General features: G+C 69.2%; 34 protein-coding genes (1 of these 34 running past the window's edge). 22 read left to right on the plus strand and 12 right to left on the minus strand.

Features of this window, described 5'->3' with window-relative positions:
* The 9 genes from HUA75_RS43585 to cysI all read left to right on the plus strand — a co-directional run.
* On the plus strand, nucleotides 1–15401 hold a 15401-nt coding region (locus HUA75_RS43585; protein ID WP_174489810.1), incomplete at its 5' end, for a non-ribosomal peptide synthase/polyketide synthase.
* 103 nt (nucleotides 15402–15504) lie between these two features.
* Nucleotides 15505–16728 (plus strand): alpha-hydroxy acid oxidase, encoded by a 1224-nt coding sequence (locus HUA75_RS43590; protein ID WP_174489811.1) that lies wholly within the window; start codon nucleotides 15505–15507, stop codon nucleotides 16726–16728.
* Between the two features lie 482 nt (nucleotides 16729–17210).
* Complete coding sequence (locus tag HUA75_RS43595; protein WP_174489812.1) at nucleotides 17211–17960, plus strand: phosphoadenylyl-sulfate reductase; 750 nt, start codon at nucleotides 17211–17213, stop codon at nucleotides 17958–17960.
* Nucleotides 17961–17974: 14 nt separating this feature from the next.
* Nucleotides 17975–18631, plus strand: coding sequence for a bifunctional precorrin-2 dehydrogenase/sirohydrochlorin ferrochelatase (locus tag HUA75_RS43600; RefSeq protein WP_141644628.1), 657 nt, complete (start codon nucleotides 17975–17977; stop codon nucleotides 18629–18631).
* Nucleotides 18628–19428, plus strand: a complete 801-nt coding sequence (gene cobA, locus HUA75_RS43605) for a uroporphyrinogen-III C-methyltransferase (RefSeq protein ID WP_141644627.1) — start codon at nucleotides 18628–18630, stop codon at nucleotides 19426–19428. The genes HUA75_RS43600 and cobA overlap by 4 nt, the downstream gene beginning before the upstream one ends.
* A complete protein-coding gene (gene cysD / locus HUA75_RS43610) occupies nucleotides 19421–20338 on the plus strand; it encodes a sulfate adenylyltransferase subunit CysD (RefSeq protein ID WP_174458398.1) in 918 nt (305 codons plus the stop codon). Before cobA ends, cysD begins: the two co-directional genes overlap by 8 nt.
* Nucleotides 20338–22071, plus strand: a complete 1734-nt coding sequence (locus tag HUA75_RS43615; RefSeq protein ID WP_174489813.1) for a GTP-binding protein — start codon at nucleotides 20338–20340, stop codon at nucleotides 22069–22071. Before cysD ends, HUA75_RS43615 begins: the two co-directional genes overlap by 1 nt.
* Complete coding sequence (locus tag HUA75_RS43620; protein ID WP_174489814.1) at nucleotides 22068–23909, plus strand: assimilatory sulfite reductase (NADPH) flavoprotein subunit; 1842 nt, start codon at nucleotides 22068–22070, stop codon at nucleotides 23907–23909. The genes HUA75_RS43615 and HUA75_RS43620 overlap by 4 nt, the downstream gene beginning before the upstream one ends.
* 24 nt (nucleotides 23910–23933) lie before the next feature.
* Nucleotides 23934–25625, plus strand: coding sequence for an assimilatory sulfite reductase (NADPH) hemoprotein subunit (gene cysI / locus HUA75_RS43625; protein ID WP_174489815.1), 1692 nt, complete (start codon nucleotides 23934–23936; stop codon nucleotides 25623–25625).
* A 13-nt stretch (nucleotides 25626–25638) separates the two neighbouring features.
* Here cysI and HUA75_RS43630 read toward each other — a convergent pair whose 3' ends face one another.
* Genes HUA75_RS43630 through HUA75_RS43640 form a run of 3 tightly spaced genes read right to left on the minus strand, consistent with a single transcriptional unit; the run spans nucleotide 25639 to nucleotide 28549 of the window.
* Complete coding sequence (locus HUA75_RS43630; RefSeq protein WP_217446549.1) at nucleotides 25639–26235, minus strand: HD family hydrolase; 597 nt, start codon at nucleotides 26233–26235, stop codon at nucleotides 25639–25641.
* 59 nt (nucleotides 26236–26294) lie between these two features.
* On the minus strand, nucleotides 26295–27353 hold the full coding sequence (locus HUA75_RS43635; RefSeq protein WP_141644621.1) for an SDR family oxidoreductase: 1059 nt from the start codon (nucleotides 27351–27353) through the stop codon (nucleotides 26295–26297).
* Nucleotides 27350–28549 (minus strand): MFS transporter, encoded by a 1200-nt coding sequence (locus HUA75_RS43640; protein ID WP_174458402.1) that lies wholly within the window; start codon nucleotides 28547–28549, stop codon nucleotides 27350–27352. The genes HUA75_RS43635 and HUA75_RS43640 overlap by 4 nt, the downstream gene beginning before the upstream one ends.
* A 106-nt stretch (nucleotides 28550–28655) precedes the next feature.
* On the opposite strand from HUA75_RS43640, the gene HUA75_RS43645 reads away from it, so the two are divergent.
* On the plus strand, nucleotides 28656–29561 hold the full coding sequence (locus HUA75_RS43645) for a LysR family transcriptional regulator (RefSeq protein ID WP_141644619.1): 906 nt from the start codon (nucleotides 28656–28658) through the stop codon (nucleotides 29559–29561).
* Nucleotides 29562–29576: 15 nt separating this feature from the next.
* Here the strand turns inward: HUA75_RS43645 and HUA75_RS43650 are convergent, their stop codons facing one another.
* Complete coding sequence (locus HUA75_RS43650) at nucleotides 29577–30440, minus strand: NAD-dependent protein deacetylase (protein WP_174489816.1); 864 nt, start codon at nucleotides 30438–30440, stop codon at nucleotides 29577–29579.
* Nucleotides 30441–30593: 153 nt separating this feature from the next.
* Between HUA75_RS43650 and HUA75_RS43655 the strand changes: the two genes are divergently transcribed.
* Both HUA75_RS43655 and HUA75_RS43660 read left to right on the plus strand, forming a co-directional pair.
* Nucleotides 30594–32855, plus strand: a complete 2262-nt coding sequence (locus tag HUA75_RS43655; RefSeq protein WP_174489817.1) for a tetratricopeptide repeat protein — start codon at nucleotides 30594–30596, stop codon at nucleotides 32853–32855.
* Nucleotides 32856–32896: 41 nt separating this feature from the next.
* Nucleotides 32897–33364, plus strand: coding sequence for a GNAT family N-acetyltransferase (locus tag HUA75_RS43660; RefSeq protein ID WP_141644632.1), 468 nt, complete (start codon nucleotides 32897–32899; stop codon nucleotides 33362–33364).
* A gap of 376 nt (nucleotides 33365–33740) precedes the next feature.
* Here HUA75_RS43660 and coaA read toward each other — a convergent pair whose 3' ends face one another.
* Both coaA and HUA75_RS43670 read right to left on the minus strand, forming a co-directional pair.
* Nucleotides 33741–34691, minus strand: coding sequence for a type I pantothenate kinase (coaA, locus tag HUA75_RS43665; protein ID WP_141644616.1), 951 nt, complete (start codon nucleotides 34689–34691; stop codon nucleotides 33741–33743).
* A gap of 64 nt (nucleotides 34692–34755) precedes the next feature.
* Nucleotides 34756–35487: a M90 family metallopeptidase gene (locus HUA75_RS43670; RefSeq protein ID WP_174489818.1), complete on the minus strand. Its 732-nt coding sequence runs from the start codon at nucleotides 35485–35487 to the stop codon at nucleotides 34756–34758.
* 170 nt (nucleotides 35488–35657) lie between these two features.
* Between HUA75_RS43670 and HUA75_RS43675 the strand changes: the two genes are divergently transcribed.
* From HUA75_RS43675 to HUA75_RS43690, 4 genes are all read left to right on the plus strand, one after another.
* Complete coding sequence (locus tag HUA75_RS43675) at nucleotides 35658–37022, plus strand: BamA/TamA family outer membrane protein (RefSeq protein WP_174489819.1); 1365 nt, start codon at nucleotides 35658–35660, stop codon at nucleotides 37020–37022.
* Nucleotides 37023–37138: 116 nt separating this feature from the next.
* Complete coding sequence (locus HUA75_RS43680) at nucleotides 37139–40258, plus strand: poly(A) polymerase (protein WP_174489820.1); 3120 nt, start codon at nucleotides 37139–37141, stop codon at nucleotides 40256–40258.
* A gap of 100 nt (nucleotides 40259–40358) precedes the next feature.
* A complete protein-coding gene (locus HUA75_RS43685) occupies nucleotides 40359–40814 on the plus strand; it encodes a hypothetical protein (RefSeq protein ID WP_174489821.1) in 456 nt (151 codons plus the stop codon).
* A 109-nt stretch (nucleotides 40815–40923) separates the two neighbouring features.
* Nucleotides 40924–41844, plus strand: coding sequence for a hypothetical protein (locus HUA75_RS43690; protein WP_141644611.1), 921 nt, complete (start codon nucleotides 40924–40926; stop codon nucleotides 41842–41844).
* A 29-nt stretch (nucleotides 41845–41873) separates the two neighbouring features.
* Here HUA75_RS43690 and HUA75_RS43695 read toward each other — a convergent pair whose 3' ends face one another.
* From HUA75_RS43695 to HUA75_RS43710, 4 genes are all read right to left on the minus strand, one after another.
* On the minus strand, nucleotides 41874–42668 hold the full coding sequence (locus HUA75_RS43695) for a DNA polymerase beta superfamily protein (RefSeq protein ID WP_174489822.1): 795 nt from the start codon (nucleotides 42666–42668) through the stop codon (nucleotides 41874–41876).
* Nucleotides 42665–43960 (minus strand): DNA polymerase beta superfamily protein, encoded by a 1296-nt coding sequence (locus tag HUA75_RS43700; RefSeq protein WP_141644609.1) that lies wholly within the window; start codon nucleotides 43958–43960, stop codon nucleotides 42665–42667. Before HUA75_RS43700 ends, HUA75_RS43695 begins: the two co-directional genes overlap by 4 nt.
* A gap of 73 nt (nucleotides 43961–44033) precedes the next feature.
* A complete protein-coding gene (locus HUA75_RS43705) occupies nucleotides 44034–46811 on the minus strand; it encodes a response regulator (protein WP_174489823.1) in 2778 nt (925 codons plus the stop codon).
* Nucleotides 46812–47036: 225 nt separating this feature from the next.
* Nucleotides 47037–47756, minus strand: coding sequence for an EF-hand domain-containing protein (locus tag HUA75_RS43710; RefSeq protein ID WP_174489824.1), 720 nt, complete (start codon nucleotides 47754–47756; stop codon nucleotides 47037–47039).
* A 485-nt stretch (nucleotides 47757–48241) separates the two neighbouring features.
* Between HUA75_RS43710 and HUA75_RS43715 the strand changes: the two genes are divergently transcribed.
* Complete coding sequence (locus HUA75_RS43715) at nucleotides 48242–50965, plus strand: RIO1 family regulatory kinase/ATPase (protein ID WP_174489825.1); 2724 nt, start codon at nucleotides 48242–48244, stop codon at nucleotides 50963–50965.
* An 81-nt stretch (nucleotides 50966–51046) separates the two neighbouring features.
* Here the strand turns inward: HUA75_RS43715 and HUA75_RS43720 are convergent, their stop codons facing one another.
* Complete coding sequence (locus tag HUA75_RS43720; protein ID WP_174489826.1) at nucleotides 51047–52060, minus strand: NAD(P)-dependent alcohol dehydrogenase; 1014 nt, start codon at nucleotides 52058–52060, stop codon at nucleotides 51047–51049.
* Between the two features lie 80 nt (nucleotides 52061–52140).
* Between HUA75_RS43720 and HUA75_RS43725 the strand changes: the two genes are divergently transcribed.
* Both HUA75_RS43725 and HUA75_RS43730 read left to right on the plus strand, forming a co-directional pair.
* On the plus strand, nucleotides 52141–53133 hold the full coding sequence (locus tag HUA75_RS43725; protein WP_371746330.1) for a multiheme c-type cytochrome: 993 nt from the start codon (nucleotides 52141–52143) through the stop codon (nucleotides 53131–53133).
* The gene (locus HUA75_RS43730) at nucleotides 53130–54674 is read left to right on the plus strand and encodes a hypothetical protein (RefSeq protein ID WP_141644175.1); all 1545 of its coding nucleotides are present in this window, start codon (nucleotides 53130–53132) and stop codon (nucleotides 54672–54674) included. The genes HUA75_RS43725 and HUA75_RS43730 overlap by 4 nt, the downstream gene beginning before the upstream one ends.
* Here the strand turns inward: HUA75_RS43730 and HUA75_RS43735 are convergent.
* Complete coding sequence (locus HUA75_RS43735) at nucleotides 54650–55123, minus strand: putative toxin-antitoxin system toxin component, PIN family (RefSeq protein ID WP_174489827.1); 474 nt, start codon at nucleotides 55121–55123, stop codon at nucleotides 54650–54652. The genes HUA75_RS43730 and HUA75_RS43735 overlap by 25 nt on opposite strands.
* A 51-nt stretch (nucleotides 55124–55174) precedes the next feature.
* Here HUA75_RS43735 and HUA75_RS43740 point away from each other — a divergent pair, with 51 nt between their 5' ends.
* The 3 genes from HUA75_RS43740 to HUA75_RS43750 form a co-directional block, all read left to right on the plus strand.
* The gene (locus HUA75_RS43740; RefSeq protein ID WP_174489828.1) at nucleotides 55175–56194 is read left to right on the plus strand and encodes a hypothetical protein; all 1020 of its coding nucleotides are present in this window, start codon (nucleotides 55175–55177) and stop codon (nucleotides 56192–56194) included.
* Between the two features lie 102 nt (nucleotides 56195–56296).
* A complete protein-coding gene (locus HUA75_RS47370; protein ID WP_371746331.1) occupies nucleotides 56297–57220 on the plus strand; it encodes a VWA domain-containing protein in 924 nt (307 codons plus the stop codon).
* A protein-coding gene (locus tag HUA75_RS43750; RefSeq protein WP_174489829.1) for an adenylosuccinate synthetase crosses the window boundary here: on the plus strand, nucleotides 57217–57671 show its start. It continues 925 nt past the right edge of the window; the window shows 455 of its 1380 coding nt (coding positions 1–455); the start codon lies at nucleotides 57217–57219; its stop codon lies beyond the right edge, outside the window. Before HUA75_RS47370 ends, HUA75_RS43750 begins: the two co-directional genes overlap by 4 nt.

A 57671-nucleotide genomic window follows, 5' to 3' on the forward strand; every position in this document is an offset into this window, starting at 1 on the left:
TCTCCTGGAATGACACGTCACGCGAGTCTCACGCCGTCACGACGCTGCACGGCCCCTTCGAGGCCCAGGCGCTCCGCACGCCCGACGCCATCGCCATCTCCGATGGCTCGCGCTCGCTCACCTACGCCGCTCTCGATGCACGCGCCAATCAGCTCGCCCACCACCTCGCCTCTCGCGGCGTGACTCCTGGCGGCGCCGTCGGCATCTGCCTCGACAAGTCCCTCGACATGGCCGTCGCCGTCCTCGCCACCCTCAAGGCCGGCGCCTTCTACGTCGCTCTCGACCCCAACTACCCCCCCGAGCGCCTCGCCTTCATGCTCGCGGACACTCGCGCCCCCGTCGTCCTCACCCACTCCCTGCTCGCCTCCGTCCTTCCCGCGAGCACCAGTGCGCGCTTCGTCCTCGTCGACTCCGAAGCCGACGCCATCTCCCGCCAGTCCTCACAGGCGCCCTCCGTCCTCGTCTCCACCGAGGACATCGCCTACGTCATCTACACCTCCGGCTCCACGGGCATCCCCAAGGGCATTGTCATGCCCCACCGTGCCCTCAGCTTCCTCCTCGCCTGGCAGATTCGTCAGTCCCCCAACCCTCGCGCTGTCACCCTCCAGTTCGCCTCCCTCAACTTCGACGTCTCCGTCCAGGAGTTCTTCGCCTCCTGGTGGGTCGGCGCCCACGTCGTCCTGCCCACCGGGGGACTCCGCCAGGACATCCCCGCCCTGCTCGACTTCATGCACCGCCAGCAGGTGGAGCGACTCTTCCTCCCCTTCGTCGCCCTCCAGGCCATGGCGGACTCCGTCTCTCACGGCGCCACGCTTCCTTCCGCCCTTCGCGAAGTCGTCACCGCTGGCGAGCAACTCCAGGTCAACTCCACCCTCGCTTCCTTCTTCGAGAAGCTCCCGGGCAGCGTCCTCGAAAACCAGTACGGCCCCTCCGAGTCCCACGTCGTCTCCGCCTTCCGGCTCCAGGGCGCACCTTCCTCCTGGCCTCGCCTGCCCTCCATCGGCTCGCCCGTCGCCCACACGCAGCTCTACGTCCTCGACACCCTCGGCCAGCCCGTCCCCATTGGCGTCTCGGGTGAGGTGTACGTCGGCGGCACCCACCTCGCTCACGGCTACCTCGCCCGCCCCGACATCACCGCTCAGGCCTTCGTCCCGAATCCTTTCTCGGGCGAAGAGGGCTCTCGCCTCTACCGCACAGGCGACGCGGCTCGCTGGAAGGCTGACGGCACCTTGGAGTTCCTCGGCCGCCTCGACTTCCAGGTGAAGGTCCGTGGCTTCCGCGTCGAGTTGGGCGAAGTCGAGTCCGTCCTCCGCACCGCGCCAGGAATGAGTGACGCCGCCGCAGTCGTCCGCGAGGATGTCCCCGGCGACAAGCGCCTCATCGGCTACGTCGTCCTCGCTCCCGACAGCACCCTCGACTCCGAGGCCCTGCGCACCTTCCTCCTCAAGCGACTGCCTGAGTACATGGTGCCCTCCGCCTTCCTCTCCCTGACGGCTCTGCCCCTGACTCCCAGCGGAAAGCTTGCTCGCAAGCTGCTTCCCGCTCCCGACGCCGACACCCTGCGTGGCGACTCTTCCTTCGTCGCTCCTCGCAACCCCGACGAAGAGAAGCTCGCTTCCCTCTTCGCCACCGTCCTCCGCCTGGAGCGCGTCGGCGTCACCGACAACTTCTTCGCACTCGGTGGCCACTCCCTCCTCGCCACCCAGGTCATCTCTCGCGTCCGCTCCTCCTTCGGCGTCGAGTTGCCCCTTCGCGCCCTCTTCGAGGCACCCACTGTCGCCTCCCTCGCCGCGCGCATTCTCGCGGCCTCACACGAGAGCCTCAGCGCGCAACCTCCCCCCATCCTCCCGGTGCCGCGCTCCGGCCCGCTGCCTCTCTCCTTCGCTCAGCAGCGCCTCTGGTTCATCGACCAGCTCCAGCCCGGCAGCTCCATCTACAACATGCCCTCCTTCGTCCGCTTGGACGGGCATCTCGACATCCACGCGCTCCAGCTCAGCCTCAATGAACTCGTTCGCCGCCACGAAGCGCTCCGCACGACCTTCATCCAGCGCGACGACCAGCCCTTGCAGGTCATCGCGCCGCATGCCGAGCTGCCCGTCACTCGCGTGGACCTCCGAGGCCGTGACGAGGAGAGCACCCGTGCGGAGGTAGAGCGCAGGCTCAAGGAGGAGTACCAGCAGCCCTTCAACCTCTCCACGGGCCCGCTCATCCGCGCTCAGGTCCTCGAGTTGAGCGACACGGAGCATGTGCTCGCGCTCAACATGCACCACATCGTCTCCGACGGTTGGTCCATGGGCGTGCTCACCCAGGAAGTCGCCGCGCTCTACGACGCCTTCGCCCACGGCAAGCCGTCGCCCCTCGCGCCGCTCGCCATCCAGTACGCGGACTTCTCCGTCTGGCAGCGTGGCTGGCTCCAGGGTGCCGTGCTGGACGCGCAGATTGCGTACTGGCGCCGTCAGCTCGCGGACCTCACGGCCCTCGAACTGCCACTCGACAAGCCTCGCCCCACGGTGCAGACCACCGCAGGCGGGCAGGTGTACGTCAGCGTCCCGCTCGCAACCGCGGAGAAGCTCAAGGCCCTCTGCCAGCGTGAAGGCGCAACGCCCTTCATGGCGCTGCTCGCGGCGTGGCAACTCCTGCTGTCCCGCTACTCCGGCCAGGACGACATCACCGTCGGCTCGCCCATCGCGGGGCGTCACCGCTCGGAGCTCGAAGGGCTCATCGGCTTCTTCGTCAACACGCTCGTCATGCGCGCCCGCATCGACTCACAGGCGTCCTTCCCGCGATTGCTGCGGCAGGTGAAGGAGGCCGCGCTGGGCGCCTACGCGCATCAGGACATCCCCTTCGAGCGGCTCGTCGAGGAGCTCCAGCCCAGCCGCGACATGAGTCGCAGCCCGCTGTTCCAGGTGCTCTTCGTCCTCCAGAACACTCCGGCCTCCGCCATCCAGAAGACGGAGCTGACGCTCAGCCCGGTGGAGATCAGCGGAAGCACGTCGAAATTCGAGCTTCAGCTCAGCCTCGTCGAAACACCGGACGGCATCTTCGGAGGAATTGGCTACAACTCCGACCTCTTCGAGCGCTCCACCGTCGAGCGCATGGCGCGTCACTTTGAGTTGCTCGTCGAAGCCGTCGTCACCCGTCCCGACGTCCCCGTCGCCGCGCACTCCATCCTCACGGAGGCCGAGCGCCGCAACGTCCTCGTCGACTGGGCTTCATCACCGCTCGTCACCGATACCGACTCCACCCTCCCAGAGGTCTTCGCGCGCGTTGTCGCGCGTTCTCCCGACAAGACAGCGCTCCTCTTCGGAGAGGACGTCCTCACCTACCGCCAGCTCGACGCCCGGTCCAACCAGCTCGCCTGGCACCTGCGTGCCCTGGGCGTCTCCACCGACTCTCGCGTCGCACTCTCGATGGAGCGCTCCTTCGACCTCGTCGTCGCCCTGCTCGCCATCCTCAAGGCCGGCGGCGCCTACGTCCCTCTCGACGCCAGCTATCCCCGTGAGCGCCTCGCTTCCATGATGGAGGACGCGCAGCCGCTGCTCCTCCTCACCTCGCGAGCCCTCGCGTCGAAGCTCCCCTCGGACGGCCTCACCACCCTCGTCCTCGACGACGTCGACTTCTCGTCTCAGCCCACGGGGGCGCTGCCGCTCGCGGCGCTGCCCCTGTCGCTCGCCTACGTCGACTTCACGTCCGGCTCCACCGGCAGGCCCAAGGGCGTCGGCACTCCGCACTCCGCGGTCCTTCGCACCCTGGTGGGTCCCGACTACACGAGGTTCGGCCCCCAGCAGACGCACCTGCTGCTCGCGCCCATCTCCTTCGACGCCTCCACCTTCGAAATCTGGGGCGCTCTGCTTCACGGCGCGCGGCTCGTCGTCCCGCCGCCGCATGCGCTGTCCCTCGAGGAGATCGAACTCGCCGTCTCCCGTCACGGCGTCACCACCCTCTGGGCCACCAGTGGTCTGTTCTCCCAGCTCGCGGACTCCGAGCTTCCGGGATTGAGCTCGTTGCAGCACGTCCTCACCGGCGGTGACATCGTCTCGCCAGTCCACGTCCGCAAGGCCCTCGGCGCGTGGCGCGTGCCTGTGTCCAACGCCTACGGCCCGACGGAGTCCACCGTCTTCGCGTCCGTGTTCACGGTCTCCCGGCCCGAAGACGTCGGGGCGCCGCTGCCCATTGGCCGCCCCATCCACGGCACGCAGCTCTTCGTCCTCGACGCCACACTCCAGCCTGTTCCCCCTGGCGTCACGGGTGAGCTGTTCATCGGTGGTGAGGGTCTCGCACGCGGCTATCTCCTCCGCCCCGACTTCACCGCCGAGCGCTTCATCCCCAACCCCTTCAGCACCACGCCCGGAGCACGCCTCTACCGCTCCGGCGACCTGGTCCGCTGGCGCGATGACGGCGCACTCGACTTCATCGGCCGCTCCGATGCCCAGGTGAAGCTGCGTGGTTTCCGCATTGAGCTTCCCGAAATCGAAGCCGCGCTGCTGTCTCATCCGTCCGTCACGGGGGCCCTCGCCCTGCTGCGCGAGGACACGCCGGGCGACAAACGCCTCGCCGCCTATTTCACGTCCTCGGCTCCCATCGACTCGGCCGCCTTGCGCTCGTTCCTCAAGCTCAAGCTGCCCGAGTTCATGCTGCCCTCCTTCCTCCTCCATCTGGACGCGTTCCCGCTCACCACGAACGCCAAGATCGACAGGAAGGCCCTCCCGTCTCCCGACGCATTCGCGTCCTCCGCGTCGTTCCTCGCGCCTCGCAATCCCACCGAAGAGGTGCTCGCCTCCATCTGGGCGGACGTCCTCCGTCTCGACAAGGTCAGCGTCTCCGACGACTTCTTCGAGCTTGGCGGCCACTCCCTCCTCGCCACGCAGGTGGTGTCTCGCATCCGCAGGGCCTTCGAGGTCGAGCTGCCCTTGCGTGCGCTCTTCGAGGCGCCGTCCGTGGCGGCGCTGGCCTCGCGCATCGCCGCTGCTCGGCAGGAGCACTCACGGCAAGCGCCTCCGCTGGTTCCCACGCCGCGCACCGGAGAGCTGCCGCTGTCGTTCGCGCAGCAGCGGCTCTGGCTCGTGGATCAGCTGGAGCCCGGCAGCTCCGCGTACAACATTCCCTCCGCGCTGAGGCTGCGTGGAACGCTCCACACTGCCGCGCTGGAGCGGTCCTTCACCGCGCTGCTCGAACGCCACGAATCGCTCCGCACCACGTTCCTCGCGCGTGATGGCGAGCCGATTCAGCACATCCATCCGGCCGAGCCGTTCTCACTGCCCATCGTGGAGCTGGGAATCCTGCCCGCCGAGGAACGCGAGGAGCACGCACGGCGACTCGCCGCAGAGGAGGCTCAGCGCCCGTTCGACCTCGCCCGGGGCCCCGTCCTCAGGGCGATGCTGGTGCGGCTCGCGCCCGAGGAGCATGTGTTGCTGGTCACCATGCACCACGCCGTCTCGGACGGTTGGTCCATGGGGGTGCTCATCCAGGAGCTCGCGGCACTCTATGAAGCCTTTGCCTCGGGTGGAGACGCCCGACTGCCCGCGCTCCCCATCCAGTACGCGGACTTCGCGGCCTGGCAGCGCTCCTGGCTGAAGGGTGACGTGCTGGAGCAGCAGCTCGGGTACTGGCGTCGTCAGCTCGGAGCGCTTCCTCCGCTGTTGGAGCTGCCGACGGACAAGCCCCGTCCCCCCGTGCGCAATCCTCGTGGGGCTTCGCGCCCCGTGCGGCTGTCGAAGGAGCTGACGGAGCGCCTGATGACGCTCTGCCGCCAGGAAGGGGCCACGCCGTTCATGGCGCTGCTCGCCGCCTGGCAGGTGTTGCTCGCTCGCTACTCCGGACAGGACGACATCGCCGTCGGGTCGCCCATCGCGGGACGCACCCGGACGGAGACCGAGGGCCTCATCGGCTTCTTCGTGAACACCCTCGTGCTTCGCACGCAGGTCCGCCCCGGGCTGCGCTTCAGGGAGCTGTTGGCCCAGGTCCGCGCCACCACGCTGGCCGCCTATGAGCACCAGGATGTTCCCTTCGAGAAGCTCGTCGAAGAGCTGAAGCCTCAGCGCAGCTTGAGCCACACGCCGCTCTTCCAGGTGATGCTGTCGCTCCAGAACCTCCCGGTGGCGAACCGCACCGTGGAGAGCACCTCCGCGGACAGCTCTCCGCTGCACCTGGAGTCATTCGCGCAGGAGCTCCAGGTCACGAAGTTCGACCTGACGCTGACCCTGTCACAGACGCCGGAAGGCCTGGCCGGTGGACTCAGCTACCGCGTGGACCTCTTCGAGGAGGCCACCATCACGCGCTGGGTGGAGCACCTGAACACCCTGCTGGAAGCCGCCATCACCACCCCCGATACCCTCGTGGGTGAGCTGCCGATGTTGCCGGCCGAGGAGCGCCGTCAGGTGCTCGTCGAGTGGAACGACACCCGCCGCGAGCTGCCCTGGTCCGGCGCCTTCCACGAGCGCTTCGAGGCCCAGGCCGCTCTCACGCCCGACGCCCTCGCCGTCCTCGACGACTCCGCCTCTCTCTCCTTCTCTCAGCTCAACCACCGCTCCAACCAGCTCGCCCACCTGCTGCGCGCCCGTGGTGTCGGGCCCGAAGTCCGTGTCGCCCTCTGCCTGGAGCGCTCCGTCGACTCCCTCGTCGCCCTCCTCGCCATCCTCAAGGCCGGCGCCGCCTACGTCCCTCTCGACCCCGCCTACCCTCGCGAGCGCCTGGCCTTCATGCTCCAGGACTCCGGCGCTCCCTTCGTCCTCACCCAGTCCCACCTCCTGCCTCGTCTCGACTCGACCTCCTGCTCGGCCCTCTGCCTCGACGACACCGCACTGCGCGCTTCTCTCGCCGCGCTCCCTGACTCCAATCCTCCTCGCGTCACCCTTCCTTCCCACCTCGCCTACGTCATCTACACCTCCGGCTCTACCGGACGTCCAAAGGGCGTCATGGTCCACCACTCCTCCGTGGTGAATCTCCTCTCCGCCCTCTCCTCTTCCGTCTACTCCGACGTCCAGCGCCCGCTCCGCGTCTCCCTCAACGCGCCCCTCTCCTTCGACGCCTCCGTCAAGCAGCTCGTCTTCCTCTCCCAGGGCCACTGCCTCTGCTTCGTCCCTCAGGCCGCTCGCGAAGACGTCCCCCTGCTCCTCTCCTGGATTCAGAAGCACCAGCTCGACGTCCTCGACTGCGCCCCTTCTCACCTCCGCCTCCTCCTCGACGAGGGCCTCGCGGAGTCCGGCCGCCCCTTGCGTCTCCTCATTGGCGGTGAGGCCATCGACGACTCTCTCTGGGCGACGCTTTCCTCTTCGCCCTCCCTGAGCGCCTTCAACGTCTACGGGCCCACTGAGGCCACCGTCGACACCACCGCCCTCTCCATCCGCGCCTCTGCGCGTCCTGCACTCGGTGGGCCGCTCTCCAACGTCTCCACCTTCATCCTCGACGCCTCTCTCCAGCCCGCCCCCATCGGCGTCCCTGGTGAGCTCTTCATCGGCGGCGATGGCCTCGCTCGCGGCTACCACCTCCGCCCGGACCTCACCGCCGAGCGCTTCGTCCCCAATCCCTTCTCCTCGGTGCCGGGCGCTCGCATCTACCGAACCGGTGACAAGGCTCGCTGGCTTGCCCACGGCCACCTCGAGTACCTCGGCCGCATCGACTTCCAGGTGAAGCTGCGCGGCTTCCGCATTGAGTTGGGCGAAGTCGAGGCCGCTCTCGAAGCGCTGGCTTCCGTCCACCACGCCGCCGCTCTCGTCCGTGAAGACGTCCCGGGCCTCAAGCGCCTCGTCGCCTACGTCACCCCCGCTTCCGTCGACACCTCGTCTCTTCGCGCGGAGCTGCTCCTCAGCCTCCCCGAGTACATGGTGCCCTCGGCCTTCGTCGCCCTCGACGCCCTGCCCATCAACACTCACGGCAAGCTCGACAGGAAGGCCCTCCCGGCTCCCGACTCCGGCCCCACCGACTCCTTCCTCGCGCCTCGCAACCCCACCGAGACTCGCCTCGCCGCCATCTGGGCAGAGGTCCTCCACCTCGACTCCGTCAGCGTCTCCGACGACTTCTTCTCCCTCGGCGGCCACTCCCTGCTCGCCACCCAGGTCGTCTCTCGTGTCCGCAAGGCCTTCGACGTCGAGCTGCCTCTTCGCGCGCTCATCGAGGCGCCGACCGTGGGTGAGCTTGCGCTGCGGGTCGAAGCGGCCCGTGGAGAGACTCCGGTCAACACGCGGCCTCCGCTCGTGGCGGTGCCTCGTACCGGGCCTCTGCCGCTGTCCTTCGCGCAGCAGCGCCTGTGGTTCCTCGACAGGCTGGAGCCCAACAACGCCTCCTACAACATCCACTCGAGCAAGCAGCTCGATGGCGACCTGGACACCTCCGCGTTGGAGCGCGCGATTCAGGAACTCGTGCAGCGCCATGAGGCGTTGCGTACCTCCTTCCACGTGCAGGAGGACGGCACCGCGGTTCAGGTCATCCATCCGCGCGCCGAGCTGTCCGTTCCCGTCGCCGACCTCCGACACCTGACAGGCACGGCCCTGGACACGGAGTTCGTGCGACTGACCTCCGCCGAGGCCAAGAAGCCCTTCGATCTGACGCACTCACCCCTGCTGCGAGCATCCCTGCTGCGAGTGACCGAGCAAAGCCATGTGCTCCTCGTCACGGTGCACCACATCGTCTCGGATGGTTGGTCCAACGGCATCTTGTTGCGCGAAGTGAGCGCGCTCTACGAGGCGTTCTCCCAGGGGCGTCCGTCCCCGCTCGCGCCGTTGGAGTTCCAGTACGCGGACTACGCGCTGTGGCAGCGCGGCTGGCTGCGCGACGAGGCACTGGAGCAACAGCTCTCCTGGTGGCGGCAGCAGCTCGCAGGCGCACCTCATGCGCTCGAACTGCCGACCGACCGGCCGCGCCCGCCCGTGCAGACCCACGTCGGCGCGTCGCTCCCGGTGCACCTGAGCACCGAGGTGACAGAGGCGCTGCGTGCACTGTGCAAGCGCGAAGGCGTCACACCCTTCATGGTTCTGCTCGCCGCATTCCACACGTTGCTGGCGCGGTACTCGGGGCAGGACGACCTCGTCGTCGGCTCGCCCATCGCGAACCGGCAGCAAACGGAGCTGGAAGGCATCGTCGGCTTCTTCGCCAACACGCTCGCGCTGCGCGCACGGCTGACGGGGGCGATGACGTTCCGTGAGCTGCTGGCTCAGCTCAAGGAGACGACGCTCGGTGCCTATGCGCACCAGGACGTGCCCTTCGAGAAGCTCGTCGACGAGCTGAAGCCCGAGCGGGACCTGAGCCGGTCTCCGCTCTTCCAGGTGATGCTCGCCCTGCAGAACACGCCGCGGCAGCGTCGCACCGAGGCGCGCAATGAGGAGCCGGCACACGCTCCGGGTCCCGTGGAAGTCACCTACGGCAGCGCCAAGTTCGACCTGTCCCTGTTGCTCGCGGACCATGGCGATGACATCAGCGGCCTGCTCGAGTTCAACACCGACCTGTTCGATCCGGACACGGCTCGGCGAATGGGCGCGCACCTGTCGCGGCTGCTGCAATCCGCCATCAGCGACCCGAGCCAGACGTTGTGGCGCCTGCCCCTGCTCGATGAGCAGGAGCGTCACCAGTTCCTCGTCTCCTGGAATGACACGTCACGCGAGTCTCACGCCGTCACGACGATGCACGGCCCCTTCGAGGCCCAGGCACTCCGCACGCCCGACGCCATCGCCATCTCCGATGGCTCGCGCTCGCTCACCTACGCCGCCCTCGATGCACGCGCCAATCAGCTTGCCCACCACCTCGCCTCTCGCGGCGTGACTCCGGGCGGCGCCGTCGGCATCTGCCTCGACAAATCCCTCGACATGGCCGTCGCCGTCCTCGCCACCCTCAAGGCCGGCGCCTTCTACGTCGCTCTCGACCCCAACTACCCCCCCGAGCGCCTCGCCTTCATGCTCGCGGACACTCGCGCCCCCGTCGTCCTCACCCACTCCCTGCTCGCCTCCGTCCTCCCCGCGAGCACCAGTGCGCGCTTCGTCCTCGTCGACTCCGAAGCCGACGTCATCTCCCGCCAGTCCGCACAGGCCACGGGCGTCCTCGTCTCCACAGAGGACATCGCCTACGTCATCTACACCTCCGGCTCCACGGGCATCCCCAAGGGCATCGTCATGCCCCACCGGGCCCTCAGCTTCCTCCTCGCCTGGCAGATTCGTCAGTCCCCCAACCCTCGCGCTGTCACCCTCCAGTTCGCCTCCCTCAACTTCGACGTCTCGATTCAAGAGCTCTTCGCTTCCTGGTGGGTCGGCGCCCACGTCGTCCTGCCCACCGGGGGACTCCGCCAGGACATCCCCGCCCTGCTCGACTTCATGCACCGCCAGCAGGTGGAGCGACTCTTCCTTCCCTTCGTCGCCCTCCAGGCCATGGCGGACTCCGTCTCTCACGGCGCCACGCTTCCTTCCGCCCTTCGCGAAGTCGTCACCGCTGGCGAGCAACTCCAGGTCAACGCCACCCTCGCTTCCTTCTTCGAGAAGCTCCCGGGCAGCGTCCTCGAGAATCAGTACGGCCCCTCCGAGGCCCACGTCGTCTCCGCATTCCGCCTCCAGGGGGCGCCTTCCTCCTGGCCTCGCCTGCCCTCCATCGGCTCGCCCGTCGCCCACACGCAGCTCTACGTCCTCGACACCCTCGGCCAGCCCGTCCCCATCGGCGTCTCGGGTGAGGTGTACGTCGGCGGCACCCACCTCGCTCACGGCTACCTCGCCCGTCCCGACATCACCGCTCAGGCCTTCGTCCCGAATCCCTTCTCCGGTGTGCCCGGCTCGCGCCTCTACCGCACCGGCGACGCCGCTCGCTGGCGCGCCGACGGCACCTTGGAGTTCCTCGGCCGCCTCGACTTCCAGGTGAAGGTCCGTGGCTTCCGCGTCGAGTTGGGCGAAGTCGAGTCCGTCCTTCGCACCGCGCCAAGAATGCGCGACGCCGCTGCTGTCGTCCGTGAGGACGTGCCGGGCGACAAGCGCCTCATCGGCTACGTCGTCCTCGCTCCCGACACCGCCCTCGACTCCGAGGCCCTGCGCACCTTCCTCCTCAAGCGACTGCCTGAGTACATGGTGCCCTCCGCCTTCCTCTCCCTGGCGGCGCTCCCCCTGACTCCCAGCGGAAAGCTTGCTCGCAAGCTGCTTCCCGCTCCTGACGCCGACTCCCTGCGGGGCGACTCCTCCTTCGTCGCTCCTCGCAACCCCGACGAAGAGAAGCTCGCTTCCCTCTTCGCCACCGTCCTCCGCCTGGAGCGCGTCGGCGTCACCGACAACTTCTTCGCACTCGGTGGCCACTCCCTCCTCGCCACCCAGGTCATCTCTCGCGTCCGCTCCTCCTTCGGCGTCGAGCTTCCCCTCCGCGCCCTCTTCGAGGCCCCCACCGTCGCCTCCCTCACCGCTCGCATCCTCGCGGCCTCGCAGGAGAGCCTCAGCGCGCAGCCTCCTCCCATCCTCCCGGTGCCGCGCTCCGGCCCGCTGCCTCTCTCCTTCGCTCAGCAGCGGCTCTGGTTCATCGACCAGCTCCAACCCGGCAGCTCCATCTACAACATGCCCTCCTTCGTCCGGTTGGACGGGCAACTCGACATCCACGCGCTCCAGCTCAGCTTCGATGAACTCGTCCGCCGTCATGAAGCGCTCCGCACCACGTTCTTCGAGCTGGATGGGCAACCCTTCCAGCGCATCTCTCCCGTGGGCGAACTCCCGATGGTGCGCGTGGACCTCCGAGGCCTCGACGCGGAGACGTCTCACAGCGAGGTCCAGCGCAGACTGAAAGAGGAGTACCAGCGGCCCTTCGACCTCTCGACGGGTCCGCTCATCCGCGCTCAGGTCCTCGAGTTGAGCGACACCGAGCACGTGCTCGCGCTCAACATGCACCACGTCGTCTCCGACGGTTGGTCCATGGGCGTGCTCACCCAGGAGGTCGCCGCGCTCTACGACGCCTTCGCCCATGGCAGGCCGTCGCCCCTCGCGCCGCTCTCCATCCAGTACGCCGACTACGCCGTCTGGCAGCGTGGCTGGCTCCAGGGTGCCGTGCTGGACCAGCAGCTCTCCTACTGGCGCAACCAGCTCACCGGGACTCCCTCGTTGGAGCTGCCCATCGACAAGGCGCGACCTCCGCTCCAGACGTTCCGAGGGTCCACGCTTCCGGTCTTCCTCTCGAAGGCCGTCTCGGAGCAGCTCAAGGCCCTTGGCCAGAGTGAAGGCGCTACACCGTTCATGCTGCTGCTCGCGGCGTGGCAGCTCCTGCTCTCCCGCTACTCGGGACAGGATGATATCGCCGTCGGCTCGCCCATCGCCGGCCGCCACCGCTCGGAAGTCGAAGGGCTCATCGGCTTCTTCATCAACACGCTCGTGCTTCGCGCCCGCGTCGATTCACGGGCGTCCTTCCTCCAGCTGTTGAGGCAGGTGAAGGAGTCCGCGCTGGGTGCCTATGCCCATCAGGACATTCCCTTCGAGCGACTCGTCGAGGAGCTTCAGCCCGCGCGTGACATGAGCCGCAGCCCGCTGTTCCAGGCGCTCTTCGTCCTCCAGAACACGCCCGAGTCCGCCGTCCAGAAGTCGGAGCTGACGCTCAGTCCGGTGGACCTGGGCAGCGTGGCGGTCACCGCCAAGTTCGAGCTTCAGTTGAACCTGACGGAGACGGCTGAAGGTGTCTTCGGTGGTCTGGGCTACAACTCCGACCTCTTCGAGCGCTCCACCATCGAGCGGATGGCTCGACACTTCGAGTTGCTCGTCGAGGCTCTCGTGGCGCGCCCCGACGTCCCGGTCCGCGCTCACGGAATGCTGACCATCGAGGAGCGGCACAACCTCCTCGTGGATTGGGCCACCGCTCCCGCGCACGTCTCGCCCGAGTCCACCCTGCCCGCCGTCTTCGCCGACGTCGTCGCACGTGCGCCCGACTCCGTCGCGCTCCTCTTCGGTGACACCTCCCTCACCTACCGTCAGCTCGACGAGCGCTCCAACCAGCTCGCCTGGCACCTGCGCTCGCTCGGCGTCCGCACCGACTCCCGCGTCGCAATCGCCATCGAGCGCTCCGCGGAGCTCATCATCGCCCTCGTCGCCATCCTCAAGGCTGGCGCCGCCTACGTCCCCCTCGACACGAAGTATCCGCGCGAGCGCATTGCATTCATGCTCGAGGACGCTCAGCCCCAGGTCCTCATCTCCACGCGGGCCGTCCTCGACAAGGTGCCCGCCGATGGCCTGACGTGCGTCCTCCTGGATGAGGTGTCGCTGACCAACAGCCCCACCGGAGCCCTGCCGTCGTCCGCGCTTCCCGAGTCGCTCGCCTATATCGACTTCACCTCCGGCTCCACCGGCAAGCCCAAAGGCGTTGGCTGCACCCACAGCGGCGTCATCCACACCCTCATCGGCGTCGACTACACCCGCCTCGGGCCCGAGCAGACCCACCTCCTCCTCGCGCCCATCTCCTTCGACGCCACCACGTTCGAAATCTGGGGCGCACTGCTCCACGGCGCGCGCCTCGTCGTCCTCCCGCCTCAGGCGCCCTCGCTCGAAGAGCTCTTCCAGACCGTCGCCCGCCATGGCGTCACCACGCTCTGGGCCACCAGTGGTCTGTTCTCCCAACTCGTCGAGAGTCGCCTCCCCGCGCCTCCTTCACTCCAGCGCGTCCTCACGGGTGGCGACATCGTCTCGCCTCTCCATGTCCGACGCGCGTTGCAGGACTGGGGCATCTCCGTCACCAACTGCTACGGCCCGACCGAATCCACCGTCTTCGCCACGACCTTCCTGGCCGCTCGGCCCGAGGACGTTGGCGCAACGATGCCTATCGGCAGGCCCACCAACGGCACCCGTCTCCTCGTCCTCGACGCCTCGCTCCAGCCCGTCCCCATCGGCATCACCGGTGAGCTCTTCATCGGCGGTGACGGCCTGGCTCGCGGCTACGTCGGCCAGCCTTCACTCACCGCCGAGCGCTTCATCCCGGACCCGTTCTCCTCCGTCCCTGGGGCGCGCCTCTATCGCTCCGGCGACCTCGTCCGCTGGAGCCACGACGGGACGCTCGCTTTCGTCGGTCGCGCCGACGCGCAGGTGAAGGTGCGCGGCTTCCGCATCGAGTTGCCCGAGGTCGAAGCCGCGATGCTCGCGCATCCCTCCATCCGCGATGCCATCGCCATCGCTCGCGAGGACGTCCCCGGCGACAAGCGCCTCGTCGGCTACTTCGTCGGTGACGACCTGGACGCCGTCTCCCTCCGAGCCTTCCTCAAGTCTCGGCTCCCTGAGTACATGGTGCCGTCGTCCCTGCTCCGCCTGGACGCGCTCCCGCTCACCTCCAACGCGAAGATTGACCGCAAGGCACTGCCTCCTCCCGAGGCCGTGCTCTCTGCTCCCTCCTCCACCTACGTCGCACCGCGCACGCCCACCGAGGAGTTGCTCGCCGCCATCTGGGCGCAGGTCCTTCGCGTCTCACAAGTCGGAATCGAGGACGACTTCTTCGAACTCGGCGGCCACTCACTCCTCGCCATCAAGCTGATGGCGCGGATTCGCGAGCGCACGGGAGTCTCGCTCCCTGTCACCGCGCTCTTCCAGGGCTCCAGCATCGAGCGTCTGGCGCCATTCCTGGAGCAGCAGCAGGACGGCACGCGCGCCACGCCGAACCTCGTACGCCTCGACTCGGGCACCTCCACCGAGCGCCCGTTGTTCCTGGTCCACGGAGGCGGCGGCAGCGCGCTGGGCTACACGGAGCTCGTTCGTCAGCTCGCGCCGAGCCGGCCCATTCACGGCCTCTCCGCGAGCGGCATTGATGGAGGCGAGTTGCCTCCCGCGTCCGTCGCGATTCTCGCGCGGGACTACCTCTCGCAGCTTCGCGCCGTACAACCCCATGGCCCCTACCTGCTCGCGGGCTGGTCCTTCGGCGGGCTCGTCGCCTATGAGATGGCGCGTCGGCTCCAGGCATCAGGCGAGCAGGTGGAGCTGCTGGCGATGATCGACAGCCATGCCCCCAAGCCGGAGCCGCGTCCGACACCGGATGCACTGTCGCAGCTCGCGGCCTTCGGACAGGTGCTCGGTCTGCCGTGGCGAGACCTCCCGGTGGACCCGGAGCGACTGACCCGCCTCGAAGGCCGGGAGCGGCTCGCCTATCTGCTGGAGCTGACCGGCCGCGCCTCCACGCACGCCTTCGACCTGGACGTCGACGCGGCGGAGCGTCTCTTCGCGCTCTACCAGCGACTGAGCGAAGCCCAGCGCGGCTATGTGCCCACGGGCGCGCCGTATGAGGGGACCACCGTGCTCATCAAGGCCGCGACGCCGCTCCCGGGGCTCACCGTGACGGCGGACCTGGGCTGGGGCCCGTGGCTTGCCACCGCGCCGACGGTGTACGAGTCACCGGGAGACCACTACACGATGCTGCGCGCGCCGCACGTCACCACGCTGGCCGAGCTGTTCTCGCGACTGCTCGCCGCGCTGAAGCGAGACGCAGCTTGATGCACGCCCGATGCGCGGTCCCCCACGTCGGGGCTGCTAACGTCAGCAGGCCCGCTCCCGGAGTGGATGCTCCGGGGTGTCGGGCCCCGAGGGAGCACGCATCGTGATTGTCAGCATCGATGACCTGCGCCAGCGAGCACGACGCCGGTTGCCCCGAACCGTCTTCGACTACGTGGAGGGCGCCGCCGACGACGGTTTCACCTCCGGCGCCAACCGACGCGGCTTCGACCGCTATCTCTTCCGAGCGCGGGCCCTGGTGGACGTGAGCGCGGTGGACCACTCCACCACGCTGCTCGGAGAGAAGCTGGCCACCCCCATCATCCTGGGCCCCACGGGGCTCGCGGGGCTGCTCGCGCCTCGGGGTGAAGAGCTGGCCGCGAAGGCCGCGGCGAGCCGAGGCACCGTCTTCACCCTCAGCACCATGTCCATCGGAACCCTGGAGGAAGTGGCCGCCGCGGCGCCCTCCCCACTCTGGTTCCAGCTCTACGTCTGGAAGGACCGGAGCGTCACGCGTGCGCTGGTGGAGCGCGCGAAGGCGGCGGGTTATCGCGCGCTGTGCCTCACGGTGGACGTGCCCGTCATGGGCAACCGGGAGCAGGACCGGCGCAATGGCTTCACCCTGCCTCCTCGCGTCCAGTTCTCCAATGTGATGGACGTGCTGCGCCACCTGGGCTGGGTGCTGCGCATGTCAAAGAGCCCCCGAGCCACCTTCGGCAACTTCGTGGACCATCCCTCGCTGACCCGCACCGACGCGGTGGGTGTCGCGCGCTTCACCAACAGCCAGTTCGACCCTTCGGTGACGTGGAAGGACGTGGAGTGGCTTCGCTCCATCTGGACCGGCCCGCTCGTGCTCAAGGGCATCACCTGCGCGGAGGATGCGCGACAGGCCGTCTCGCTGGGTGTCGAGGCCGTCATCGTCTCGAACCACGGAGGCAGGCAGCTCGACTTCCTCCCGGGCGCCATCGACGTGCTGCCGGAGGTGGTGGATGCAGTCGAGGGCCGAGCGGAGGTCATCCTCGACGGGGGCATCCGCCGAGGCTCCGACGTGGTGAAGGCCGTCGCCATGGGCGCCCGCGCCTGCATGGTGGGTCGCCCCTTCCTCTACGGGCTGGCGGCCGGCGGACAGGCGGGCGTGGAGCTGTCACTGGACATCCTCACCTCGGAGATTGACCGGACGCTCGCGCTGCTGGGTCGTCCCCTGCTGAGTGAACTGGACCGCTCCGCGCTGCGTGTCGATACCCCCGCTACCCTGGAACCCACCGCGTCCCCGCACCGACTGGAGACTTCCACCGTCACGAGGCGGGCGGGTGGGACAAGCGACACCTGAGTACCCCTCGGGACAAGGAGGTCAGGTTGACGGCGCGAGGTGACAGCCGTTAGCTTGCCGTTCCGTGTTGACGCCTTTCACTCCGATGGCCGCGCTGTTCCGCCGCTGCTGTCGGTCGTGTGCCTGTTGTGCCCTCTCGGGCCTGGGCTGTTGAAGCGCGCGCCGGAAGCCTCCTGATTCCCTCCGCGCCTCGCCTGGCCCCACCTCCGTCCCGAGGGCTGGGTCTGTTCCGTTGTTTCCCGCACACCGCTTCCCGACGCTCCCTCATGCACCTTCTCTCCACCCAGCCAGTCGCGACGCAGCAGGCGCCCCACGGGGCCCGCTGTGCGTGCTGTCTGGCGTGTGCGTGTGAGGTGTGTCCGCCGACAGGCGGGCCCCGAGCCTCGAGGAGCGGATAGCGGTTCCATCCCTTCTCCCCTGCTCGCGCGGCCCGCCCTCGAAAGAGGCGCGGGCCGTCTGCTTTTCAGCCCCTGGAGTCCACCGTGTCCGTCGTGTCGTCGTCCCCCGCCCTTGGAATCGCTCGCGAGCCCGCGGCCCTGCTCGCGGAAGCCGCGTCGCTCGAAGCCGCCACCACCGAGGAGATTCTCGCCTGGGTCGAGCAGCGGCTCGGCGCGCGCGCGGCCATCGCCTCGAGCTTCGGAGTGGAGGACATGGTCCTCATCGACCTGGCGCGCAAGCACGCGCCCAGCCTGCGCGTCTTCACCCTCGACACCGGTCGCCTGCCGTCGGAGACCTACGAGCTCATCGAGGTCGTCCGCAATCGCTACGGCATTCCCGTGGAGACCTACTTCCCGGAGCGAGCCCGCGTCGAGGCGCTGGAGTCGACCCAGGGCTACTTCTCGTTTCGCCGGAGCCTCGACGCGCGCAAGGAATGCTGCGCCATCCGCAAGGTGGAGCCCTTGCGTCGCGCGCTTCAGGGACTGGACGGTTGGGTGACGGGGCTGCGGCGCGAGCAGTCCGCCAACCGCACCGAGGTCGCCGTCGTCGAGCACGACCGCGACCACGGCGGACTGCTCAAGCTCAACCCCCTGGCGGCCTGGAGCCGGCAACAGGTGTGGAGCTACATCCAGGCGAACGCCGTCCCGTACAACGCCCTGCATGACCGGGGCTACCCGTCCATCGGCTGCGCGCCGTGCACGCGCGCGGTGAAGCCGTACGAGGACGAGCGCGCGGGCCGGTGGTGGTGGGAGTCACGAGAGCACAGCGAGTGCGGACTGCACCCCGTACGGTGACGCGGACTCCCGCCATGGCGACCTCTACCCCTATCGACTATCCCGTCTGCCTCCGGCTCGAAGGCCGCCGCGTCCTGCTGGTGGGCGGAGGCGCCGTGGCCGAAGGCCGGGCCCTGGCCCTGCTCGAAGCGGGCGCGCGGCTCCACCTGATAGCCCCTGACGTCACCGACACCCTCCAACGCCTGGCCGCCGAGGGACGTCTGGACTGGGAGCGCAGGGCCTACGCCTCCGGCGATGTACGCGGCCACGCGCTGGTGCTGGCCGCGACGGATGAGCCCGCCGTGAATCAACACCTGACGGCCGAGGCGCGTGAGCTGGGCTTGTGGGTGAACACGGCGGACGAGCCGGAGCTGTGCGACTTCACCCTGCCCTCGGTGGAGCGACGAGGCCCCATCACCGTGGCGGTCTCCACCGCCGGTCAGGCCCCCGCGCTGGCGCGCCACCTGCGCAGGGAGCTGGGGGCCCAGGTCGCGCCCCACCACGTCTGGCTGGCGAGGCTGAGTGGATGGCTGCGCCGACGGCTGCCTCGTGGTCCCCGGCGTCAGCGCCTGCTGAAGCAATTGGTGGAGGGAGAGCCTGGCGCGCTGCTCGCGCGCGGTGAGCGAGGGGCCGCGGTGGCTCGGCTTCGCTCGGAACTGAAGACCTTCAAGTCGTCTGGAGAGTTCACATGAAGGAGTCGTCGAGAGGGCGCGTGTACCTGGTGGGTGCGGGCCCTGGAGATCCAGAGCTGCTCACGCTGCGCGCGGCGCGCTTGCTGCGAGAGGCGGACACGGTGGTGCATGACCGGCTCATCCACCCCGGAGTGCTGGAGCACGCGCGTCCGCACGCCCGGCTCATCTACGTGGGCAAGGAAGGTGGGGGCGAGTCGGTACAACAGGAGGCCATCCACGCGGTGCTCATCGCCCAGGCGCGGCTCGGCCGCACCGTGGTGCGCCTCAAGGGCGGAGACCCGTTCGTCTTCGGTCGCGGCGGGGAGGAGGCCCTGGCGCTGGAGGCCGCGCGCATCCCCTACGAGGTGGTGCCCGGCATCTCCTCGGGCATCGCGGTGCCCGCCTCCGCGGGCATTCCCGTCACCCATCGGGACATGTCTGGCGAGGTGACCTTCGCCACGGCGTTCCGCGCGGGGGGAGCGCCCGACTGGGGCTTCCTCGCACGCGCCCAGACGCTGGTGCTGTTCATGGCGGGAAACCGCTTGGAGGAGACGACGGCGGCCCTGGTCACCGCGGGGCGCGCGGCCTCAACGCCCGCAGCCCTGGTGGAAGCAGGCACCTGGGAACACCAGCGCGTGGTGGAGGCCACCCTGGGCACCGTCGCCCAGGAGGCGCGCAAGGCCGGACTGGGCTCTCCCTCGCTGCTGGTGGTGGGCGAAGTCGTCGCGCTGCGCGCTCGGCTCCCTTCGCTCGCGGCGAGGAATCACACGGCGACGGGAGACTCCGTCCCCCGGTTCGCGGAGGCGGGACATGACTGACACGACCCACGCACGCTCCACTCATCTGGAGGAGCTGGAAGCGGAGAGCATCCACATCCTCCGCGAGACGGTGGCGGAGTTCGCCAACCCGGTGATGCTCTACAGCATCGGCAAGGACTCGCAGGTGCTGCTGCACCTGGCGCGCAAGGCCTTCCACCCGGCGCCCCTGCCCTTCCCGCTGCTCCATGTCGACACGACGTGGAAGTTCCGGGACATGTACGCGTTTCGCGACGCCTTCATCGCGCGACACGGCCTGCGGCTTCTCGTCCATCAGAACCACAAGGCGCTCGCCGAGGGCATCAACCCCTTCGACCACGGCAGCCAGAAGTACACGCACGCGATGAAGACGCAGGCACTGCTCGAAGCGCTCGCGCTGCACGGCTTCGACGCCGCCTTCGGTGGAGCCCGCCGCGACGAGGAGAAGTCCCGCGCCAAGGAGCGCGTGTTCTCCTTCCGGGACAAGCATGGCCAGTGGGACCCGCGCCGGCAGCGGCCGGAGCTGTGGAACCTCTTCAACGGCCGCGTGGACGCGGGCGAGAGCATGCGCGTCTTCCCCCTGTCCAACTGGACGGAGCTGGATGTGTGGCACTACGTCCTGCGCGAGAAAATCCCGGTGGTGCCGCTCTACTTCGCCGCCGAGCGCCCCGTCATCGACCGGGGTGGCACGCTGCTGATGGTGGATGACGAACGCATGCGCCTGCGCGCCGGGGAGCGGCCCACGCTCCGGCGGGTGCGCTTCCGGACGCTCGGCTGCTACCCGCTCAGCGGAGCCATCGAGTCATCCGCCACCACGGTGGAGGCCGTCATCCACGAGATGGTCCACGCACGTCAGTCCGAGCGCCAGGGCCGACTCATCGACCACGACGAAGAAGGCTCCATGGAGCTGAAGAAGCGCGAGGGGTACTTCTGATGGACACCGCACTCCAGGCCGTTGCGCAACCCGACATCCAACGACTCCTCGACGAGCACTCCAACCGGGCGCTGCTGCGGCTCGCGGTGGTGGGCTCGGTGGACGATGGCAAGTCCACGCTCATCGGCCGACTCCTCTTCGAGTGTGACGGACTCTTCGAGGACCAGATCTCCGCGGTGCGACGTGCCAGCGCGAAGCGGGCCGCCGCCCGGACGGAGCTTCCTCCAGAGCTGCTGGTGCAGGGGCTCAAGGCCGCGGCGGGCGCGGGTGACGAGGAGGAGCTGGACTTCTCCCTCTTCACCGACGGCCTGCGCGCCGAGCGCGAGCAGGGCATCACCATCGACGTGGCGTACCGGTACCTGTCCACGGCGCTGCGGAAGATCATCATCGCCGACACGCCAGGACACCTTCAGTACACGCGCAACATGGCCACGGGTGCCTCCACGGCGGACGCGGGCGTCATCCTGGTGGACGCACGACTCGGCGTCCTGCCGCAGACGCGGCGCCACGCGTACATCGCCTCGCTGCTGGGCATCCCCTACCTCGCGGTGGTGGTGAACAAGATGGACCTGGTGGGCTACGAGCGCGCGACGTTCGAGCGCATCGGTTCCGAGCTGGTGGACTTCGCGCGCACGCTGGGCTTCGAGGGCGTGCGCCTGTTCCCCGTCAGCGCCAGCCGGGGCGACAACATCACCCGCCTCAGTCCCCGCACACCCTGGCACGAGGGCGGCACACTGCTGGGCTGGCTGGAGTCGCTTCCTCACCAGCGAAGGCTCGACGGCGCGCCCTTCCGCTTCCCCGTCCAGTACGTGCTGCGGCCCCATCAGGACTACCGGGGACTCGCGGGCCAGGTGGCCTCCGGCACGGTGCGCGTGGGAGACGAGGTGCAGGTGCTGCCCTCGGGTCGCAGGACGCGCGTGGAGGCCATCGACACCTTCGACGGCGCCAAGGAGGAAGCCTCCGCGACGGACTCCGTCACACTGCTGCTCACGGACGACGTGGACGCCAGCCGAGGCGACCTGCTCGCCCACGTGGACCAGCCGCCCCTCGCGCTACAACACCTGGACGCGATGCTGGTGTGGTTCGGTGAACAGCCGCTGGACGTGACTCGCCGCTACCTGGTGAAGCAGACCACGCGCACGGCGCCCGCGCAGTTCGAGCGTGTGCTCTGGCGCAAGGAGCTGGAGACCCTCTCGGAGGTGCCCTCGGAGTCGCTGGCGCTCAACGACATCGGCCGCGTCCGGCTGGTGTGCCGCCGGCCCCTGTTGTGCGACCCGTACCAGGAGAACCGGCGCACGGGGGCCTTCATCGTCATCGACGCGCTCACCCACGACACCGTGGGCGCGGGCATGGTGCTCGGCCCCGCGGAGTCCACTTCGCGCGCCGGTGCGTCGCTCGTCACGAGCGCCGAGCGACACGGACGGCTGGGCCAGGTCGGCGCCGTCGTCCTGCTTCCCGCCACACCCGAGGCGGCCAGTCGCGCGTTCGCGCTGGAGCGTGAGCTGTTCAACCTGGGCCGCCATGTCGCCACCGTGCCCGGGGATGTGGAAGTGGCCCTGGCCCTGGCGCGCGCGGGCTTGTTCGCCCTGGTCTACACGGAGGCGCCCCAGGTCCGGCGTGCGCTGCGAGAGGAAGCCCATGACGCGGGCACGGGCTGGTGGGAGCTGGACGACGCGGAGGCCCCGGAGCAGTGGGCACGACGCCTCACCGCCCCACGGGAGGACGCGACATGAGCGCCTCCTCCCCAGGCAATCTCACCCTGTCCCCGCCTCCTTTCATCGGCGCATTGCTGGGCGCGGAGAAGGGCACGTTGCTGCTGGAGCTGGTGGCGGGGCTGGACCCGACGGCGCTTCATTGGCTGAGTGGTTACGCCGCGGGCCTCGCGGCACGCCCCGGTGCGGTCTCCACGGCGGCGTCCGTCGCCATGGCTCCCACGGCGACACCCGCCGCGCCCCTCACCATCGTCTACGGCACGCAGACGGGAAACAGCCGGCTGATCGCCGAGCGACTCAAGCACCAGACGGAGAGCGCGGGCCTTCCCGTGCGCATCATCCGGGCCAGTGAGTACCCGGTGCGAGAGCTGGCACGCGAGAAGCTGCTGGCCGTGGTCATCAGCACGCAAGGAGACGGAGACCCTCCCGACGACGCGCGTGGGTTCTGCGAGCACCTGCTGGGCAAGCGCGCTCCCCGACTGGAGGGCCTGAGCTACGCGGTGCTCGGACTCGGGGACACCAGCTATCCGAAGTTCTGCGAGGTGGGGCGGGCACTCGATGCGCGACTGGCGGAGCTGGGTGCCACGCGACTGGTGGAGCGCGCCGACTGCGACCTGGACTTCGAGCCCATCGCCACCGGCTGGTTGGACCAGACGCTCGCTCGCGCTCGCGAGGCGCTCGAACCGCGCACGCCCTCCGTCGCCACCGTCGTCCCGCTGAGAGGCGCCACGGCGACACCCACCGTGGGCAAGGAGGCCCCCTTCTCCGCGACCGTGCTGGTCAACCAGCGCATCACCGGACGAGGCGCGCTCAAGGACGTCCGCCACGTCGAAATCTCCCTCGAAGGCTCCGGTCTGGAATACGCGCCGGGCGACGCGTTGGGGGTGTGGGCGCCCAATCCACCGGAGCTGGTGGACGCCGTCTTGAGGCAACAGCGACTGGATGGTGCGGAGCCGGTGACGCGCGACGGGAAGACGCTCCCGCTGGCGGTCTGGCTCTCGGAGGGACTGGAGCTGACGCGCCTGAGCCGGCCCTTCCTGGAGCGACACACCACGCTCGGCGCGAGCACCGCGCTCCAGTCCGTGCTGACGCCCACGGGCGCGGAGGCCTTCCGCGCGCTGCTGAAGAGTCATCAGGTCATCGACGTGCTTCGCCAGCACCCCGCGCCGTGGAGCGCGAAGGAACTGGTCCTCGCGTTGCGCAAGCAGACGCCCCGGCTGTACTCGATTGCCTCCAGTCCCAAGCGCGTGGGTGAGGAGGCACACCTCACGGTGGCGGTGGTCGACTACACGGCCTTCGGCGAGCGCCACCTTGGCGCCGCGTCATCCCACCTGTCCACGCGAGGGGCGGACGCGGACTCGGTGCGGGTCTTCGTGGAGCGCAACGAGCGCTTCCGGCTGCCGGAGGACACGGACCGGGACGTGGTGATGATTGGCCCCGGCACGGGCGTGGCGCCCTTCCGGGCCTTCGTGCAGGAGCGCGCGGAGGTCGGCGCGCGCGGACGCAACTGGCTGTTCTTCGGAGAGCAGCACTTCCGCAGCCAGTTCCTCTACCAGTCGGAGTGGCAGGAGGCGCTGAAGAAGAAGACGCTCCACAAGCTCTCGCTCGCCTTCTCCCGCGACACGGCGGCGAAGGTCTACGTCCAGCACCGGCTGCGCGAGGCGGGCAAGGAGCTCTACACCTGGCTGGAAGGCGGCGCCCACCTCTACGTGTGCGGCGATGCCCAGCGCATGGCACCGGATGTCCACGCGGCCCTGGTGGACGTCATCGCCGAGCACGGTGGCCGCGGCCGAGAGGACGCCGAGGACTGGCTCAAGACGCTGCGTGACGAGCGGCGCTACCTGCGTGACGTCTACTGAATCCTTCTGACTGTGAGCAATGACATGAGCACCCAGCCCAAGCCCCTCTCCGAAGTGGAGCACATCAAGGCGAACAGCCGCCTTCTGCGCGGAACGCTGGCGGAGAGCCTGGCGGACCCGGTGACGGGCGCCATCTCCACGCCGGACACCAGCCTCATCAAGTTCCACGGCAGCTACCAGCAGGATGACCGGGACCTCCGCGAGGAGCGTCGCCAGCAGAAGCTGGAGCCGGACTACAGCTTCATGCTGCGCACCCGGCTCCCCGGGGGCGTCTGCACCGCCGCGCAGTGGCTCGTCATGGACGGGCTGGCGCGTGAGCACGCCAACGGCACCCTGCGCATCACCACGCGGCAGGCCTTCCAACTGCACGGCATCCTCAAGGGCGACCTCAAGCCAACGATTGCGCGCATCAACGCCGCCCTCATCGACACGCTGGCCGCCTGCGGCGACGTCAACCGCAACGTGCTGTGCAATCCCAACCCGGTGGACACCCGCGTGCATGAAGTGGTGTACGGCTGGGCGGTGCGCCTGTCCGAGCACCTGCTGCCCAAGACTCGCGCGTACTACGAGCTCTGGTTGGACGAGGAGAAGGTGGCCGGCGGCGAGGAGGAGCCCCTGTACGGCGCCACCTACCTGCCCCGGAAGTTCAAGGCCGCGGTCGCGGTGCCGCCCGAGAACGACGTGGACCTGTTCGCGCAGGACCTGGGCTACATCGCCATCATCGAGGACGGCGTCCTCCAGGGTTTCAACGTCGCGGTGGGCGGCGGCCTGGGCGCGACCCACGGTGACGCCAACACCTTTCCCCGGCTGGCGGATGTGCTGGGCTTCGTGCCTCCCGAACAGATGCTCGCCGTGGCCGAGGAGGTGCTGAAGATTCATCGTGACCACGGAGACCGGGGCAACCGCAAGCGCGCGCGCCTGAAGTACGTCCTGGAGGACCGGGGCGTAGCCTGGTTCACCGAGGAACTGGAGCGCCGCCTCGGCTTCAAGCTGGAGCCCACGCGGCCCTTCACCTTCGAGCACAACGGAGACCGCTTCGGCTGGAGGGAGGGCCACGACGGGCGCTGGCACCTGACGTTGCATCTGGACAGTGGCCGCGTGGCGGACCGGCCCGGCGCGCTCCACCTCACGGGGCTGCGCGAGATTGCCCAGGTGCATGCCGGCGACTTCCGGCTGACCCCCAATCAGAACCTCGTCATCGCGGGAGTGCCCCCGGAGTCCAAGGAGCACATCGACGCGCTCGTCCGGGCCCATGGACTGGAGAGCTTCCGGACCGCCAGTCCGCTGCGGCGCAACGCGCTCGCCTGCGTGGCCCTGCCCACGTGCGCCCTCGCCATGGCCGAGGCGGAGCGCTACCTGCCGACCTTCGTGGAGCGCGTGGAGGGCCGACTCCAGGCGCATGGCCTCCAGGACGCCAACATCCTGCTGCGCATCACCGGCTGCCCCAACGGCTGCGCGCGCCCCTACCTCGCGGAGATTGGCCTCGTGGGCAAGGCCCCCGGTCGCTACAACCTCCACCTGGGCGGGGATGCCCGGGGCCAGCGCCTCAACCGACTGGTCCGAGAGAACATCGACGAGGCGACCATCCTCTCGGTGCTGGAGCCACTGTTCGCGGCGTATGCGAGCGAGCGACAGCAGGGTGAGGGCTTCGGCGACTATCTGGTGCGGGCGGGGCACGTCCCCGCGCCTCCGTCCCGCACACCTCAGGCCGCCTGAGCGACGCGCTCACTCACGCGCCGAACCAGCCACGCTGGCGGGCCTCTTCCAGACGGCCCTCCAGGTACTCCCACAGGGCGGGGCACCCCGCCTGGATGGGGGGCGCGATGCGTGCCACCACCCGCGCGTGACTGATGCCGTTCTCCCGCCAGCTCTGTCCCTCGTTGGAGAGGTTCAGCAACACCGGCATCGCACGGTCCACCGCGTTCGCGTAGCGGGCCTCGGGAGTCTCCGCCTGCTCGAACTCCTTCCAGAGCGCGAGGAACGCCGGGCCCTGGGGCGCGGGCAACAAACCGAAGATGCGCTCCACCGCGGCCAGCTCCGCCGCCTTGCGCTCCTTCCACCCGCCCTCCACGAACGCCAGCGTGTCGCCGGTGTCGATTTCGCCCACGTCATGCACCAGCAGCATCCGGACCACGCGGTCCTGGTCAATCCCAGGCGGAGCATGGTGGGACAGGGAGAGGGCCAGCATGGCCAACTGCCAGCTGTGCTCCGCGGAGTTCTCGTAGCGAGCAAGGCCCAACGGTTTGACCTTGCGCGTGACACCCTTGAGCTTGTCCAGCTCCAGGATGAAGCCGATGACCTGTTGCATTCCGTCGCCGTGAGCCATCCCCGGATTGTTCCCCACCCCCCAGGCCCGCTCAACCCCTGAAGCGCCACCCCGAGGAATCAGGGAATGACCTTCGCGCGGCGGAAGTCATCGAAGAGGCGCAGGAACATCGCCTCGGTGTCGACGAACTCGTGGAAGCCGAAGCGCCGCGCCTTGGTGCCGTCGGCGAACATGTCGTAGTCCCACGAGAAGACGAAGTCACCGAAGCGCCAGGAGGACACGTCCTGGTAGGAGTGGCCCGCCAGCCCGTGCTTCTCCGTCATCGCCTTCCAGAGCGGCGCCTTGTCCGCCATGACGACGTCGAGCGACATCTGCAGCGGAGGCGCCACCTCCAACCCGAAGTAGCGGGCAATCTTCGGCCACAACTCGCTCCAGCGAAACAGGTCGCCATTGTTGATGTTGAACGCCTGGTTCGCGCAGCGCGCATCCGTCGCCGCCCACACCGTCGCCTTCGCGAGCAGCCCCGCGTCGGTCATCTCCAGCAACGAGTGATACGCACCGGGCTTGCCAGGGAAGCGCAGCGGCAGCCCCAGCTCCTTGGAGATGGACGCATAGACGGCAATCACCAGGGCCAGGTTCATCGGGTTTCCGAGCGCGACGCCGCCCACCACCGACGGACGCAGCGCGGTCCACGTCCACGCCTTGCCCTTCTGCCGCTGCTCCAGGAAGCGCTGCTGGTCCACGTTGAACTCGGGCGGCATGTGGTCCGGGTCCGTCTCCCGGGCCGGCGTCTTGAAGGGCCCCAGGTGCGCGCCGTAGACCTTGTAGCCCTGCATGAGACTGACGTGGCGCAGGCCCGCGGCCACCGGCTCGATGGCGTCCACGACGTTGACGAGCATCGCCAGGTTGGGCGCGACAAGCTCCGCCCACGTCGGCCGCTCCTGGTACGCGGCGTAGAAGATGTGCGTCACATGGCCCAGGTTCGCCAGCTTCACGCGGCAGTCTTCCGCGTCGAGCAGGTCCACCTGCACGTGCCGCACGCGCTCGGAGGAAGGGCCGCCTCGCCGGGACAGGCCGATGACCTCCCAGTCACCCAGCGACTCGAGGTGCTCGATGAGGTTGCGACCGATGACACCCTGCGCGCCCACCACGAGGGCGACCTTGTTGACCGTGCTCATGACACTCCTCCTTGCAGCATTCGTTCGTTGGGAGCGCCGAGGCGGCGCTCGCGGGACTCCAGGCGCAGCGCCAGGAGGACGATGAAGATGGCGGACACCGGCACCAGCGCCGACACCCACGTGACGGCGCCCAGGCCCGGGCCGCGGTCGATGATGACGCCACCGAACCAGGCGCCCAGCGCGTTGCCCAGGTTGAAGGCTCCGATGTTGAGGCTCGACGCGAGGCTCTGACCGGCCCCTTCGGCCTTCTCCAGCACCCACATCTGAAGCGGCGGCACCGTGGCGAACGCCGCCGCGCCGAAGAGGCCGATGGCGATGACCGTGAGGACGCGGTCATGCAGGACGAACGTCATCCCGAACAGCACCAGCGCCAGCACCGCGAGGCTGCCGAGGATGGACGGCACCAGCCGCCGGTCCGCGAGCTTGCCGCCCACGAGGTTGCCCACCACCAGCCCACCGCCGAAGACGAGCAGGATGGGAGACACCGCCGTCGGCGAGAAGCCGCTGAGCCGCGTCAGGATGGGCGCGATGAAGGTGAACACGGTGAACACCCCGGCGAAGCCGAGCACCGTCGTCAACAGCCCCAACAACACCGGCCGCCGGCCCAGGGCCCGCAAATCAGCGCGCCAGTCGTTCGCCTCTTGCGACGCCTCGTCACGCGGCACGAACAGCGCAATCACCGCCACGGCGAGCAGGCCAATCAGCGCCACGGCCCAGAACGTCGAGCGCCATCCGAGCGACTGCCCCAGCCACGTGCCCAGCGGCACGCCGAGGATGTTCGCCACCGTCAGGCCGGTGAACATGATGGCGATGGCCGACGCGCGCTTGTCCACCGGCACCAGGCCCGTGGCCACCACGGAGCCCACGCCGAAGAACGTACCGTGGGAGAGCGCGGTCAACACCCGCGCGGCCATCAGCGTGCCGTAGGTGGGCGCCAGCGCGCAGCCGATGTTGCCCAGCGTGAAGATGACCATCAACCCCAGCAGCACGTGCTTGCGGGACCAGCGCCCCGTCAACACGGTCAGCACCGGGGCGCCGGCCACGACGCCCAGTGCGTAGCCGGAGATGAGCAGGCCCGCCGTGGAGATGGAGACCCCCAGGTCCGTGCCCACCTCCAGCAACAAGCCCATGATGACGAACTCCGTGACGCCGATTCCAAAGGCGCCCGCGGTCAATGCGAACAAGGCCAGCGGCATGATTCGCGGCCCTCCCGTGAAGAAGTTGGATGGGGCCTTGTATGGACGGGGCGAATTCGCTGCGGTAGAGCGACGTGCGGAATAGGACTTGTGAGTTCGGCTCACCATGGCTCGCCTGGACGTCAATCGCTTCGGAGAGATGGAAGTCTTCGTGAAGGTGGTGGAGCTGGGAGGCTTCTCCGCCGCGGCGCGAGCCTTCCGGATGACCCCCTCCGCGGTGAGCAAGCTGGTGGCCCGGCTGGAGCAGCGGTTGGGGGCTCGGCTGGTCAATCGCTCCACGCGCGCGCTCCAGCTCACGCCGGAAGGCTGCGGCTTCTATGAACGCAGCGTGCGAATCCTGGGTGAGCTCGACGAGGCGGAGCGCGGTGCCGCCGCGAGCGACGAGCCCAGTGGGCGACTGCGCATCAACACCAACCCAGCCTTCGGGCGCTGCATCCTCATCCCCCTGCTCCCCGGCTTCTTCGCCCGATATCCGTCGGTGACGGTGGACCTCACGCTGACGGACAAGCTCATCGACCTGCTCGATGACCGCACGGATGTGGCCATTCGCCACGGGCAGCTCAAGGACTCCCAGCTCACCGCGCGCAGGCTCGGTGAGACGCGGATGGTCATCGTCGGCTCGCCGGACTACCTGAAGCGCCAGGGCGTGCCGAAGACTCCGGGCGAGTTGGCGTCACACAACCGGCTGGGCTTCAGCTACGCGCGCGCCATCGAGGGCTGGCCCCTGACGGAGTCCTCCTCGCAGCTCTCGCTGTCCCCGGTCGGCAACATCCAGGCGAGCGACGGCGAAGCGCTGCGACAACTGGTGCTGGCCGGAGTGGGCCTGGCACGGCTCGCGCGCTTCCAGGTGAAGGACGACCTGGACGAGGGCCGCCTCGTGGCCGTGCTGGAGGAGCACAACCCCGGCGACACGGAGGTCATCCATGCCCTCTTCCTCAGCCAGGGCGGACACCTGCCCGCGCGCGTGCGCGCCTTCGTGGACCACCTCACCACGCACGTGCGCCTGCCCTGACGGGCGACGACGCGCTCAGCTTCGCGCCAGCGCCTCGGCGAGCCTGGGCAGCACGTCTCCAGCGCTCGCTTCCACGCGGAGGTCCGCCAGCTCCACGCCACGACACTCGCCCAGGTTGAGGATGGCGATGGGCACGTGGCGCTCCGCGGCGCGGACGAGGAAGCGATAGCCGGAGTAGATGGCGAGCGACGAGCCCACCACCAGCAGCGCGTCCCCTTCTTCCAGCAAGGCGAACGCCTCCGTCACCGTGGGCGCGGGCACGTTATCGCCAAAGAACACCACGTCCGGCTTCAGCGTCCCGCCACAGCGCACGCAAGCGGGCACCTGAAAGGACTGGAGCGCCTCCGACGACAGCTCCGCGTCACCGTCCGGCCGAAGCTCCAGCACCTGGTGGGAGAAGTCCGGGTTGAGCGCCAGCAGTCGCGCCTGCAGGTCGACACGCGCCTCCTGCGCTCCACAGTCCAGACAGCGCACGCGAGCCAGCGCGCCGTGCAGCTCGATGACGCGCGAGCTGCCCGCGGCGTGGTGCAACCGGTCCACGTTCTGGGTGATGAGGCCGGGGACATGTCCACCCTGCTCCAGCGCGGCCAGCGCCCGGTGCGCGGGGTTCGGGTGGGCGGAAGCGAAGCGGGGCCAGCCGAGCAGACTCCGGGCCCAGTAGCGGGCCCGCACCTCGGGGCGCTGGAGGAACTCCCGGTGCTGGATGGGATTGCGCGCCCGGGCCCGCGTGCCCGGCCCGCGATAGTCCGGGATGCCTGACTCGGTGCTGCAACCCGCGCCTGTGAGCACCACGGTGCGCCGTCCGCGCAGCAACGAGACCAGGGCGTCCACATCCTGGGCGGCCCCGGGAACGGGCGACGTCTGCGGCAGAGAGGTCATGGCGGCCTACGTATAATGGCCTCCCCGGCGGCTTGCCCAGACTCCCTGTCGGGCCCCCACCGCGACGCCCACCTCGCGGGCCAGGCCGGCGGTCGGGCCGCTGCTCGGCGCCCGTGTTAGAGTGGGCATCAGGGGCCAGTTCCGAGGAAGTACATGTACGCGTTGGTTCTTGTCCTGTTCTTCGCCTCCCAGGCTCCGGCCTCGGCGACCGAGCAGCCCCCTTTCCACGGCGCCCCCGGGCTTCAGGCCGCGTATGAGCAGGCTGACGCGGCCTTGCGGAACGACCAGCCGGAAGAGGCGTTGCGCAACTTCCACCGCTTGCTCGCGGATGCCCCCGAGCATCCCGCGACGCACTGGCTCCACGGGCGGCTGCGCCTCAAGCGGGGCCATTTCGCCGAGGCCGAGACGGCGCTGAGTCAGGCCCTCGCGCGCGGCATCGACCCGAGGCATCGCGAGGAGGTCGAAGGTCAGCTCGACGCCGTCCGACGGCACCTGTCGGCCATGGAGGAAGCGCGCCTGGGGATGTCGTCGGAGCACGGCGTGAACGCTCACGACCCGGAGTCGCTCTTCGACGCGGGGATTCGCTCCCTCGAGGCGGGCGAGGTCGAGGGTGCGCTGGCCCATGCACGGCGACTGACGGCGCTCGCGCCCTGGAATGGCGAGGGCCATGCGCTGCTCGCCGTGATTCTGGAGATCCGGGGAGACGACGAGGCCGCGCGGGAAGCGGTCCGGCGAGCCCGAGAGCTGGGCGCCACCCAGGGACTGCTGCGGGTCGTCGAGGAGCGGTTCGAGGACCGGCGAAGGGGGTGGCTGCTGGTGGGGATTCCCCTCGGGATGGCGCTGTTCCTGGGGTTGGGGCTGCTGCTCTCCTGGCTCGCGGGCCGAGCGTTGTCCTCGGCGCAGTTGGGCCGGCTCCAGGCGAGCGACCTGCACTTGCTGCGTGAGGAACAGACCGCGAGCGAGCGACTGGTGGACCGGCTCTACATCGCGGTGCTCTGGTTCTCGTCCCTGCTGTTCTACGTCGCCGTGCCAATGATGGTGGTGCTGACCCTGGCCGTGTTCGGAGGACTGCTCCTCGCCATGGCCATGATGCCCGTCATCCCGGTGAAGCTCCTGTTCATCGTGGTGATTGCCTGCCTCGGTGGCATCATCGGCATCTTCCGGGGCTTGTTCTTCCGCGACGCCCAGCCAGACGAAGGCCGCGCGCTGAAACGCGAGGAGGCCCCGCGCCTCTTCGCCGCGCTGGAGGAAGTGGCGGACGTCGCGAAGTCGCGCAAGGTGGACCGCGTCCTCATCGACGCGGGCACGGGAATCGGCGTGAGCGAGCGAGGAGGACGGTTGAGGGTGCTGCTGGGACGTGGTGAGCGGGTCCTCCAACTGGGGCTGGGCGTCGTGCGACTGCTCACGGTCTCCGAGCTCAAGTCCATCCTCGCGCACGAGTATGGCCACTTCTCCCATGGCGAGACGCGGCTGACTCCCGTCATCGGTCGCATCCAGATCCAGATGGTCCGCATGCTCCACGCCATCCAGGCGGCGGGCTGGGCCTCCATCAATCCGGTGTGGTGGTTCCTGCGCACGTACTTCTTCGTCCACCTGCGCATCACCGCCGGGCACGGACGCCGCAGGGAGCTGCTCGCGGACCGGGTGTCCGCGCTCGCCTATGGCGGCGACACCTTCGCTCGCGCGCTGACGAAGGCGGTGGAGGGCAGTGACGCGTTCAAGCGCGGCATGAGCGTGACGGTGGGTCTGCGCGCCACGGGAAGGCCCACGAAGGACCTGTTCCACACCATCGACGTGGTGGCCCGGGACACGCCGCTCGAGTTCCAGGCGTTCATGCATGCGCAGCTCTTCGCGTGCCCCGTGGACGCGTACGACACCCACCCGCCTCCTTCCGAGCGCATCGAACGCGTGGCGGGCCTCCCTGGTCACCGCCCTGTCGAAGACACGTCCGCGCTGACGCTGTTCGCCGATGGCGAAGCGCTCACGGCCGAGCTGGGCGGAGAGCTGCTTTCGAACCTGGAGAACACACTGGAGGGTCAGGGCCACGAGGCCGCCCCGCCCGTGGACGTGACGGACGAGGAGCGGGACCGCCTGGCCGCCGCCCTCGCCCTGCACCATGCGGCAGTCGTCCTGGGAGAACACCAGCACCCGGTCGCCTATCCCCTGCTTCAGGAGTCGGTGGGTCGACTCGAGCAGACCGCCGGTGAAAAACACCCGTATCTGGTGCCCCTGCTCACGGACCTGTCGAGGCTCCACGTCGAGCACCAGGCGCTCGACGCCGCGAGGCACGCGCTCCAGCGCGCCATCGACATCGTCCAGTCCCGGCCGGACCACGTGCGGCAAGAGGTGGATGCACTCAACGTGTTGCTGTCGGAGATTCCCCACGACACCAGAGCTGAGTCCCGCACCGACTGAACCTCCGCAAGGAGCGAGCATCCGTGGTAGACGCCTTCCGCATGCCGAACTGGCAATGGAAGGCGTTCTCGGAGCTGACGTTGGACGAGCTGTATGACGTGCTCGCCCTGCGCCAGGAGGTGTTCATCGTGGAGCAGAAGTCGCTCTACCTGGACGTGGACGGGCTGGACCGGAGCGCCCTCCACCTCCTCGCCTTCGAGGACGCAGGCCCTCAGTCCTTCCTCTCAGCCTATCTGCGCATCCTCCCACCCGACGTGAAGTTCCCCGGCGCCTCCAGCCTGGGCCGCGTGGTGACGTCACCCAGGGCGCGAGGGCGTGGACTGGGACGAGAGCTGACGGCGCGAGGCATCACCCGGCTCGAAGCCCTCTACCCCGACGCGGACATCCGCATCTCCGCGCAGGACTACCTGCGGGCCTTCTACACAAGCCTCGGCTTCGTCGCCGAGGGTGACATCTACGACGAGGACGGCATCCCGCACATCGAGATGGTCCGCCGCCCCCGACGCTGAGCAACGCCGCGTACACGCGCGACGGGAGCGCCTCACGCTACGTGTGACAGGCGCCGTGGTTTTCGCGCCCCCTGAAGCTCAAGGGGATGCCGTTGCTGGAGGCTCCGCGTCAGCGACCCGAAGGAGGTGTTCGGTGCCGTCCACTCGCACGGGACACTCGAAGCCCACCGGACGCCCGTCGGAGCCCGCGTCCGCCGCGAGACTCGGGCCGGACAGAAGGGCCAGCGCAAGCACCATCACTGAGCGGACCGTACGGTGAATCGAAGGGAGGGGCATGCGGTGACTCCCACTGTGTCGCTGAAATGTCCCAGACATACACCCCGGGCACAACCGCTCGCCAACCGCGGTCCCTCCACCGCGCGCTGACACGGGCGGACTACAGCTTGCGCAACCGCACGCGCTTCACCTTGTGGTCCGGTCCCTTGAGCAGGATGAGCCGGGCGCGCGAGCGAGTGGGCGCGATGTTCTGCGCCAGGTTGGGGCCGTTGATGTCGCCCCACACGGACTCGGCCATCGTCACCGCTTCGTCCTTCGTCAGGTCGGAGAAGCGGCGGAAGTAGCTGCGCTCGTCGCGAAACGCCGTCTGCTGGAGCCGCAGGAAGCGGTCCACATACCAGCGGCGGATGTCCTGCTCGCTCGCATCCACGTAGATGGAGAAGTCGAAGAAGTCCGACAGGAAGGTGTGCGGCACCCGCTGTCCGGTGGCGCCGGACTGGAGCACGTTGAGCCCTTCCAGGATGAGGATGTCGGGCTGGCGGATGACCTTCGCCTCGTCGGGCACCACGTCGTAGACAAGGTGCGAGTAGACCGGCGCCGACACCTCTGGACGTCCCGCCTTCAGCTCCGCGAGCAGGCGCACCAGCGCGCGCCGGTCATAGCTCTCCGGAAAGCCCTTGCGCTTCATCAGCCCGCGCTCGGTGAGGACGCGGTTGGGAAAGAGGAAGCCGTCCGTGGTGACCAGCTCCACGCGAGGATGGTCCGGCCACCGGCCGAGCAGCGCCTGGAGGATGCGGGCCGTGGTGCTCTTGCCCACCGCCACGCTGCCGGCGATGGCGATGATGAACGGCACCTTGCTGGTGGAGCCCCCCAGGAACGCCTGCTGCTCCATCCACAGTCGCTGGGCCGCGGCCACCTGGAGATTGAGCAGCCGGGACAGGGGCAGGTAGACGTCGGAGACCTCCTCCAGGTCCAGGTGCTCACCCAGCCCCCGCAGACCGTCCAGGTCCTCCGTCGTGAGCGTCAGCGGCGTGGACGCGCGCAGCGCCCGCCAGGCTTCGCGCTCCAGCTCGACGAACATGGACACCGAGGGCGCAGCGGGTGCGGACATTGCGAGTCTCTCCTGCGGGTGCTGGATATCGCGCCTACCACAGCGGGGCGGGCCGCGCGCGGACTCAGGTGCCCGAGGCAGGGTCCCAGCCGTAGAAACGCTTCAGCTCTTCATACAAATCCGGCGTCTTCTCGCGCATCCGCGTGGGGCGCTCGAAGAAGTTCTCGGTGGCCACCGCGAAGAACTCCGCCTCGTTGACGGCGCCGTAGTCATCCAACACCTGGCGCTCCCGGGGGCGCCCCTCCTGGAGCCCATGGTAGTGCTCGCTCATCACCGAGGCCCAGGTCCGGTAGTGCGAATAGCTGCGCAGCTTCGGCGTCCCGTCGAAGGCCCCGTCCGCCCGGTCCAGGACGTGGGCGAACTCGTGCGTGGCGGTGTCGTGGCCATCATCCGGGTTGCGCAGGCCCCCGAGCACCGCGGCCCAGGAGAGGATGACGGAGCCCCAGTTCTTGGCCTCGCCCAGCACCATACCGGTGCGGTCTGGCAGCAGGAAGGCATCGGGGTAGACGATGACTTCGCGCAGCCGGTCGTAATAGGCCAGGTCCAGGTGCACCACGAGCTGCACGGCGGTGGCGGACACGACGACGCGAATCTCGTCGGTGATTTCCAGTCCCCCGGCCCCGATGAACTCCTTCTCCCAGGCGAAGACCTTCAGCTTGGCGAGGAAGTCGTCGCGCAGCGCGGGAGACAGCGTGGCGAAGAAGGGCACTCGCGCGTCGAGGTAGCCGAGCCAGTCGGGAGGAAAGGGCCGACGCATGAGACGTCGGCGCCGCAGCTGACGAAAAATACCGGTCATCGGGTCGGCGCCCCGGGGGTCCCAGGGCTTCCTGGGGTCAGGCATAGCAAATGTTTCGCGGAAGTTCCTTGCCCACAGTCCGTGGCCCCACGAGGCGCGGGGGGCGGTAGGGTGGGCCTCCATGGGTCCAGGCCGGCGGCCCCGAGCAGTCACGGGACGTGCGACGAGTCATGAGCAGACGTGTGGTGAAGTGGTGCGCGGCGCTGGGAATCGCCCTGTTGTCGGGGCAGGCGGACGCGCAGGGTCCGGGGCAGGTGGTGGACGAGGTGGCGGTGCGAGGCCCCGAGAAGACGCTGCCGGAGACGGTGCGCTCCTTTTCGCGCATCGACACCGGCGACGAAATCACCTTCGAGGAGCTGGACAAGGTGGAGCGGCGGCTGGTCGCCACCGGCCTGTTCCAGGAGGTGAAGGTGAGCCTGGAGCCCACGGCCCCCAACCGTGTGCGCCTCATCCTGGAGGTGGAGGACAAGGCGTCCTGGGTGGTGGCGCCCACGTTCGCGCTGTCCTCGGACAACATCGGCGGCGGCCTGCTGTACGCGGAGAACAACCTCTGGGGCCGGGCCAAGAAGTTCGCGACGGCCGCGCAGGTGAGCACGGCGGAGAGCGGCATCTTCGCCGGCTACCTGGACCCGAACCTCTTTGGGTTGCCGCAGCTGCGGTTCAGCCTGGAGGGCCAGCTTCGCAGCGACCGCATGGACGAGTACCAGCCAGGAGCGGGCCAGGAGGACCCGGTCGTCGTTCGGCGCACGCGGCTCAACTCGGCGTCCATCTCGAGCGAGCTGGGGGTGATGCTCTTCGAGCGCGTGCGCGCCGCCGTGAAGTACCGGCTGATGAGCATCGACGCGAAGTCCCCGGACCCGGAGAAGGAGGTCACCACGCCCGCGTTCTCCATCGGACCCTCGCAGCGAGATACCTCCCTGCGCCTGATGGTGGGGATCGACACCCGGCAGAACCTCCACGCGGTGATGGAGGGCCTCAACCTGGAGGCCTCCTACGAGGTGTCCAACCCCGGCGTGTGGAGCGACTTCAGCTACCGGCGCTTCGGGTTGCTGTACCGCCATGGCCTGCGCCTGTTCGAAGAGCACAACCTGGTGCTGCGCGGTGAAGCCGCCGCGGGCGTGGACCTGCCCTTCCACCAGGAGCTGGTGATGGGAGGCAACGGCCTGCGGGGCTTCGTCCACCGTCAGTTCCGAGGCGACACCCGGCTGTCCTTCACCGCCGAGTATCACTTCCCCCTCTTCACCATCCGCTCGCTGTCCTTCCGGGGCGTGGGCTTCTCCGACACGGGGCTGATGGCGTGGAGGGAGCTGCCCTCGGACGGCGAGCTGCGGGACGTGAATGGGCGCGTGGTGCGCGGCTACCTGCCCGACAGCCAGAGCGGACTGAAGGGCGCCACCCTGGCACAGGGCCTCGGCGCGGGGTTGCGGCTCTACCTGCGCAACCTCGTGCTGCCCCTGGTGGGAGTGGACGCCGCCTACGGAGTCAACTCCGGGGAGTTCCGCTTCTATCTGGTGGCGGGAGTGAGTCCGACCTGAAGCAGACTGTCAGCCGGGCCGGCGGCGTGGCGTCAGGTGCGACGCGTCCGCTGGCCTCTCTCCGAAGCCTCAGATGTAGTCGGCGGAAGTCTCCCCTTCTCTTGTGAGTGCTCGCCATGTCCCAGGACCGCTTCACGACGAGCCGCGAGGTGTATCACCGCATCCGGTGGGACCCTCGCCTGGAGGCTCGCGAGTTCGTCATCGGCTACGACGCGCACGGCGAGGCCCTGGAGGAGATGCCCTTCGAGGCCTTCGTCCCGGACGGTGAGATTCCGTGGCACCGCGTCTGGTACTTCAAGCGTGGACGCGAGGTGATGTGGGACCGCAAGGAACGCATCGACCGGCTGAGTCACACCGCGTCCCCCACCGAGGAGCCCGCGCCCGCACCACGTCGCGCGAGCGCGGCTCCTGGCTTCACACCCCTCCCCTCCTATCGCTACGACACGCGCGCGGAGGAATGGAGGAAGGTGTCGCCCTCCCCGAACGAGGTGGTAGCGACACCGGACGTGCTCACCGTCGTCACGTTCAACGTCCTCTTCGACTTGTATGACGCGGAGAAGCTGGAGACCGAACGCAGGACTCCGGCGACGATGAACCTGTTGCGCGAGACGGATGCGGACGTCATCGCCCTCCAGGAAGTCACCACCTCCTTCCTGCAAACCCTGCTCGATGAGTCGTGGGTGCGTGAGCACTACTGGGTGTCGGACGGCCCGGAGGCGAACACGGTGGAGACCTATGGCCAGGTGCTCCTGTCGCGCGTGCCTTTCGCTTCGGTGTGGCAGCGCGTCTTCTCCAGGGACAAGCGCATCATCGCTGGCGAGCTGCGGGTGGCGGGCACTTCGCTGTGGGTGGCCACGCCTCACCTCACGAGCAACCGGGATGCGTCCGGCGCCGCCGCGCGAGGCATGCAGGTCCAGGCGCTCGTCGACTGGGCTCGCGAGCTGACCGCATCGGCTGAAGGCGGGGCACCGGACATCGTGCTGGCCGGTGACTTCAACTTCGGAGAGGGAGAGCAGGAGGCGGACACCTTCACACGGGCGGGCTTCGTGGATGCGTGGCCCACCTTGCGGCCCTCGGAGACCGGGGAGACCTACAACCCCCTGCTCAATCCGCTGGCCGCGCTCACCACCGTCTCCGGTCGACTCCAACGACCGGACCGCGTGCTGGTGAAGTCTCCATCGGGTCGACTCGTTCCGGAGGCCGTTGGCCTCTTCGGCGAGGCCCCGCTGGCCGGGCCTCCGGCGCCTTCCGGAGACGCCCTCTTCGCCTCCGACCACTTCGGAGTCCGCTGTGTCCTGGCGCGTGAGGTTTACTCGCGGCCCAGCACCCTCCCGGGAGCGGAGCGACGGGTCCATCACACGGCCGTGGTGCTCATTCCACCCGAGGCCGCGTGGCCACCCATCCAGGCCTTGCGCAAGAAGCACGACGCGAAGTTCGAGCGGTGGATGCCACACGTCACGCTGATCTACCCCTTCCTCCCAGAAGAGGACTTCGACACCGCCGAGGCGGTGCTCGCGGAGACGCTCCGAGACATCGAGCCCTTCGACGTGACGCTCTCCTCTTTCGCCCACTTCGAGCACCGAGCCAATGCGACGGCCTGGCTCCGGCCGGACACCCAGCCCGAAGACGCGCTGGCGGCCCTGCACGCGAAGCTCGTGGCGGCCGTGCCCGAGTGCGCGCCCCCAACCCACGGATTCACACCGCACCTCTCCGTGGGACAGCTCCCACGCACGGGGGACGTGGAACTCGAACGGACGATTTCCTCGTGGGCCCGAGGCTGGCGTCCGGTGAGCTTCCGCGTGAACGAGGTCTGCATCATCCGTCGCAAGGGCGACACCCCGTTCGAAGTCGTGCGGCGAATTCCCCTGGGAGCATCCGCCCCGTCCCGGAAACCAGGGCCGGCGGAGTCGCAGGCGGCGGCCGGGCAGGAAGACACCCCGCTGCGCGCGGTGCTCGGGACCCTGTGCGCCCAAGCGACCGATGCGTCACGTGCGTCCAGACTCCAGGCGGTGGAACACCTGATGGAGCTCTGCGAACGCGTGGGCACCACGCTGCATCCCTATGGCTCATCGCTGCTCGGCACGGATGGACCGGACAGCGACGTGGACGCGGTGGCCATTGGCCCCGCCACCCTCTCCCGTGAGGATTTCGCGCATGCACTGCTTCGAGAGCTGGAGAAGCAGCCGCCCTCCGCATCGGGCTCCGCGCGATTCGTGGCCGATGCCGCCATTCCCCTGGTGAAGCTGTCACTGGGAGGCGTGAGCTTCGAGGTGTCCTACGCCAGCCGTCCCGAAGGCGTGGCTCCTTGCGAGCCCTCGACGCTGCTGTCGCTCCATGGAGAGGAGCTGGATGTTGCGGGACTCCGCTCCGTCCTGGGACTCGCGGACATGCAAGGCGTGCTGGAAACACTGGGCGAGGACGAAGGACAGCGCGAGCGATTCCGGACCCTGCTTCGCGCGGTGAAGACGTGGGCCAAGGACCGGGGCGTCTACTCGCATGCGCTCGGCTATCTCGGCGGGCTGTCGTGGACGGTGCTCGCGACGTGGGCCTTCACGAGGGCGGCGCCGGGCACGGTGAAGACCGACGCTGAGCTGCTCGCCCACTTCTTCGGGACCTTCGCCTCCTGGCCCTGGCCACAGCCCGTGGCCCTCACGCCGGAGCTGGCGCGCTATCGTCCGGATGGCAAGCGAGACCTGATGCCCGTTATCGCCCCGGCCGCACCCGCGCGGAATACGGCGCGCAATGTGTCGCGCTCCACATTCCGCGTCCTCCGCGATGAGTGGATTCGCGCTCGAGCGCTCGTGGCGGAAGCCCGTGCGGCGGGTACGACTCTCGCGTGGGAGGCGTTGTTCCAGCCTGTCGACACCGCCCAGGACCTGCCCACGCGGCTGCGCCTGTCCGTCGAAGCACGCTCCGCGGCGGACCACGAAGTCGCCGTGGGCTGGGTCCTCGGCCATCTCACCGCCCTGGTGTACCGGCTGGAAGGGGACCGGCGGCTCTCCGTACGCCCGCTCCAGGCCCCACCCGCGAAGGGCTCTTTCGTCATCGGCCTGAGCACCCGGGATGCGCAAGATGCGGGCGCGCTGGCCTGGAAGCCGGGCAGCCCGCTGGTCGAGGCCGTGGAGTCCTTCCGCGCATCCTTCCTGGAGTGGGCGCACCGTCCCGAAGGCACCGTGCTCCAGGTGGAGTTTCTACGGGGAAACAACAGGGGCGGATTGGACTCACAGGCCTCGTAACGCGTTGCACCAGCCGCGACCTCATGTCACGAATTGGAAAGGCCAGACCTTTCCATGAGAGCAACGACCAGGCTCCGCGCCTCCTTTTCCAGGAGGCTGTATGAGCAAGCGTTGGAGTGGTGTGACGGCCACCGTGGTGGCCTCACTGGTCCTGCTGGCGTGCGGCGGAATCGCGACGGAAGCCGACGACTCGGCGGTCGCAAAGCTCGAGCAGCAGTCCGCCGAGGCGGGCCTTGGCCACCAGTGCGGCGATGGCGAATGCGATGGGAACGAGCGCGTCACCTGTCCTTCGGACTGCCCGGCCTCTTGCGGCAATGGCATCTGTGAAGTGGGCGAGAATCAATCGACGTGTCCCACCGACTGTGGATATTCGCCGTACTGTGGCGATGGTGTCTGCGGCGCGGGCGAGAACTGCCCGGTGGACTGCGGCCCCGTGTGTCTCACGCCCAAGGCAATCACCCCTCCGCCCCAGGATGAAAACCTCATCCATGTGTGCGGCGACGGCTATTGCGAAGTGAATGAGTACAGCAACTGCCCCAGGGACTGCTGTTCCTAGCGCGGACCAGTCGGAGCACCCGCCCGGCACCTTCCCCGCCACGTCCTGCGAACAACTCCCGGAGTGAGTTAGACTTCACATCAGGTCATCTTCTCCGGGGGGTCCTGTCTTGGCGGAAACCTATCGTGTCGCGAAGCTTCCCATCCGACTTCGCGGCTTCGTGGAGCCGGACACGAACGCGCAGTTCGAGGGCTACGTCGAGCCAGGCACCTACTTCGTCCTGGACGAGCGCCTCGGTTTTCCGACGCCCGACACGGACTACGTGCGCCTGGAAGTCCCGACGTTGGGCGCGCTGGACACCTGGATTTGCGTGCGCTGGCGGACCCAGCGCTACGCGACCGTCGTCCAGCAGGAGAAGCCGCCTCCGGCCGTAAGGCTGCCTTTTGACGACGAGCCGCTGGCCGTGGCCGAGGACCGGCTCGTCGCGCTCCTCGGCGGGCTGCGCGACTACCGTTACGACCCGGACAAGGCCTACTACCCGTGGACGCTGCCAGGCATTCGCGTCCCCCTGGGGCCTCCCCGGTTCAACAACTGCTGCACCTTCGTGGAGGCCCTCACCGTGAAGGCCTTCGCCGATGCGCACGGCGCGGCCTTCGCATGGGACTCCCGCCGTCACCGACAGATGATGATTGCCTCCGCGGAGGATAACTTTTCCCCCGTCACCTCCGCCGTCGAGAGCGGCATGGCCATCCCGCCTCCGTCAGCGGACGTGCCACCCCACCCGTGGACACTCATCCAGGGCTGGCGAAACCAGTGGCGCTCCGGCCACACGCTCCTCGTCGTGGACCATCACCCCGCGACGGACAAGGTCCTGGTCCTCGAGTCCAACTGCGCCTTCGGGCTCGACGGCGTCGGCTACCGGGGCATCGGCAACCTGCGGGACAAGGGCATCCAGCCGCCCGCGGCGTGGTGGAAGCTGCCGGACGTGTGGACGTGGCGCCAGCTCTGCTCGACCTACCTGTTCAGGCAACAGGCGTGGCTCAAGGTCAAGAACCGCTCCCTGTCGCGGCTGTCACCCACGGACCCCTGAGGCCCACGGCGCGGTGCGTGGCCCGTGCCTCACGACACGGCCACGAACCGCCTGCGTCGCAGGTCCAGCATCCACGCCTCCAGCGCGTCCACCGCCGCCTGGGAGGGCTCCTCCGGCAACACGGAAGCCTCCAGGGCGGCATCGAGCACTTCGAAGGAGCGGGCCACCTCGGCGCGCCACTTCGCGCTGAGCGATTCGGGCAGTTCGGACTTCTCCCCGCGTCGCTTCTGCTCCACCAGTTCGTGCGCCTCCGCGAAGCCGTGGGAATCCAGCAGCTCGGTGACATCCGTCTCCACCTCGCCGGTGCGCAGCGCGTGCGTCCCGGTGAGCGTGGTGCGCAACACGTAGAGGAGCTTCTTCGCGGAGCGGAAGCCGCTCTTCTCCCACTCCCGGAGCTGACCGTAGGCGAAGCCCCGGTAGTGCCGGTGCACCCGACGCGACAACACGCCGCGCACCAGCGGCTGAAGGGCCTCCAGCTCCGGGGAGACCCTCACCGGAATGGCCCCCAGCAGGCGCTCCAGGTAGTTGCCATTGCCCTGCAAGAGTCCCTGGAGCACGGGCTGGAGTTCGTTGGACGAGTAGTCCACCTCCACGCCGTCCACCACCTGGAGCCGCTCGGCGTTGAGCTGCCGGGGCTGCAGTCCCAGCAAAAGCGCCGTGGGCGCGATGTGGATGGACTTCAGGTCCAAATCACTGTCCGGCGAGGGAAAGCCATACGCATGCGCACCCGACAAGGACACCACCAGGTGCTCTCGCTTCGCGGACTCCTCGTCGAGCACGCCGTCCGCCACCTTCCGCTCGTGCTCCGTCATGGCGCCCTTCATTCCGAATCCCTCCACTCCGTCTCCGGGGCCTCGGGCGCCTCGCGCCCCAGCGGTCCCGGTGTCTTCAACACCCAGCGTCGCGCCACCTCGGCCCCCACGCGTCGCAACAGTCGGTCCGCGCGCGCGTAGTCGGGATGCTCCGGCAGGCGACTCTCCCGTCGCGCCGCCTCCAGCTCCGGCGCCATCGCTTCCGCGTCCCGCAGCACGTCATCGAGCGGCACGCTCCCCGCCTTGATGTCCAGCAGCCGTGCCTTCAGTGCGCCCGTCGCCTCGAAGACGGGCTCGCCATGGCGCAGCCAGCCCGTGGCCGTGGAAATCAACCGCAGCAGGTTGTACGCGTTCTTCGGCCGCAGCTCCCGCGCGGAGGGAGGACGCTGCCCCCCACCTCGGGCATAGGCCGTGAGCGCCGCGAAGTCGTTCGCCGTCAACAACCCCTGGTCCCACAGCGAGCGGTAGAGCTGCTTCACGTACGTCTTCGCCGCCAGCAGCGCGTCCTGCTGCGTGGGCGCTTCACGCGGAGACACCTCGGACAGGCGCCGCGCCACCTCGTCCAGGTTCGGAGCGGGCTCCTCGCACAGCCACTCCAGCAACAGGTCCCGGTGCTCGGCCAGCCGCTGGCTGCGCGTGAGCTTGTCCAGCTGACTCATGGCGTAGCGCCCGAAGCTGCCGAAGATGGCCTGCGAGGCGAACGCCTCGCGCTCCGCGAGGAACCACTCGCCCAGTTCGTCCAGCGCCCGGGCTCCCGGCACGAACAGCGTCTCCAGCGTGTTCGGGTCCGCCCGCAGCGCCTGCTCCACCGCCTTGCGCGTCTCCCAGTAGGTGCTGCTGCCATCGGCGCTCACCAGGTCCATGGGCGCTTCGACCAGGCCGAAGGTCCAAGAGAGCGGCAGCGCGAAGACGCCACGCACGTCCACGTCGGACTGCGCGTTCGCCAGTCCCCACGCATGGCTGCCCACGCGCGTCTCCAGCACCACGCAGGGCACCAGGGACTGCCACGCCGCCTCGCGACGCCGCGCGAACTGGACCTGCCCCGGACGACGAGGCACCAGTTCCTCACGCGTGAACCAGACCTCGCCCACGCCGACAATCTGGATGTCGAGCCCGCCATCCCGGGCGCGCACCACGCGCCCCACCACGCCCTGGGGAATGCGGCGCCCGCCCGAGGCCAGGCGCTCCACGCGCGTCGTCACCTCGGTGCCGTGCGGCAAGGGCACCGACAGCCGGTCCACCTGCTCCAGCCCCCGGATGCGAGAAGTCCCCGAGCGGGGAGGGTCCGTTGGAGAGTCGCTCATCGTTCACCTCGAAGTGGAAGTCGCGGTCGGCCAGGGACGGCGCGAAGCCCGAGGGGCTGACCACCCCGTCGGCTCAGCTCCGGGGCACCGTCGTCCCGATGCTCTCACGCAGCCGGGACAGCAGCCTGCGAGCCGTCTCCAGCTCCGCCCGGCAGCGGTCCAGGCGCTCCGCCATGTCGGCGACCTCGCCCGCGTCCGCGCGCAATTCGATGTCCCGGCACTGCGCCTCCAGCCCCGAGGCGCCGAACCATGCCGCGTTGGACTTGAGGGTGTGCGCCGCGCGGCTGACATCATCCAGCAGCCCATGCCGCAACGCCGTGTACGCGTCTTCGAGCAGGGCCGGCATGCTGAGCAGCGCGGTGTCGATGAGCTCCGGGAGGATGTTCCCCGCCTGGGTGCCCAGCTCCCGCCACAACCGCGCCAGCGCGGCGGGCTGCAGGCCGGGAATGCGCGCCGCCACCGGCACGATGTCCTCGTCGAGCGGTACCTCCACGAGCGCGCCACGCTCGGGTCTGGAGCGCGTGCCGCCCTGCGGCCGCGGCGTCTGACAGCGCACCAGCGCGGCGGTCAGCGCCTCCACGCGGATGGGCTTGGCGAGGAAGTCATCCATCCCCGCCTCGAAACACTGCTCGCGGTCGGAGTCCATCGCGTTGGCCGTCATCGCGATGACCCAAGGCTGCACGTTGGGCGGCAGCTCCTGACGCAGCCGACGCGTGGCCTCCAGCCCATCCATCTCCGGCATCTGCAGGTCCATGAGCACCACGTCGAAGCGCTGACGCATGGCCCACTGGAGCGCCTCGCGACCGTTGGACGCGGCCTGCACCGGGTAGCCCAGTCGATCCAACATCAGGCTGGCCAGCCGCTGATTGGTGGGGTTGTCCTCCGCCAACAGGATGCGCAGGGGCACGCGGTCTCCCGGACGGTCCCTGGGGATGGGCGCCCCCGTGGCGGCGGACTCCGCGCGAGCCCGGGCCACGTCCTGGGAGAAGCAGGACATCAACGTGTCATGGAGCTGGGAGGCTTTCATCGGGCGGGACAGCACCCCTGTGAAGAGGCCCGGCGGCGGCACCGCGCGACGACCGGGCGAAGTGAGCAGCAACAAAGGCAGCGCCCGCAGGTCCTCGCGCTCACGGATGCGCGCGGCGAGCGAAGGCCCGTCCAACCCCGGCATCTGATGGTCGATGAGCACGACGTCGAAGCCCGCGCCTGGCTGGAGCTTCGCGAGCGCCTCCATCCCCGAGCCCGCCTCCACCGGCACCGCGCCCCAGGTCTGGAGCTGCCGTCCGAGGAGCCGCCGGTTGATGGCGTTGTCGTCGACGATGAGCACACGCCGGCCTTGCAACAGCGGCTGGTCCGCGCGCAGGTACCCGGCGGTCGTCTGCGGCGCGGCCTGCACGGTGAGGGAGAAATGGAACGTGGCGCCCTTGCCCGGCACGCCCTCGCTCTCCACCCAGATGCGTCCACCCATCGCCTCCACCAGGCGCTTGGAGATGGCGAGCCCCAGGCCCGTGCCACCGAACTTGCGCGTCACCGAGACGTCCAGCTGGTTGAAGGGCTGGAAGAGTCCCTTCTGCTTCTCCTCGGTGATGCCGGGCCCCGTGTCCTGCACGGAGAAGGTGAGTTCCCAGGGAGCGTCCGGAGCTTCCTTGCGGCGCGCGCCGTCCACGGAGACGACGGCGCCTCCGGATTCGGTGAACTTGAGCGCGTTGCCCACGAGGTTGAGCAGCACCTGACGCAGCCGCGAGGCATCGCCCATCACCACCTGCGGCACCTGCGGCGAGATATCCGCGCCCAGGTCCAACCCCTTCTCGCTGGCGCGCACCGCGAGCAGGTCCAGCACCGACTCCACGCACTGCCGCAGGTCGAACGGGTGCGGGTCCGTCTCGAAGCGGCCCGCTTCAATCTTGGAGAAGTCCAGCACGTCGTTGAGCAGCGTGAGCAACGCCTCGCTGCTCTGACGGATGGTGGAGATGAACTCCCGCTGCTCCACCGTCAGGTGCGTGTCCAGCATCAGCCCCGTCATGCCGATGATGGCGTTCATCGGCGTGCGAATCTCGTGGCTCATCGTCGCCAGGAACAGGCTCTTGGCCTGGTTGGCGGACTCGGCCGCCTGGCGCGCGCGCTGGAGGTCGGTGATGTCGTGGTAGATGGCGATGAAGCCCAGTTGCCGTCCGCCCACCGACACCGGCAGCGCGAGCAACTCCACGTCGACGATGGTGTGGTCCTTGCGCAGCCGCCGGGTGACGGAGTGCACGCGGCCTCGCTGCGTGACATCTCGCTGCGCCTTCTTCGCGTCGGGGAGGACGGTCTCCTCCGTGGCGACGAGGTCGAAGATGTGTTTGCCCAGCGCCTCCTGCGGCGTGTACCCGAAGAGGCGCTCGGCGGCGGGGTTCCACGAGAGCACGATGAACTGGCGGGTGATGGTGACGATGGCCACCGGGCTGTTGCGCACCACCGCCTCGAAGAACTCCTTCTGCTGGCGGATGGACGCTTCCACCTCCAGGCTTCCGCGCATGTCCTGGAGCTGGAGCACCCAGCCGAGCGGGGCGCCTTGCGCGTCCACCTGGGTCAGCGTCTGCACGCGCAGGTAGTACGCGGGCCCCGTGCCACCCGGACGCTGCCCGGCGAGCTCCGTCTCATGGGGCGTGTCCGGCGAGCCTCGCGTGTCCGGGGGACGCCAGCCCGACAACAGCCGCGTCACCGCCATGCCCACCAGCTCCGCGCGGGGGCCGAAGATGCGCTCCGCCGCGCGGTTGACCTCCTGGATGAGGTGCGTGGCGTCGAGCACGAGCACCGCGTCGCGCGCGTGCTCGAAGACGGTGGAATGTGCTCTGGACGCCAGGTCGGTCACCGTTCCCCCTCCCGTCGCGAGTGTAGGTCAGCTCGGCCCCCCGTCACTATTTAGGGGCGCTCGAACAGATGATGGACCCCACCATTCCCAAAAAGAGGGCTCGTTGGGAGCCGCTCCCCGTGGGCCTGGGTCCTCTCCAGGTTGAACCCGGCCGGTGACCGCGCACTCGCCAGTCACCTTCCGCCCCGGAGAGGGCCCTGCGCGGCGGACGTGCTTCGTTCCTTGCTAGCGGCTGGTCCACCACACCTTGAACTGGCTCCAGGAGATCTTCCCCGTGCGGTCCGTGTCGACGATGTCGACGGCGATCTCCAGCTCCTCGTCCGTGACGTTCTGCCCGAGCGCTTCCAGCAGCCGCGCGAACTCGGTGCGCTCAATCGAGCCGGTACGGTTGCGGTCGTAGCGCTGGAAGATGTCGAGCAGCTCGTTGCCGGAGCTGGTCAGCTCGTCCACCGCCGCGTGGACGGGCGCCAGGGGTTGGATGCCGGCGGATGAGGTCTCCACCTCCTCGACGAAGGGCGAGCCCGTGGCGGGGCGCTCGTCCCAGGCAACCGAGGTGACCTCGACGGACGGCGACGCGGGCGCCTTCCGGGAGACCGCGCGCCGGGGCGATGGGGACGTCGAGGTCCTGCCTCCGCTCGAAGGCACGGACGTCGTCTTCGCGGCACTCGTGCGCGCCGTGCCCTTCTTCGCGGCGCTCTTTCGAGTCGCGCCTGTCTTCGCCGTGCTCTTGCGCGCCGCACCCTTCTTCGCGGCGCTCTTTCGTGTCGCGCTCTTCTTCGCCGCGCTCTTGCGAGCCGCGCCCTTCTTCGCGGCACTCTTTCGAGTCGCGCTCTTCTTCGCGGGGGCCTTCCGTGTCGCGCTCTTGCGAGTCGCGGCCTTCTTCGGGGTGGAGGCGCGCCGGGATGACTTCTTCGCAGCACTGGTCTTGCGTTTCTTCGTCGCCATGGGTGACTCCTCCTGGGCGGCGCGCATCGTAGCGCTCTCCCGGTGCGGGTCGGCAGCCCCCTGCGTGCAGGTAAGCCCCAGCCTGCCCTCCCCTCCCGACAGCCCATTCCGCCTGGCCCGCATGCCCGGTCTCCGGAATCTGGCGGGCTCCGCGGGGTTGTTGCCCATGCCCTCTCTCCGAGCGACCAGCGTGCCACCAGGTCGCTCGGCACCCAGGCCGCGTCTGCTCGGAACGGGCTGCCGGAGAGGCCTCGAGGACAAGGTCCGACATGACCCACCCGCTCTGACGTCCCCTTGATACCCTGGAACCCTGGCAGACAAACTGTTAGCAGGCCGAGCGTCGGCCCTCCTGACTGCTCGCGGCGACAACGCGGTAGAAAGAGGGCCCCGCCAGATGTTCACATGCCACCGCGCGCTGCGAGTAGGGCCGCACCGCGCGCGTTTCGAGACACCCGCCCGAGCCCCATCAGGACTTCCGCCTCTGAATGAATGACTCGCTAGAGACCCTCCTCGCCGACGGAATCATCGAGGCCGTCATCGGCCAGTTGAAGACCGGTAAGGAAGCGGAGGTGTGGCTGGTTCAGCACTCCGGGCAGGTGGTCGCAGCCAAGTTGTACAAGCAGCGCCACGAGCGGAACTTCCGCAACAACGTGGGCTATCGGGAAGGGCGCGAGGTGCGCAACTCCCGGACGCGTCGCGCCATGGAGAAGGGCAGCCGCTTCGGGCAGGCCGCTTCCGAGGAGGCATGGAAGAGCGCCGAGGCCGACTCGCTCTACAAGCTGCACGCCCAGGGCGTGCGCGTGCCGACGCCGGTGATGTTCTACGAGGGCATCCTGCTGATGGAGCTGGTGCTCGACGCGCAGGGACAACCCGCGCCCCGGCTGGTGGAGGCTCCTCCGGCGACGCCCGAGGAAGCGCAGGCGATGTACGTGGACCTGCGGGCCCAGGTGGTCAGCATGCTGTGCGCCGACCTCATCCATGGGGACCTGTCGCCCTACAACATCCTGATGGGCTACCTGGGGCCCACCATCATCGACTTTCCGCAGACCATCGCCGCCGCGCGCAACAACCGCGCGGAGTTCTACTTCCGGCGCGACCTGGACAACGTGCGCGAGTTCCTCGCGGGCATCGCGCCCTGGCTGCACGGCGCCGGGGGCGACACGAGCGAAATCTGGAGCGCGTACACGCGGCGTGAGCTCACGCCCTCGTTCGTTCCCTCCGGCAGCTTCCGCGAGGGGCCGCGTCGCAATGCTGGCGCGGGCCGGGGAGCGAGCCGCCCCGTCCATGCGCAGCCGGTGGAAGCGCCCCCAGAGGCGCCCATGACGCCCGAGGAGGCCGAAGAGGCGGAGCTGCGCGCGCTGGAGGCATTGGTGCTCCGGCAGGGTGGTGGTGAGCGGAGCAAGCCTCCCGCGGCCCCAGCGCCGCGAGGCGGACGCCGCGGGCCCGGTCGGTCGCCGCCACGTTCCGGAGGCAATCGCCCGAAGGCTCCCGCGTCGGCGCCGCGAACGGGTGGCGCTGGCGATCAGCGAAATGCCGCGCGCACGCCGCAGGGTGGTCAGCACTCGGGTGGACCGCGCTCGGCGCCGGCTGAGCAGCGCAATGGGAGTTCACGCGCGCCTCAGGTCGAGCAGCGCAACGGGAGCCCTCGCTCGCCTCAGGTCGAGCAGCGCAATGGGAGCCCTCGCTCGCCTCAGGTCGAACAGCGCAACGGGAGCCCGCGCTCCGTGCCGGGTGAACAGCGCAGCAGCAGCTCTCGCTCGGCTCAGGTCGAACAGCACAGCGGGAGCCCTCGCGCTCTCCAGTTCGAGCAGCGCAACGGAAGCCCACGCTCGCCTCAGGGTGAACAGCGCAACGGAAGCCCCCGCGCCGCGCCGGATGAGCAGCGCAACGGAAGCCCCCGCTCGCCTCAGGGTGAACAGCGCAACGGAAGCCCCCGCTCGCCGCAGGTTGAACAGCGGAGCACCAGCCCGCGCTCCGCGCCGGATGAGCAGCGCAACGGGAGCCCCCACTCGCCTCAGGTTGAACAGCGCAGCACCAGCTCGCGCTCCGCGCCGGGTGAGCAGCGCAACGGACGCACGCTCTCGCCTCAGGACGAGCAGCGCCACGGAAACACGCGCTCCGCGCCGGGTGAGCAGCGCAACGGAAGCACGTTCTCGCCTCAGGACGAGCAGCGCAGCGGTGGTCCGCGAGGCGCGAGTGATCCTCGCAACGGCGGTCCCCGTGACGCTCAAGGAGAGCCCCGCAACGGTCGGGCGGCTCGCGCGTCGGGGGACTCACGCAGCGGAACCCCGCGTGCCTCGGACGAGTCGCGCAACGCAGAACCTCGCTTCTCGGATGACTCGCGCAACGGGAACACTCGCGCTTCGGATGCTCCGCGCGGCGGTCACCCCCGTGCCTCGGACGAGTCGCGCAACGCAGAACCTCGCTTCTCGGATGACTCGCGCAACGGGAACACTCGCGCTTCGGATGCTCCGCGCGGCGGTCACCCCCGTGCGTCGGACGACTCGCGCAATGGCGGCTCTCGCGGCGCGGCTGAATCACGCAATGGAACGCCTCGCGCTTTCGATGGCGAGCAACGGAACGGCAACGGCTCCCGCACCGCGGATGAATCGCGCAACGGCAGCCCGCGCACCCGCTCCAGCGAGCAGCACTCCGCCCCGGGCGAACACCACCGGGCCCCGAGAGAACAGTCCGGAGTGGACAACACCCGCCCGGCTTCGGGAGAGCAGCGCCGTGGCTCCTCACGTTCCGCGCAGGGCGAGCAGCGCGACGGGGGCCCTCGGTCCACACAGGGAGACTCACGCAGCGGCCCACGCGCCCCCCAGGGGGATTCCCGCAACGGCACGCCTCGTGAGCAATCCTCCGCGCCAAACGGACGTCACGGCAACGAGGTCCAGGCTGGCGCCGAAAGCCCCTTCCCCGAGTCGCGGCAGCGACCTGCCCGGAACGAGCAGCGAGGTGGCAATCGGGGCAACGGCAGGGCCTCACTGCCTGTCGTGGAGGCCCGCCCCGAGACGAACGCACCTGATGCCAATCCCGGCGGCAACACGCTGCGAGAGCCTCGGCAGAATGGGCCCGGCCCCCGGCAGCAACGTTCCGCTCCGAACCGGGGCGGCGGCTCCCGTGCTCCTCGCGGCGGTCCCCAGGTGAGCTACGTCGCTCGTAACAACAACCCTTCGGACTCGGGCCCGACGGAAACCGGCTCCTGACCAGCCCGTAGGACCCAGGCCCGGTGAGCACTTCACGTCACCGGGCCTGGGTCCACTCCAGCGACGGCGAGCAGCACCCGGTCACCCGACGCGAACGACCACCTTCCCGAAGTGGGCGCCGCTCTTGAGGTGATGGAACGCCGCCACCGCCTCGTCGAAGGCGAAGACGCGGTCCACCACGGGACGGACCGAGTGCTGCGAGAAGGCACGCACCAGCGCCTCGAAGCCCTGACGATGCCCCACCAGGATTCCCTGCACGCGAAGGTTCTGCATCAGGATGGACGTCAGCGGCACGGCGCCCGAGCCACCGCTCAGCACGCCGATGACGGACACCGTGCCCCCGGGCCGCACCGCGCGCAGTGACTTCTCGAACGTCCCGGCCCCACCCACCTCCACGACGTGGTCCACGCCCGCGTTCCCGGTGAGCGCCCGCGCCGCCTTGTCCCAGTCCGGCGTCGTCACGTAGTTGATGAGGTCGTGCGCTCCCAGCGCACGTGCTCGCTCCAGCTTGTCGTCGCGACTGGAAGTGATGATGACGCGCGCGCCCAGCAGCTTCGCGATCTGCAGCGCGAAGATGGAGACGCCGCCCGTGCCCTGGAGCAACACCACGTCTCCCGCCTTCAACGCGCCATAGGTCACCAGCGCGCTCCACGCCGTGAGCGCCGCGCATGGCAGCGTCGCCGCCTCCTCGTCCGACAGGTACGCGGGCGTGAGCACCACCCCGTCCTCGTGCAGCACCATCGTGTCGCCCAGCGCGCCGTCCAGCGGCCCCCCCAGCGTGTGCTGCTGCGCCGTGCGCGTCGGCTCACCCGCGGGCCACGCCTGCGAGAACAGGCCCATCACCCGGTCTCCCGGCTTCACGCGCGTGACGCCCTGCCCCACCGCGTCCACCACACCCGCGCCGTCCGAGTTGGGAATCAGCGGCAGCTTCTGCCTCGGGTTGTAGCGACCTTCCACCATCATCAGGTCGCGGTAGTTGAGGCTCGTCGCCTTCACCCGCACCCGCACCTGGAACGGGCCCGGCTCGGGGTCCGGCCGCTCGCCCAGCACCAGCTTGTCCAACCCGAATCCGCCTCGAATTTCATAGGCCCGCATGGGTCGGGTTCTACCGCGCCCACGCCCCAGAGTGGGAGTCGCGCTCGCACACGGAGGGCGCCTACACTCCCCGCCTCATCGTGAACGCCCTCTTCCTCATCTGCGCACTGCTGGCCTCCGCGCCCGGCCCTCGCTTCCCCCAGGGCACCGCGCGCATGGAGGTTGGCCCCGCGCCGCACGGGCTCCCCGACTGGAGCGTCCAGCGCTGCGCGGAGTGCCATGCACCCCAGGTCGAGGCCTGGAAGCGCAGCGGCCACGCCACCGCGCGCACGGACGATGTCTTCCAGGTCGCCATCACCGAGGACCGGCCCGCCTGGTGTGTCCAGTGTCACGCCCCGCTCGCGCGGAACCTCGAGCGCGGCGCGCTTCCCACGGGCAGCCCTCCCGAGGAGCACGGCGTCACCTGCGCGGGCTGTCACGCCCCCCTCGGTGACGCGAAGGCCGCCCCCGCGATGCCCTGCGCGGGCTGTCACCAGTTCGGCTTCCCGGTGCTCCAGGGCGATGGCCAGCGCGTCCGGCTTTCCGACACCCAGTGGCAACAGGACACCGTGGGCGAATGGACCCGGTGGCGCAAACAGACGGGGGACACGCGCCACTGCACGAGCTGTCACATGCCTCGCGGCGACCACGGACTGGGCGGCACCCGTCGCACGGAGTCCCTCAAGGCCGCGCTCGTCGTGGAGGCCGTGGACGGCGCGCTCCTGCTCTCCACGCGCGATTTGGGCCACGCCTTCCCCTCCGGTGACGTCATGCGCTGGGTCAGCGTGGAGGTCTCGGACCAACCCCTCTTCGAGTCCTCGCGCACCGTGGCCACGCTGGGCCGTCGAATTGAAGTGCGCTCCTGGCCACCGGAGCCGCTACCGCACCTGGGCGCCGTCGAGGACACCCGGCTGCTTCCGGGCCCGCCTCGCCGCATCCGCATGCCCGCGGGCGCGCGTTATGCCCGCGTCGTCTACCACCTGGTGTCCCGAGAGCAGGAAGACTCGGGACTCTATCCCCCGGGGCTCTCACAGCTGGTGCTGTGGGCCGCGCCCCTTCCCTCGACCCGCACACCCCTGGAGCGCAAGCCATGATTCTCCTGTCGCTCATCCTCGCCGCCGCGCCGCCGGTCCTCCTGGAGCCCGACGCGGGCACCGCCCACCGCCTGCATCCCCGCCGCGTGACGGCGTCCTCCTTCCTGGAGAACGGCTGGAACAAACACGCCCAGAACTACCTCCCCCTCTACGTCGCCGACGATGACCCGGCCACCGCCTGGGTGGAGGGCGCCAAGGGACGCGGCGAGGGCGAGGCCATCGAGTGGTGGGGCCCGGAGCTGACGCGCGCGAAGTCCTTCCGCGTCTTCCTGCGCAACGGCTACCAGAAGACGGACAAGCTCTACCGGGCCAACGCCCGTCCCAAGGGTGTGAAGCTGGAGCCGCTCGTCCAGGGCGAGACGGGGCCGCAGACGACGGGCACCGCCGTGGAGGTGGAGCTGAAGGACGTGCTCGGCTGGCAGGAAATCCCCCTGCCCGTGCCCGGCAAGGTCCAGGGCGTGCGGCTCACCCTCGTGTCCACCTATCCCGGCGCGTCGTACGACGACACCTGCCTGAGCGACCTGCGCGTCTACGTGGAGGGCGAGGACCCCTACAAGGCGGAGATGGAGACGGCCGCCTTCGAACAGGTGCGCGCCTACGCGTACGAGCGGAAGATGGCCGCCGCGCGCAACGACACACAGGCGAAGCTGGAGTGGGCGCCTCGCTACAAGACCGAGGACCTCTTCATCCAGAAGAACACCGAGAAGCAGCAGGAGGTCTTCTACCAGACGGAGCGCACCCCCACGAAGTGGCTGGCCCAGGTGAAGGTGAAGGACTCCTACAAGGCGGAGTTGGCTCGCGCGAAGGCCGCGGCGGCGCTGTTCGACCGCGCCAGCCTGAACCTGGACGGCGACAAGTCCGAGGCCCGCTCGAAGTGGGTTCGCGTGAGGCCCGCGCTGCTGCGCCCGCAGAAGGCCGCCGCCAGTTCAGCGCTGTCCTCCATGGATGACCCGGGACTCGTGCGGGTCGCCGGTCTGCTGCACCTGGCGGATGCGTCCTTCTTCGAGTCCGACGCCACCCAGGCCCAGATGCGCGCGAAGATCGCCAGCACCCACAAGGCCGAGTCCCGCGCGCTCGCCGCCTGCGTCAAGCAGTGTGAAGCGGACCGCAAGGGCCGGACGCTCTCCGAGCCCGAGGAGATCTGCGGCTGCGATGAACAGTGCATGGGCTGCATGGGTGACCGGGAGCCCGAGCTGAGCACCCGGAGCGAACAGCTCAAGCACCAGCTCACCGGTGGCGAGTACGTCCAGGGCTCGCTCGCCCAGCCCACCGCGTTCCTGCGCGGCCTCAGCGAGGAGAACGGCAGCCGCGAGTCGTGGATCTCCTTCCGCCAGACGCTCGTCACCTACTCGGGCGAGAAGGCCGACACGGTGCTCGTCTTCGGAAACCGGAACGCGGAGGATGGCGGAGAGCCCGTCTTCGTGCACGTGCTCGACTGGAGCGAGTCCGGGGGCAAGGCGAAGCTGAGCGCCATCACCACCTTCATCATCGGCCTCGAATCGGTGCGCGTGCTTCGCTACCGTCCCGCCACCAACGCCTGAGCCTCCAGTCGCGCCACGGCCTGCCGGGGGGTGAGGATGACGAAGGGCATCCCCTGTCGGTCCGACATCGACAACACGCGCTTGTCCTTGCTCACCAGCCACGCGGCCCCCGCCCGGGCGGCCAGGAGGAGGAACTTCTGGTCGTCCCGGTCCTTGCAACGAGGCAGCTCCAGCGCAGGCCCTGACGCGTCCGGCGGGAGCACCTTCACGCGAGCCCGGTAGTGTTCCAGGGCCGTCCTCCGGCCCTCCAGGTCTCGCCCCGGCAGGAAGTGGCGCGACGCCAACACGAAGCCCAGCTCCGCCAGCGTCGCGTCCTCCGCCCACGCCTCCAGCGCGCCCGCCTCCAGCGCCGTGTGGAGCACGCGCAGCGCGGGGTCCTCGAAGACGTACAGGTCCAGGACGACGTTGGTGTCGAGCACCACGGGGAGCGGAGGCGTCAATGGGGACATTCGGGTTCCTGGAGGCTGCGGTATGCTCGCCCGGCACTGCGTGAGGGGTGGATGGAACTACAGCTTTTGAAGTGTCCTGGCTGCGGCGCGAAGCTTCCACCCCCGTCCTCACCGAATGGCATCCTCACCTGCGACTACTGCGGTGCCATGGTGTCCGCGAAGGGCGCGGCCGTCTGGCCCAAGCCCGCTCGCCCCGCGGACGACCCTCCCTTCGCTCCAGACCGGCCCCGCGTCACGGTGGCGAACACGCGCTACGTGCTGCTCGGGCGCCTGGGCCGAGGCGACGGCAGTGACGTGTTCCTCGCGCGCCGCGACTCCCGCATCACCGAGCTGGTGGTGCTCAAGGTGGCCCGCGCGCTCGACGACAAGGACTTGCTCGCCCGCGAGTACGAGGTGCTGGAGGACCTGCAGCGCACCGACGCCCAGGGCGCCGAGTACTTCACCCGCCTGCTCCCCCAGCCCGTGGCGCGAGGCACCGCGAAGGACCCCGAGGGCATCGCTCGCGCGGCGCTGGTGTACCGGTGGACGAGCGGCTTCCAGCACACCTTCTCGGAGGCGCGTGAGGTGTACTCCGATGGCGTCGACCCACGCGCCGCGGTCTGGATGTGGAAGCGCGCGCTGGAGCTGCTGGGCTTCGTGCATCGCGCGGGCTACGTCCACGGCGCGGTGCTGCCGCCCCACCTGCTCCTCCACCCCAGGGACCACGGGCTGATGCTGGTTGGCTGGTCCAGCGCCGTGCGGCACCGCTCGTTCCAGTCCCTGCCCTCCACCAGCGCCTCGCACCGCGACTTCTATCCCGACACACTTTGGGATGGAGGCGTGCCCACTCCGGAGACGGACGTGGCGATGTGCGCGCGCTCCATCACCTGGGTGCTCGGTGGAGACCCGGCAACGGGCTCGGTGCCGTCACGCGTGCCAGCACCCCTGGCGGAGCTGCTGCGCGCGCAGCATTCGGGGCGGAGTGGCCTGGACGTCGATGCGTGGAGCGTGAAGGAGCAGGTCTCCGCCGCCGCGCAGGAGTCCTTCGGTCCGCCGAGTTACGTTCCCTTCACCCTGCCTGGGTGGCGTTGAGCGCGGCCTGGCCGTGCGAGGAAGGAGAGTCGAGCCATGGGTTACGGGAGCTACAGCCACGCGGCACATGCGGCATTCACACGGGCCCGTGAGGAGATACCCGTGCAGCGCGTCTTCCGACAGGAGCGCTGTCACCCGCTGATGGACCCGCACGGCGTGAAGTGGCGGGAGAGTCGCGACAGCGAGGCGCATTCCAAGTCCCTGGGCATCGTCTTCGCCCTCGACGTCACGGGCTCCATGGGCTCCATCCCGGAGCTGCTCGCCCGGCGCCGGCTGCCTGACTTCATGAAGTCCCTGATGGACGTGGGCATCCCGGACCCCCAGGTCCTCTTCATGGCGGTGGGCGACGCGAACAGCGACCACGCCCCGCTCCAGGTGGGCCAGTTCGAGTCCTCCGAGCGGCAGATGGACCAGTGGCTGACGTCCAGCTACCTGGAAGGCGGCGGCGGAACGCCCGGCACCGAGTCCTATGAGCTGGGCATGTACTTCGCCGCGCGCCACACGGACCTGGACTGCTGGCGCAAGCGCAAACACCGGGGCTACTTCTTCATGACGGGCGACGAGCGCCCCTATGGGTATGTCTCTCGCAAGCAGGTGAGGTCCCTCATCGGCGACACGCTCGACGAGGACCTGCCCGTCCGGCAGGTGGTGGAGGAGCTCCAGGTCGGCTTCGAGCCGATCTTCCTCATCCCGGACCTGGCCCGACGCCGCAACTGCGAGCGCGACTGGCGGGAGCTGCTCGGAGACCGCGTCATCTGCATGGAGGACCCCACCGACACGGTGGATGTGGCGGCCAGTCTCGTGGGCCTGTGCGAGGGCGCAATCCCAGACCTGGACGCGCTGGCCCGACATCTGGAGAAAGGCGGACTGGAGCGACCCCGACGCGGCGCCGTCATCCGCGCGCTCACGTCCTTCGCCGCGACGCTGGGGCGCGATGGCACGCCACAGCCTCGCCTGGAGGATGAGCCGCTGCCCACCAACGACGCCAACTCCGGCCACCGCCGCATCCCTCGCGACGAGCGATGAAGGCACCCCGCGCGGCCCACGTCGTCGTCGACCTCGGCTTCGGCGACGCGGGCAAGGGCACGCTCACGGACTGGCTGGTGCGGCGCCACGGCGCCCAGCTCGTCGTGCGCTTCAACGGAGGCGCCCAGGCGGGCCACAACGTCGTCACCGATGACGGGCGGCACCACACCTTCTCCCAGCTCGGCGCGGGCACCTTCGTCCCTGGCGTGGCCACGCACCTGGCGCACTCCACCGTCTTCCATCCACTGGCCCTCCACGTGGAAGCGCAGTACCTCGCGGAGCGCGGTGTCCCGGACGCCCTGTCGCGCGTGACGGTGAGCGAGCGCGCCCGCGTCATCACCCCGTTCCATCAAGCGGCCGGACGGCTGCGCGAGTTGGGCCGGGGCGCGCGGCGGCATGGCACCTGCGGCGTAGGAGTGGGCGAGACGATGCGCGACACGCTCGCGCATCC

It is taken from the genome of Myxococcus sp. CA040A (assembly GCF_013336725.1).
Taxonomy (GTDB): domain Bacteria; phylum Myxococcota; class Myxococcia; order Myxococcales; family Myxococcaceae; genus Myxococcus; species Myxococcus llanfairpwllgwyngyllgogerychwyrndrobwllllantysiliogogogochensis.

What these genes read in the sequence shown, in the direction of transcription:
- HUA75_RS43600 (WP_141644628.1), top strand. Translation starts at nt 17,975, where the DNA reads ATGGCGACCTCTACCCCTATCGACTATCCCGTCTGCCTCCGGCTCGAA.
- cobA (WP_141644627.1), top strand. Translation starts at nt 18,628, where the DNA reads ATGAAGGAGTCGTCGAGAGGGCGCGTGTACCTGGTGGGTGCGGGCCCT.
- cysD (WP_174458398.1), top strand. Translation starts at nt 19,421, where the DNA reads ATGACTGACACGACCCACGCACGCTCCACTCATCTGGAGGAGCTGGAA.
- HUA75_RS43615 (WP_174489813.1), top strand. Translation starts at nt 20,338, where the DNA reads ATGGACACCGCACTCCAGGCCGTTGCGCAACCCGACATCCAACGACTC.
- HUA75_RS43620 (WP_174489814.1), top strand. Translation starts at nt 22,068, where the DNA reads ATGAGCGCCTCCTCCCCAGGCAATCTCACCCTGTCCCCGCCTCCTTTC.
- cysI (WP_174489815.1), top strand. Translation starts at nt 23,934, where the DNA reads ATGAGCACCCAGCCCAAGCCCCTCTCCGAAGTGGAGCACATCAAGGCG.
- HUA75_RS43630 (WP_217446549.1), bottom strand. Translation starts at nt 26,235, where the DNA reads ATGGCTCACGGCGACGGAATGCAACAGGTCATCGGCTTCATCCTGGAG.
- HUA75_RS43635 (WP_141644621.1), bottom strand. Translation starts at nt 27,353, where the DNA reads ATGAGCACGGTCAACAAGGTCGCCCTCGTGGTGGGCGCGCAGGGTGTC.
- HUA75_RS43640 (WP_174458402.1), bottom strand. Translation starts at nt 28,549, where the DNA reads ATGCCGCTGGCCTTGTTCGCATTGACCGCGGGCGCCTTTGGAATCGGC.
- HUA75_RS43645 (WP_141644619.1), top strand. Translation starts at nt 28,656, where the DNA reads ATGGCTCGCCTGGACGTCAATCGCTTCGGAGAGATGGAAGTCTTCGTG.
- HUA75_RS43650 (WP_174489816.1), bottom strand. Translation starts at nt 30,440, where the DNA reads ATGACCTCTCTGCCGCAGACGTCGCCCGTTCCCGGGGCCGCCCAGGAT.
- HUA75_RS43655 (WP_174489817.1), top strand. Translation starts at nt 30,594, where the DNA reads ATGTACGCGTTGGTTCTTGTCCTGTTCTTCGCCTCCCAGGCTCCGGCC.
- HUA75_RS43660 (WP_141644632.1), top strand. Translation starts at nt 32,897, where the DNA reads ATGCCGAACTGGCAATGGAAGGCGTTCTCGGAGCTGACGTTGGACGAG.
- coaA (WP_141644616.1), bottom strand. Translation starts at nt 34,691, where the DNA reads ATGTCCGCACCCGCTGCGCCCTCGGTGTCCATGTTCGTCGAGCTGGAG.
- HUA75_RS43670 (WP_174489818.1), bottom strand. Translation starts at nt 35,487, where the DNA reads ATGACCGGTATTTTTCGTCAGCTGCGGCGCCGACGTCTCATGCGTCGG.
- HUA75_RS43675 (WP_174489819.1), top strand. Translation starts at nt 35,658, where the DNA reads ATGAGCAGACGTGTGGTGAAGTGGTGCGCGGCGCTGGGAATCGCCCTG.
- HUA75_RS43680 (WP_174489820.1), top strand. Translation starts at nt 37,139, where the DNA reads ATGTCCCAGGACCGCTTCACGACGAGCCGCGAGGTGTATCACCGCATC.
- HUA75_RS43685 (WP_174489821.1), top strand. Translation starts at nt 40,359, where the DNA reads ATGAGCAAGCGTTGGAGTGGTGTGACGGCCACCGTGGTGGCCTCACTG.
- HUA75_RS43695 (WP_174489822.1), bottom strand. Translation starts at nt 42,668, where the DNA reads ATGAAGGGCGCCATGACGGAGCACGAGCGGAAGGTGGCGGACGGCGTG.
- HUA75_RS43700 (WP_141644609.1), bottom strand. Translation starts at nt 43,960, where the DNA reads ATGAGCGACTCTCCAACGGACCCTCCCCGCTCGGGGACTTCTCGCATC.
- HUA75_RS43710 (WP_174489824.1), bottom strand. Translation starts at nt 47,756, where the DNA reads ATGGCGACGAAGAAACGCAAGACCAGTGCTGCGAAGAAGTCATCCCGG.
- HUA75_RS43715 (WP_174489825.1), top strand. Translation starts at nt 48,242, where the DNA reads ATGAATGACTCGCTAGAGACCCTCCTCGCCGACGGAATCATCGAGGCC.
- HUA75_RS43720 (WP_174489826.1), bottom strand. Translation starts at nt 52,060, where the DNA reads ATGCGGGCCTATGAAATTCGAGGCGGATTCGGGTTGGACAAGCTGGTG.
- HUA75_RS43730 (WP_141644175.1), top strand. Translation starts at nt 53,130, where the DNA reads ATGATTCTCCTGTCGCTCATCCTCGCCGCCGCGCCGCCGGTCCTCCTG.
- HUA75_RS43735 (WP_174489827.1), bottom strand. Translation starts at nt 55,123, where the DNA reads ATGTCCCCATTGACGCCTCCGCTCCCCGTGGTGCTCGACACCAACGTC.
- HUA75_RS43740 (WP_174489828.1), top strand. Translation starts at nt 55,175, where the DNA reads ATGGAACTACAGCTTTTGAAGTGTCCTGGCTGCGGCGCGAAGCTTCCA.